This window comes from Bradyrhizobium sp., assembly GCF_004799405.1.
GTDB lineage: Bacteria > Pseudomonadota > Alphaproteobacteria > Rhizobiales > Xanthobacteraceae > Bradyrhizobium.
The window spans coordinates 1-44,550 of record NZ_SSMW01000030.1; the positions used below are offsets into that span (position 1 = coordinate 1).

43 protein-coding genes and 1 pseudogene are annotated in these 44,550 nt (G+C 62.6%); 18 read left to right on the forward strand and 26 right to left on the reverse strand.

Features of this window, described 5'->3' with window-relative positions; genetic code table 11:
• The 6 genes and pseudogenes from E7813_RS05105 to E7813_RS05130 all read right to left on the reverse strand — a co-directional run.
• On the reverse strand, positions 1-389 hold a 389-nt coding region (locus E7813_RS05105; RefSeq protein WP_291571499.1), incomplete at its 3' end, for a tetratricopeptide repeat protein.
• A gap of 79 nt (positions 390-468) precedes the next feature.
• Positions 469-2,319: a class I SAM-dependent methyltransferase gene (locus E7813_RS05110; RefSeq protein ID WP_291571500.1), complete on the reverse strand. Its 1,851-nt coding sequence runs from the start codon at positions 2,317-2,319 to the stop codon at positions 469-471.
• A gap of 254 nt (positions 2,320-2,573) precedes the next feature.
• Positions 2,574-4,073 carry a DHA2 family efflux MFS transporter permease subunit gene (locus E7813_RS05115; RefSeq protein WP_291571588.1) on the reverse strand — a complete coding sequence of 500 codons (1,500 nt, stop codon included), beginning with the start codon at positions 4,071-4,073 and terminating at the stop codon, positions 2,574-2,576.
• A gap of 77 nt (positions 4,074-4,150) precedes the next feature.
• Entirely contained in the window at positions 4,151-4,666 is a 516-nt protein-coding gene (locus E7813_RS05120; RefSeq protein ID WP_291571503.1) for an isoprenylcysteine carboxylmethyltransferase family protein, read from the reverse strand.
• Positions 4,663-5,712 carry a type III polyketide synthase gene (locus E7813_RS05125; protein WP_291571504.1) on the reverse strand — a complete coding sequence of 350 codons (1,050 nt, stop codon included), beginning with the start codon at positions 5,710-5,712 and terminating at the stop codon, positions 4,663-4,665. The genes E7813_RS05120 and E7813_RS05125 overlap by 4 nt, the downstream gene beginning before the upstream one ends.
• Before the next feature lie 270 nt (positions 5,713-5,982).
• Positions 5,983-6,245 (reverse strand): annotated as a pseudogene (locus E7813_RS05130) (hypothetical protein).
• A gap of 160 nt (positions 6,246-6,405) precedes the next feature.
• On the opposite strand from E7813_RS05130, the gene E7813_RS05135 reads away from it, so the two are divergent.
• Positions 6,406-6,597, forward strand: coding sequence for a hypothetical protein (locus E7813_RS05135; RefSeq protein ID WP_291571506.1), 192 nt, complete (start codon positions 6,406-6,408; stop codon positions 6,595-6,597).
• A 439-nt stretch (positions 6,598-7,036) separates the two neighbouring features.
• Here E7813_RS05135 and E7813_RS05140 read toward each other — a convergent pair whose 3' ends face one another.
• Positions 7,037-7,564: a hypothetical protein gene (locus E7813_RS05140; RefSeq protein ID WP_291571509.1), complete on the reverse strand. Its 528-nt coding sequence runs from the start codon at positions 7,562-7,564 to the stop codon at positions 7,037-7,039.
• 11 nt (positions 7,565-7,575) lie between these two features.
• Positions 7,576-9,060, reverse strand: coding sequence for an Asp-tRNA(Asn)/Glu-tRNA(Gln) amidotransferase subunit GatB (gatB, locus tag E7813_RS05145; protein WP_291571512.1), 1,485 nt, complete (start codon positions 9,058-9,060; stop codon positions 7,576-7,578).
• Positions 9,061-9,174: 114 nt separating this feature from the next.
• Between gatB and E7813_RS05150 the strand changes: the two genes are divergently transcribed.
• On the forward strand, positions 9,175-9,861 hold the full coding sequence (locus E7813_RS05150; RefSeq protein ID WP_291571515.1) for a DUF5672 family protein: 687 nt from the start codon (positions 9,175-9,177) through the stop codon (positions 9,859-9,861).
• 34 nt (positions 9,862-9,895) lie between these two features.
• The gene (locus E7813_RS05155; RefSeq protein ID WP_291571519.1) at positions 9,896-10,702 is read left to right on the forward strand and encodes a class I SAM-dependent methyltransferase; all 807 of its coding nucleotides are present in this window, start codon (positions 9,896-9,898) and stop codon (positions 10,700-10,702) included.
• Between the two features lie 274 nt (positions 10,703-10,976).
• On the opposite strand, the gene E7813_RS05160 is transcribed toward E7813_RS05155, so the two are convergent.
• The 6 genes from E7813_RS05160 to E7813_RS05185 form a co-directional block, all read right to left on the reverse strand.
• Positions 10,977-11,288, reverse strand: a complete 312-nt coding sequence (locus E7813_RS05160) for a hypothetical protein (protein ID WP_291571520.1) — start codon at positions 11,286-11,288, stop codon at positions 10,977-10,979.
• Positions 11,279-12,751: an Asp-tRNA(Asn)/Glu-tRNA(Gln) amidotransferase subunit GatA gene (gene gatA, locus E7813_RS05165; RefSeq protein WP_291571522.1), complete on the reverse strand. Its 1,473-nt coding sequence runs from the start codon at positions 12,749-12,751 to the stop codon at positions 11,279-11,281. The genes E7813_RS05160 and gatA overlap by 10 nt, the downstream gene beginning before the upstream one ends.
• Positions 12,748-12,957: a hypothetical protein gene (locus tag E7813_RS05170; protein WP_291571526.1), complete on the reverse strand. Its 210-nt coding sequence runs from the start codon at positions 12,955-12,957 to the stop codon at positions 12,748-12,750. Before E7813_RS05170 ends, gatA begins: the two co-directional genes overlap by 4 nt.
• A 43-nt stretch (positions 12,958-13,000) precedes the next feature.
• The gene (gatC, locus tag E7813_RS05175) at positions 13,001-13,288 is read right to left on the reverse strand and encodes an Asp-tRNA(Asn)/Glu-tRNA(Gln) amidotransferase subunit GatC (RefSeq protein WP_291571528.1); all 288 of its coding nucleotides are present in this window, start codon (positions 13,286-13,288) and stop codon (positions 13,001-13,003) included.
• Positions 13,289-13,368: 80 nt separating this feature from the next.
• Complete coding sequence (locus E7813_RS05180) at positions 13,369-14,445, reverse strand: nitronate monooxygenase (protein ID WP_291571530.1); 1,077 nt, start codon at positions 14,443-14,445, stop codon at positions 13,369-13,371.
• A gap of 83 nt (positions 14,446-14,528) precedes the next feature.
• Entirely contained in the window at positions 14,529-14,753 is a 225-nt protein-coding gene (locus E7813_RS05185) for a hypothetical protein (protein WP_291571532.1), read from the reverse strand.
• 54 nt (positions 14,754-14,807) lie between these two features.
• On the opposite strand from E7813_RS05185, the gene ruvX reads away from it, so the two are divergent.
• The gene (gene ruvX / locus E7813_RS05190; protein ID WP_291571535.1) at positions 14,808-15,299 is read left to right on the forward strand and encodes a Holliday junction resolvase RuvX; all 492 of its coding nucleotides are present in this window, start codon (positions 14,808-14,810) and stop codon (positions 15,297-15,299) included.
• Positions 15,300-15,338: 39 nt separating this feature from the next.
• On the opposite strand, the gene E7813_RS05195 is transcribed toward ruvX, so the two are convergent.
• Together E7813_RS05195 and E7813_RS05200 are read right to left on the reverse strand one after the other, a co-directional pair.
• Positions 15,339-16,121 carry a type II CAAX endopeptidase family protein gene (locus tag E7813_RS05195; RefSeq protein ID WP_291571538.1) on the reverse strand — a complete coding sequence of 261 codons (783 nt, stop codon included), beginning with the start codon at positions 16,119-16,121 and terminating at the stop codon, positions 15,339-15,341.
• Between the two features lie 99 nt (positions 16,122-16,220).
• Positions 16,221-17,864 (reverse strand): acyl-CoA dehydrogenase family protein, encoded by a 1,644-nt coding sequence (locus E7813_RS05200; RefSeq protein ID WP_291571540.1) that lies wholly within the window; start codon positions 17,862-17,864, stop codon positions 16,221-16,223.
• Between the two features lie 230 nt (positions 17,865-18,094).
• Here E7813_RS05200 and E7813_RS05205 point away from each other — a divergent pair, with 230 nt between their 5' ends.
• From E7813_RS05205 to plsY, 3 genes are read left to right on the forward strand one after another with little or no spacing between them, the layout of a single operon-like run.
• Positions 18,095-19,048 (forward strand): aspartate carbamoyltransferase catalytic subunit, encoded by a 954-nt coding sequence (locus E7813_RS05205; protein ID WP_291571543.1) that lies wholly within the window; start codon positions 18,095-18,097, stop codon positions 19,046-19,048.
• The gene (locus E7813_RS05210) at positions 19,048-20,349 is read left to right on the forward strand and encodes a dihydroorotase (protein WP_291571545.1); all 1,302 of its coding nucleotides are present in this window, start codon (positions 19,048-19,050) and stop codon (positions 20,347-20,349) included. Before E7813_RS05205 ends, E7813_RS05210 begins: the two co-directional genes overlap by 1 nt.
• Before the next feature lie 35 nt (positions 20,350-20,384).
• Entirely contained in the window at positions 20,385-20,978 is a 594-nt protein-coding gene (gene plsY / locus E7813_RS05215; RefSeq protein ID WP_291571548.1) for a glycerol-3-phosphate 1-O-acyltransferase PlsY, read from the forward strand.
• 4 nt (positions 20,979-20,982) lie between these two features.
• Here plsY and E7813_RS05220 read toward each other — a convergent pair whose 3' ends face one another.
• Positions 20,983-22,227 (reverse strand): amidase, encoded by a 1,245-nt coding sequence (locus E7813_RS05220; RefSeq protein WP_291571551.1) that lies wholly within the window; start codon positions 22,225-22,227, stop codon positions 20,983-20,985.
• A 113-nt stretch (positions 22,228-22,340) separates the two neighbouring features.
• On the opposite strand from E7813_RS05220, the gene dprA reads away from it, so the two are divergent.
• Positions 22,341-23,465 carry a DNA-processing protein DprA gene (gene dprA / locus E7813_RS05225; RefSeq protein ID WP_291571553.1) on the forward strand — a complete coding sequence of 375 codons (1,125 nt, stop codon included), beginning with the start codon at positions 22,341-22,343 and terminating at the stop codon, positions 23,463-23,465.
• 18 nt (positions 23,466-23,483) lie between these two features.
• Here dprA and E7813_RS05230 read toward each other — a convergent pair whose 3' ends face one another.
• The gene (locus E7813_RS05230) at positions 23,484-23,645 is read right to left on the reverse strand and encodes a hypothetical protein (protein WP_291571555.1); all 162 of its coding nucleotides are present in this window, start codon (positions 23,643-23,645) and stop codon (positions 23,484-23,486) included.
• A gap of 477 nt (positions 23,646-24,122) precedes the next feature.
• Between E7813_RS05230 and topA the strand changes: the two genes are divergently transcribed.
• The 5 genes from topA (at position 24,123) to E7813_RS05255 (ending at position 31,970) form a co-directional block, all read left to right on the forward strand.
• The gene (topA, locus tag E7813_RS05235) at positions 24,123-26,891 is read left to right on the forward strand and encodes a type I DNA topoisomerase (RefSeq protein WP_291571558.1); all 2,769 of its coding nucleotides are present in this window, start codon (positions 24,123-24,125) and stop codon (positions 26,889-26,891) included.
• A 1-nt stretch (position 26,892) separates the two neighbouring features.
• Positions 26,893-29,232, forward strand: a complete 2,340-nt coding sequence (gene rnr / locus E7813_RS05240) for a ribonuclease R (RefSeq protein WP_291571559.1) — start codon at positions 26,893-26,895, stop codon at positions 29,230-29,232.
• Positions 29,220-29,648, forward strand: coding sequence for a DUF983 domain-containing protein (locus E7813_RS05245; RefSeq protein WP_291571561.1), 429 nt, complete (start codon positions 29,220-29,222; stop codon positions 29,646-29,648). The genes rnr and E7813_RS05245 overlap by 13 nt, the downstream gene beginning before the upstream one ends.
• A 44-nt stretch (positions 29,649-29,692) precedes the next feature.
• Positions 29,693-30,421, forward strand: a complete 729-nt coding sequence (locus E7813_RS05250) for an NUDIX domain-containing protein (RefSeq protein ID WP_291571563.1) — start codon at positions 29,693-29,695, stop codon at positions 30,419-30,421.
• Positions 30,422-30,644: 223 nt separating this feature from the next.
• On the forward strand, positions 30,645-31,970 hold the full coding sequence (locus E7813_RS05255; protein ID WP_291571565.1) for an LLM class flavin-dependent oxidoreductase: 1,326 nt from the start codon (positions 30,645-30,647) through the stop codon (positions 31,968-31,970).
• 11 nt (positions 31,971-31,981) lie between these two features.
• Here E7813_RS05255 and E7813_RS05260 read toward each other — a convergent pair whose 3' ends face one another.
• Both E7813_RS05260 and E7813_RS05265 read right to left on the reverse strand, forming a co-directional pair.
• Positions 31,982-32,734 (reverse strand): alpha/beta hydrolase, encoded by a 753-nt coding sequence (locus E7813_RS05260; RefSeq protein ID WP_291571567.1) that lies wholly within the window; start codon positions 32,732-32,734, stop codon positions 31,982-31,984.
• A gap of 232 nt (positions 32,735-32,966) precedes the next feature.
• On the reverse strand, positions 32,967-33,311 hold the full coding sequence (locus E7813_RS05265; RefSeq protein ID WP_291571569.1) for a helix-turn-helix domain-containing protein: 345 nt from the start codon (positions 33,309-33,311) through the stop codon (positions 32,967-32,969).
• A gap of 149 nt (positions 33,312-33,460) precedes the next feature.
• On the opposite strand from E7813_RS05265, the gene E7813_RS05270 reads away from it, so the two are divergent.
• Positions 33,461-34,315, forward strand: coding sequence for a hypothetical protein (locus E7813_RS05270; RefSeq protein ID WP_291571571.1), 855 nt, complete (start codon positions 33,461-33,463; stop codon positions 34,313-34,315).
• A gap of 51 nt (positions 34,316-34,366) precedes the next feature.
• Here E7813_RS05270 and E7813_RS05275 read toward each other — a convergent pair whose 3' ends face one another.
• Positions 34,367-35,854, reverse strand: a complete 1,488-nt coding sequence (locus E7813_RS05275; protein ID WP_291571573.1) for a M81 family metallopeptidase — start codon at positions 35,852-35,854, stop codon at positions 34,367-34,369.
• Positions 35,855-36,065: 211 nt separating this feature from the next.
• Here E7813_RS05275 and rpmG point away from each other — a divergent pair, with 211 nt between their 5' ends.
• Positions 36,066-36,233, forward strand: a complete 168-nt coding sequence (gene rpmG / locus E7813_RS05280; RefSeq protein ID WP_045008041.1) for a 50S ribosomal protein L33 — start codon at positions 36,066-36,068, stop codon at positions 36,231-36,233.
• Positions 36,234-36,382: 149 nt separating this feature from the next.
• On the opposite strand, the gene E7813_RS05285 is transcribed toward rpmG, so the two are convergent.
• The 3 genes from E7813_RS05285 to E7813_RS05295 all read right to left on the reverse strand — a co-directional run bounded on the left by E7813_RS05285 (position 36,383) and on the right by E7813_RS05295 (position 39,566).
• Positions 36,383-37,615, reverse strand: a complete 1,233-nt coding sequence (locus E7813_RS05285; RefSeq protein WP_291571576.1) for an MFS transporter — start codon at positions 37,613-37,615, stop codon at positions 36,383-36,385.
• A gap of 200 nt (positions 37,616-37,815) precedes the next feature.
• Positions 37,816-39,189, reverse strand: a complete 1,374-nt coding sequence (locus E7813_RS05290; protein ID WP_291571578.1) for a PleD family two-component system response regulator — start codon at positions 39,187-39,189, stop codon at positions 37,816-37,818.
• Between the two features lie 11 nt (positions 39,190-39,200).
• Entirely contained in the window at positions 39,201-39,566 is a 366-nt protein-coding gene (locus E7813_RS05295; protein WP_291571580.1) for a response regulator, read from the reverse strand.
• Positions 39,567-39,793: 227 nt separating this feature from the next.
• Here E7813_RS05295 and E7813_RS05300 point away from each other — a divergent pair, with 227 nt between their 5' ends.
• Together E7813_RS05300 and E7813_RS05305 are read left to right on the forward strand one after the other, a co-directional pair.
• On the forward strand, positions 39,794-40,093 hold the full coding sequence (locus tag E7813_RS05300) for a DUF3572 domain-containing protein (RefSeq protein ID WP_291571581.1): 300 nt from the start codon (positions 39,794-39,796) through the stop codon (positions 40,091-40,093).
• A 17-nt stretch (positions 40,094-40,110) separates the two neighbouring features.
• Positions 40,111-41,391, forward strand: a complete 1,281-nt coding sequence (locus E7813_RS05305) for a DNA polymerase IV (RefSeq protein WP_291571590.1) — start codon at positions 40,111-40,113, stop codon at positions 41,389-41,391.
• A gap of 80 nt (positions 41,392-41,471) precedes the next feature.
• Here E7813_RS05305 and E7813_RS05310 read toward each other — a convergent pair whose 3' ends face one another.
• Positions 41,472-42,593, reverse strand: a complete 1,122-nt coding sequence (locus tag E7813_RS05310) for a hypothetical protein (RefSeq protein ID WP_291571583.1) — start codon at positions 42,591-42,593, stop codon at positions 41,472-41,474.
• Between the two features lie 734 nt (positions 42,594-43,327).
• Between E7813_RS05310 and E7813_RS05315 the strand changes: the two genes are divergently transcribed.
• On the forward strand, positions 43,328-43,531 hold the full coding sequence (locus tag E7813_RS05315; protein WP_291571585.1) for a hypothetical protein: 204 nt from the start codon (positions 43,328-43,330) through the stop codon (positions 43,529-43,531).
• 69 nt (positions 43,532-43,600) lie between these two features.
• Here E7813_RS05315 and E7813_RS05320 read toward each other — a convergent pair whose 3' ends face one another.
• Positions 43,601-43,837, reverse strand: coding sequence for a hypothetical protein (locus E7813_RS05320; protein WP_291571587.1), 237 nt, complete (start codon positions 43,835-43,837; stop codon positions 43,601-43,603).
• Positions 43,838-44,550: the final 713 nt, after the last annotated feature.

Here is a 44,550-nt window from a genome sequence, read left to right on the forward strand (position 1 = left end):
ATCGCCCTATCGAAATCGCTTATGGCATTTTCGTATTGCTTGAGATCGTTAAGAACGGCCCCCCGGTCATTCCATGTTTCAGGAGCTTTTGCATTGAGGCGGATGGCGTTGTTGAACTGCTCCAGCGCCTGCTGAAACTTGCCAAGCCTTTTCGAGATCAAGCCGTAGTTGTAGTAGGAAACATCCGAACTCTGGTTGAGTTTGATCGCTTTCGAGATAAGCGGCTCCGCCTCCGCATGGCGGTCCATGCTCACAAGAACCACCGTCAGAAGATTGAGCACTGAAATATTGTCGGGCAGCCGCTTCAGAAGCTTTTTGAAGAGCCGCTCGGCGTCGACAGGCCTCCCGCTGTTCATCGCTTTGACAGCTTCCTGGAATGTCTGTTCCACGGTACTCATATGCAAACTGACCTGACGGATATTCTGGACGGCGGAATACAGAGACTACCAATTCGCGGCGGCCAGGGCTTCAGTGCGCGTTCTTGCCCACCATGAAGACATACATGCCCCAAAAGGTCTCCGGATGATCGGCTTCGAAGCGGTGCCACTGATCCAAGTTAGCCTCATCGGCCGCGCCCGGAAACTGCTTATGAAATTTTTCAATCACCGTCGGGTCGTCAAAGGGTTCAAAGGCCAGGAAGGACAGATCATTATCGTTCAGAAATGCCGCGATCTCGGGAATGGTAAAGCGATGTTCCATGACGTTAAAGAGCAGGTCGCGGCAGCCGCTCATGCTGTAGAAATCATTCGCGTCGATCAGCATTTTCCAGTGTTCCGCCTCACGGATGATGTCCTGGCGACACCTTCTTATGTCGCCGGCCGTGGCGCGATAACCGCGCGCTGCGATGTGGGCGCGGGCCTCCGCGATAACGTGGCGCGCCAAATCGCTGTATAACCCGATGCGCATCCCGCCACCTGGTCGCAGCAGTGAGACCAGCACACGCCAGCCGGCGGTCGGCTCGGCAAGATGATGGAGCACACCGATCGACTCGATGCTATCGAACGTGCGACCGATCGTGCCTAATTCCAGAATATCCGCTTGCGCGTACTCGATATTGCGCAAGCCCAGTTCGCGTGTCTTTCGGCGCGCGTAGGCGAGACTGGCCAGACTGACGTCGACCGCGAGCAAACGGGCATTCGGGTAGACTTGCGCGATCTGAACCGCGTGCAGGCCGGTGCCGCAGCCTGCGATCAGAATGTCCAGTACGGCCTGACGATCCGCTGTCGGAAGGGTCCTTCCCCGCGCCTGATCGGCCGCGAATGCGTTCAGTGGGTTGATTGTCCAGCGCGGATAAGGATTTTCCTCGTATTGGCGCATCACCTGCAATGATACGCTGTTCTTGATGGGGGCGAGCGTCGCAATGGCGGTGCGCTCGCCCGCTTCCTCAAGTGGCTCGCGGAGCTGCACCTGTAACAGGCCGGCCACGGCCGCAGGCCAATCCCGGTCCAGAAGCGCTTCCGCCATCGGCATGGTATGGAGTGGGAAATAGGCCGCAACTACCGCCAGCGCGAGCGGCGTTATGGCAGTCCCTGATGCGAGGTCCTGCAGCAATCGATCGCGCAGCGTGTTCGCGAGCCCGCTTTCCGCTTCGGCCTGCACGTAGACATACTCGTTGATGAAGCACTGCCGAGCGAGCGCGCAAGCAAAGGCGACTACATTGTTGTCGATTTCACCGTTATCTTCGTCCTGCTCACCTGCAAGCCGCAGCAACTCCGCACGCGCATATCCGAGTAACGCTTCAAGTCGCACGCTTGGCAGCGTCATCGCTTCCATCGCACAGCGCAGGAAGAGGTCGTTTGCAAGCGGGATGACGCTTTCCGTGCCGAACAATTCGGCGTTGGTTACGGGCAGCGGCGACTTGCCGGCAATCCGCGCGACATACCTGGAGATGATGGGACTCTGCAGGATGAATGTGACGGCCTTCTCGTCCATGCCGAGCGCAAGCGCTTTGCTGAAATGCGCGCTCGCTTTAGCGCGATTGCCTAAAGCCTGGTAGGAATTGCCGGCATTGTAATAGCAGGCGGCGTTCACCTCGTCCGAAGCAATCGCTTTCGCGAACATCTTCACTGCGCCCCGGTGATCGCCGGATGCCTGCGCCATCAGACCGAGAAGATTAAGGCTTTGCACGTGCGCAGGCTCGCGCGCGAGAATTTGACGGCAAACCTCTTGCGCTTCGTTAATGCGGCCCGCCCCGCGCAAACGGCTTGCCTCAGCGGCGAGGTCGACGATGCTGACGCCAGCCGACAAGGCAAGCGCGTTTGGCCTCCTTGCAGACTCCTCGCGTCGCTTATTGGCCGCACGTCGTTCTTTTCGGTTCATGTCCCGTCAACCGGTCCAATCGGTAAACCGCCGACGAACAGCACACCGCAAAGGCAGCGGTTCGGGGCTGCGCATCAACCAACCACGCGCGGCAGACATAGGGCGGATCGCGCTTGCAGCCAAGAATAATCTACCACATGGGTTGTTGGACGGCGGATGTCTCGTATCGCACGGCTAAGCTTTCGGCAGATGCGGCATTTCGGACAGACTGCCGGTTGCCGAAACTGCCCTGTCACGGCGCGGACAAGATTGTTTCAACCGGACTCGTCGTCGGCAAGCGGGCCTTGCGGTTGCGGACCCGCGAATAGAACCAGCAACAGTCCGAACAGCGCCACGCCGGCAAGCAGCGCCCAGGCTTCATCGGTGCTGAGCGCGAATGCCGCCTTCTCGACCATCGGACGGAGGTATGCTTCGACGGTGGCGTCCGACACGCCGGCGGGCCGGTGGGTAAACAGCTCAACATCGAGCCCGATCGCCTGCGCCGCGGTCATATCGCCCGCGATCAGGCGGTCGCGAAGCGCTTCGGCATGTCCGCCGGTTCGTCCGTAGAGGATGGTATCGATCAGCGCGATACCGATCGCGCCGCCGAGATTCCGCATCAGGTTGAACAGGCCGCTTGCGTCCGGCACCTGGGGCGCGGTCAGCGCCCCCAGCGCCAGGCGGGTCGGAGGCAGCAGGCAAAACATGATCGCGACGCCGCGCAGAACCTGCGGCCAGAACATCTCGTCGAAATCGGCGACGCGGCTCTGGAACGCGCTGCAACCCAGTCCGAGCGCGAACAGGCCGAACCCGGCCGCCGACAACAACCGCGGATCGAGCCTGCTTTCCAGCGCGCCGGCCACCGGCGCGGCCGCCAGTTGTGAAGCGCCGGTGACCAGCATGACGATGCCGATTTCAAACGCATCGTGATGCCGAACGAAGGCGAGGAAGACCGGCATCAAATAGACCGAGCCGAACAATCCGACGCCGAGGCAGAAGCTGAGAGCGCAACCGATCGCAAACGAACGCGTCTTCAACGTCGATAGCTCGACCACCGGATGCGCCGCCTTGAGCGTCCTCGTGACGAAGACAGCGGCCGCGGCCGCGCTCACGAGGAACAGGCCGCAGCACCAGGGAGAAAGCCAGCCATCGCGCGGGGCTTGCTTGAGGCCGATTTCTAGGCTTGCCAGCGCTGCGGCCATGAGCGCCAGAGCAGGCCCGTCGAGCGTGACCAGATCGGAAAAAAGCGGTTTTTCGCGCGGCAGCAGGAAAGGCGTGGCGGCGGCGGCGACGACGCCGGGGACGACATTGACGAGAAACAGCCAGTGCCAGGAATAGGTGTCGGTGATCCAGCCCCCGACCACCGGGCCGACAGTAGGCGCAAGCACCGCTATAATGCCGGCCATCGTGGTTGCTACCGGCTGCAAACGGGCCGGAAACAGCAGGAAGACCGCGGAAAAAACCGCGGGGATCAGCGTGCCGCCGGCAAAGCCCTGGATCACACGAAAGCTGACGAGCGTCACAAGGCTGCCGCTGAACGCGCAGCCGATGGAAGCAAGAGTAAAGAGACTGATGGCGATAACGAACAGCCACCGCAACGTCAGCACTCGCGTAAGCCATCCGGTCAGCGGGATGGCCGTGATCTCGGCGATCAGATACGCCGTCTGAATCCAGCTCATCGTATCCGGCGAAATCGCAAGCGCGCGCTGGATCGCCGGCAGCGACGCCGCGACCACCTGGATGTCGAGGATCGCCATGAACATGCCGAGGCACATCAGGGCAAAGCCGCACCATGTGGCGGCGCCGGTCCGCCTCGCCTCGGCAGCCGCTTCGCCCGCTGCGCGCTCCGCGCTCACGGCGTGCCGCGCACAATCGCTTCGCGGGACATGGCCAAAGCGCGGTTCTCGGCGCGGATGCGGACCACCAGGACCGCCGCGTTAAGGATCGTAAAGACGGCAGCCAGCAGCGGAAGGTTCAAGGCCAACGGAAGCACGGCGATTTCGCCGGCAACGACGGCGTAGTTGGGGTGCGACAGAAATCGATAGGGTCCCGCCGATACCAGGGGGTGTTCCGGCAGAATAATGATCCGGGTCGTCCACCGCGGGCCGAGCGTGCGGACCACCCAGAACCGAAAGCCCTGCAAAACGAGATAGCCGCACAAGGCCACGACGTTGACCGGTTGATCGCGCCCCAGTACCCACATTGATATCAGCCAGGCCGCGTGCACCGCGACGATCAGCAGATAATGGCGTGGCGCCACCTCGACGGCGCCGCGAGCCAGCAGCCTGCCGGTGTTATAGCGTGAAACGGCGAGTTCGCCGGCGCGCTGCAGCGTGACGAGGCCGAGAATGAGTTCGGCCGGTGTCACGCGGCGTGCCTTAGCGTGACGCAGCTGGCGGTGAAACCGGGTCCGAGCGCCGTCAGCAGCGAGCGTGCCGGCAACCCCCGCGCGCGGGCCTGTTCGAGCACGAACAGCACCGTGGGCGAAGACATGTTGCCGTAGTCGGCAAGGACCTGCCGCTCGTCCGCGAGTGTCCCCTGATTGAGCGCGAACGCCGTCTCCAGCGCGCTCACCACCCTGGCGCCACCGGGATGGCAGATGAAGCGGTCAACTTCCGCCATCGAGAGCTGCATGCCCGCCAGGATCTTCGTCACCGCGGCGTTGAGATGCGCGGTGACGAAATTGGGGATGGTTCGGCGGAAGATCACGCCGAACCCTTCCGGGTCGACCCGCCATCCCATGATGCCGAGCGTATCCGGCCAAAGCTGTTCGCCGGTGCACTCGATCCGCGTTGCGCCGCCATCGCCGGCACGCAATATGATCGCCGCCGCCCCGTCGCCGAACAGGCTGATGGCAACGATATTGGCCTTGGTGAGTTCGTCATGGCGAAGCGCCAGCGAACAGAGCTCAAGCGTCACCAGCAGCACATTGGTGCCCGGTCGCGCCTGCGCCAGCCGCGATGCGATCGACAGGCCTGAAACCCCGCCGGCGCAGCCGAGACCGAACACCGGCACACGCGTGACGTCGGACCGGAAACCCATCCGCGCAAAGGCGCGCGCTTCGAGCGAAGGCGTTGCAATCCCGGTGGAACAGACGGTCACGACGGTGTCGATATCGCCGGCGACGAGGTGTGCGGCAGCCAGCGCGTTGCCGGCAACATCGACAAACAGCGCGTCGGCGCCTTCGAGAAACGCCTCGGTGCGTTCCGGCCATCCGCGCCGTTCCAGATACCAGTCGAACGGCTTCACGCCATGACGCTTGATCACTCCGGTATTCGAAAAAATGCCGGCAAGCGTTTCGAATTCGGGAAAGCGGGCGCCGAACCCAACTCTGGCCGCGGCCAGAACATCCTTCTGCAAAAACACGTAAGGCGGGACGGCTGTCGCGAGCGAGACCAGGGCAGCCGTCGTCATCGCAGCGTTTCTCCGGTTGCTTCCACTACACAACAGGGAAACATCGCCGCGGATCGAATATTTCAATGGCTTTGAAAAATCGTCCGCCGAACGTCACTTAAAACTGAAATATGGCGCAATTCGTCGTTTCGCGGCGTCGTCACCGGCTAATGTGATGCAGAGGGCGCTTCAGCCGCCAGGAATACACCTGAAACCCGCAAACCCCGCCGTGCCACTGTCTTTTCCGGATCTGCCGCACGCGAACCGGTATCCACTTCGCTCGAAAACGCTCTAATGGGTGGTGATCCAGGCGCGGGCCTCACGCTGGGCCACGGCGATCTCGACCTCGGACATCATCGCGGCGACTTCGCGGCGCAGCTCGATGGCGTCGATGCGGCCCTTGAGGGCTGCGAGGTTGAACCACTTGTGCGCGGCGACGAGATTGACCACGCCGGAACGCTCGCCCAATACAGGCCGCGCTCGAACAGCACGTCGGGGATCGCGCTTGCTTCCACCGGCGTCGCCATGTCCAGATCGATATGCCCCTGAAACATCCGAAGTCTCCTTTTTATTTTTGCCGCCCTCGCGCCCCGCGCGCGGCTCCCGTCCAACCGTTAAACGTCCCGTTATTCCCCCACGCCGTTTGCCGGCTTGTCGGGATGATCATGACCGATCAAATTTGAAGGGCAGTTTAAGCATCGCGATGAATCGAATGTGAATGCGAGCAAGGCTTCTGCCGCAGCGCAAGGCAGAAACGCCCATTTCACAGGGGTTTCGCCGATTCATGAAATTTGGTTTACCCTGCCGTTTGGCGAAGCGATAACCATTGGCGCAATCGCGCACCGCAGTTCACGCGGTCGGCACGACCGGTTGCGGAAGGATTTTGCATTCACCGAAGGATTTTGAGAAATCCGAGCATCAGGCTCTATCGGCTCCGATGGGAACGAGGGCGTCGGCGAACACGTCAGGACCAGATTTCACGTGAGGCTTCGCAGCCGGTGAAATTGCGGACCTAAATATCCGCACCGAACGAAGAAAACCTGTTTCTTCTGCCAGACCGGTCCTCGCAAGAGCGAGCCCTTCGAAAATCCGATCCAGCCGTTTGACCTGATGTCTCGCCGACACCCTCTTTCGTCGACCAGAGCCGCCGATCGGAATCTGCCTTAGAAAAGCAAATCGTCCTGAAGGCTCGTGTGACGTGCCGGCATCAAGCCGCCGGCAATTTTCGTAAGCGAGATTTACTTCTTCTTCTTGGCGACCTTGCGGGTCTTCTTCGCAGTCTTCTTCACTGCGCTCTTCGCTTTCTTTGCCTTCTTAGCTTTCTTGGCCATGTTGCCCTCCTAAGTTAGTGAGATGGCTTAATCGCTGCGTGCACTCGGGAATCGAATGCACTGCATCCCGAATACACCAACACATTGAAAAAAACAGCGTCCTGCTTAAGGAAGTATTTACGCGACAAGGCGGGAGCGCACGACGCGCATCGATCGACAACGCAACAACGCATTCGCATGACGCTGCCGACAACACGCCAAAATCCTGCGCCGGCAATTATCAAAAATGCCGAAAACGCTTGCGCCACCGATGTTTTCGTTATTTGCACGATTGATCGATGACGCGCGCGCGACATCATCGCGCCGTAGCGATGCGGGTCAAAAACGCGTTGCGCGGACTCTGAGTCGTGGATTTTGGCAATGAAAAAATTTTCACGTTCCCCGGCTTCGCGCGTCATCGCCGCTCGCCAAAGCGGCATTTTTGCGCGAATCGCCGCGACTGATTCGCGAGGCGATTTTTCATCCGCGCGATATTCATCGATCGTTATCCATGATCGATGCGCGCGCCGAGGCGACGCCGCGCCATCGCGCCGGCGTCTCATCTTGCAGAGGTTCAGATGCCGAGTTTGGACTTGAGCAGATCGTTCACGGCTTGCGGGTTGGCCTTGCCGCCCGATGACTTCATCACCTGGCCGACGAACCAGCCGATCAACTGCGGCTTGGCGCGGGCTTGCGCGACTTTGTCCGGGTTGGCGGCGACGATGTCGTCGACCACTTTCTCGATCACGCCGAGGTCCGTGACCTGCTTCATGCCGCGCGCCTCGACCAGTGTGCGCGGATCGCCGCCTTCCTGCCAGACGATCTCGAACAGGTCCTTGGCGATCTTGCCGGAGATGGTGGTGTCACCGATCAGATCGACAATGGTTCCAAGCTGGATGGCTGAAACCGGCGACGCAGCGATATCGAGCCCTTCCTTGTTGAGCCGGCCGAACAGCTCGTTGATGACCCAGTTGGCGGCGAGCTTGCCGTCGCGGGCCTTGTCTGCGAGCCTCGACAGCACGGCTTCATAGAAGTCGGCACTTTCGCGCTCGCTCACCAGCACGCTGGCGTCGTAAGGCGACAGGCCGAAGTCGGCGATGAAGCGCGCCTTCTTCTGGTCCGGCAATTCCGGCAGTTTGGCCCTGAGGTCGTCGACAATGGCCTGGCTGAACTCGAGCGGCAGCAGGTCGGGATCCGGGAAATAGCGATAGTCGTGCGCCTCCTCCTTGGTGCGCATCGAGCGGGTTTCGCCCTTGTCCGGGTCGTAGAGCCGGGTTTCCTGATCAATGGCGCCGCCATCTTCCAGGATTTCGATCTGCCGTCGCGCCTCATATTCGATGGCGTCGCCGATAAAGCTGATCGAGTTCATGTTCTTGATCTCGCAGCGGGTGCCGAGCGGCCCGCCGGGCTTGCGCACGGAGACGTTGACGTCGGCGCGCAGGTTGCCTTTTTCCATGTCGCCGTCGCAGCTGCCGAGATAGCGCAGGATCGAACGCAGCTTCGTCACATAGGCCTTGGCCTGCTCGGACGAGTGGATGTCGGGCTTGGAGACGATCTCCATCAAGGCGACGCCGGACCGGTTGAGGTCCACCAACGACTGGGTCGGGTTCTGGTCGTGCAGTAACTTGCCGGCGTCCTGCTCGAGATGCAGTCGCTCGATGCCGACAGCGACGCTCTCGCCGCTCGCCAGTTCGACGACCACTTCGCCCTCGCCCACGATCGGCGATTTGTACTGGCTGATCTGGTAACCCTGCGGCAGGTCCGGATAGAAATAGTTCTTGCGGTCGAACACCGAGCGCAGGTTGATCTTTGCGTTTAGCCCGAGGCCGGTGCGAACCGCTTGCCTGATACATTCCTCGTTGATCACGGGCAGCATGCCCGGCATCGCCGCATCGACCAGCGAGACATGGCTGTTGGGCGGGCCGCCGAATTCGGTCGAGGCTCCGGAAAACAGCTTCGAATTCGAGGTCACCTGGGCATGGATTTCCAGCCCGATCACCATTTCCCAGTCGCCGGTGGCGCCTTTGATCAGCTTCGACGGTTTGACCGACACGTTCATGCGAGGCACGCCATATATAAACGCTCCACTCTGCCTGTTGGGTTAGATGCGGACGTTGTATTTTACACTCACGGGTTTAAAACTGGTTTCCGGTTTGAACGACATGATAGAATAATGCAGCCCAAACTTAAACTACCCAGCGTCACCTTGATTACTGTGACGTCGGTCGACATTGAAAAAACCAACGCCGCGCTGCTGCATTGTTGCACATGCGCCGAATTCGGCGCCGTCAAGATGCTGTGTTCGCAGCCACCGCGACTTCGTCACCCCCAAATCCAGTATATCGCCATCCCGTCGATCGATTTCCTCGGCTATAGCCGGTTCATAATCGAGGATCTGAACAAATTTGTGGAGACGGAGCATTGTCTCATTGTACAGGCAGACGGATTTATCGTCGATCCCGCGCGCTGGCAGCCGAGATTCCTCAAATTCGATTACATCGGAGCGCCCTGGCCGGAATATGTCGGCTTGAATGGCCCGGGGCACCAGCGCTTCAGGTTCGGCAAAAACCGCGTCGGCAACGGTGGCTTTTCACTCAGAAGCAAGAAACTCCTCGAGGCGACGGCACAGATACGGTTCGATCAACTCAATCTACCCATCAAGTCCGAAGATATAGTGATTTGCCACTATTACTTCGCGGATTTGCGTTCGGCCGGAATACGATTTGCTCCATCAACTCTCGCTGCGCGTTTCTCCATTGAAATTGCTACCGGGAACGCGACGCTCAATTCCGTGTTTGGCTTCCATGGGAAACATTGGCTGCCAGCCGTATACCGCGCCTATCCGTGGTTGCAAGTTTAACCCGATACCAAAACCGGCGCTGAAAGGACAAGCGATGCAAAATAACAGCGCTGATACTCAATTCGTGTCGTCGGCGTCATTTGAGACGCCAAAATTCGTTCCTCCCATATCGGGTTGGGGTGGCCACGCGCCATTCGCGTTTTGGCTGATAGAAGCCTTAAAGCCCAGAACCCTGGTCGAACTGGGCACGCATTACGGATATTCATATTTCTGCTTTTGCCAGCAAGTGATGTTGCAGAAACTGCCGACTCGTTGTGCCGCGGTTGACTCCTGGAAAGGTGATAAACATGCGGGACTTTACGACGAGTCGGTTTTTAACCTCGTTCAAAAGATCAATTCCGAGCGCTACGAAAGCTTTTCGCGCCTCGTCAGAGCAACTTTTGCTGAGGCGCTGGACCAATTCGCGGACAATTCAATCGACCTTTTGCACATTGATGGACGTCACCGTTATGAAGATGTGAAGCAGGACTTTGAGTCGTGGCTTCCAAAACTTTCGGACACCGGCATTGTTCTAATTCACGATACTCAGGTCCAAGGTCTGGATTTTGGTGTATTCCGTTACTGGAAGGAATTAGCGTCAAAATTTCCGCATTTCGAATTCACCCACGAGTATGGTCTGGGTGTATTAGGCGTTGGGAAGGCTGTACCCGACAAATTGCGTTCGCTGTTTGACGCAGCCTCATATCCAGACAAGGTTGCCGCCATTCGAACCAGCTATCAAAGGCTTGCTCTCGCCTTGTATGGGCGGCGAATTAGGAGAATGGAGCCCTGTCCGTGTGGTTCCGGCGAACGTTTCAAACATTGCCACGGAACGCTTTCGACACAGACCTTTGGCGAATAGAGCGGTTCTGTTATCTCACCAAAAAACAAGCGGCCTCGAAAAATAATCCGCCAATTAGAAGAACCCCGCCGACAAAATGCTTCCCGCGTTTGGAGATGAGCGGAATATCTAAGGTCTCCCGCTTTTTAACGAAAAAAGCACAAACGAAAGTCCGAGAACCATCATTAAAATCGCCAGCGACAACCGAATATTTTTGCCTTCAAGAGCAAATGACACGGTCAAGTCTCCAACTCGTAAGCCGATCTGGTTTGTCGATGCGCAGACCGATTCACCTTCAGGAACGAATGCGCTCGATCCCGAGTAGCGCCGAAACGATTCCTCCCCATTCGCTCTCAAGCGAACCTGTCGCAACAGGTTTTCCCGCCCGCCGGTACCAATAACCGGCATTGCCGAGATCGCCCTCGACGCGGTGCAGATAGGCATGGATCCACGCCGCATCGGCGCTGTCTTCGTCCTGAACCAGCTTGTGCGCCTTGTTCCAATCGCCCTTGGCGGCCCACCACAAGGCCGCCAGCGGCGCGTCCAGTTCCGGCGCGGGTGCCGAGTCAGAGAGGCTGGCTTTGAAATCCGCGGTGCTCACCACCACCTCAGCGGCGTAAATCGTCCCGCCGCCTGCTCGATCACTTCGCCGAGCGAGAACAGCGTCCCTTCGTCGAACGGACGCCCGATCAATTGCAGGCCGAGCGGCAATCCCTGGCCGTCCTTGCCGGCGGGAATGGCGATGCCGGGCAGCCCCGCCATGTTCACCGTCACCGTGAAGATGTCGTTGAGATACATCTCGACGGGGTCGGCGCCCTTCTCGCCGATGCCGAACGCCGCCGAGGGCGTCGCCGGCGTCAGGATGGCGTGCACGCCCTTCGCGAAGACGTCCTCGAAATCCTTCTTGATCAGGGTGCGGACTTTCTGCGCGCGCAGGTAATAGGCGTCGTAGTAGCCGGCCGACAGCACATAGGTGCCGATCATGACGCGGCGGCGCACCTCGGCGCCAAAACCTTCGGCCCGGGTGTTCTCATACATCTCGTCGACGCTGCGGCCGGGCACGCGCAGGCCGTAGCGCACGCCATCGTAACGCGCCAGATTCGACGAGGCCTCGGCGGGCGCCACGATGTAGTAGGCCGCCAGCGCGTATTTGGTGTGCGGCAGCGACACCTCGACCAGTTCGGCGCCGGCGGACTTCAGCCACGCCGCACCCTCGGTCCAGAGCTTTTCGATCTCCGCCGGCATGCCGTCGAGGCGATACTCCTTGGGGATGCCGATCTTCATGCCCTTGATGGATGTTCCGATCGCAGCCTCGTAATCCGGCACGTCGCGATCGACCGAAGTGGTGTCCTTGGGATCGTGACCGGCCATCGAGCGCATCAGGATCGCGGCATCGCGCACGGTGCGCGCGATCGGTCCGGCCTGATCGAGCGAAGATGCGAATGCGACGATGCCCCAGCGCGAACAGCGTCCATAGGTCGGCTTCATCCCCACGGTGGCGGTGAACGCCGCCGGCTGGCGAATCGAGCCGCCGGTGTCGGTCGCGGTCGCCCCCATGCAGAGCAGCGCCGCCACCGCCGATGCCGAGCCGCCGGACGAGCCGCCGGGCACCAGCGTGGTGTTGGAACCCTCGCGCCGCCACGGATTGACCACCGGACCGAAGCACGAGGTCTCGTTCGACGAGCCCATCGCGAACTCGTCATTGTTGAGCTTGCCAAGCATCACCGCGCCGTCGCGCCAGAGTTGCGAAGTCACGGTGGATTCGTAAGGCGGGGTGAAATTGCTTAGGATTTTCGAGCATGCGGTGGTGCGCACGCCCCTGGTCGCGAACAAATCCTTGATCCCGAGCGGAATGCCGGCAAGCGGCCCGCCCTCGCCTTTCGCGATCCCGGCATCGGCCGCGCGCGCCATGCGCCGCGCCTGGTCCGGCGTCTCCAGCACAAAGGCATTGAGCGCGCGCGCCGCCTCAATCGCCGCCAGATGCGCATCGGTCAGTTCAAGCGAGGTAAAGGATTTGGCCGCGAGGCCATCTCGAGCCTCCGCGATCGTCAGCGATGTCAAATCGGTCATTTATTAACCGGGCTGCAGAAGAACGGAGACAGCGTCTTGTCGTTGGCCGGATCGTCGCGCAACGCCTTGTTGCCGGCGGCTTCGAGCGCATCGAGCACGGCGTCGACCGCCTTGTCGGGATCGGCGACCTTGCCCTGGCGCTCCATCGCGTCGAGATAATTCATGTAGGCCTGATAGGCCTTTTCATCGTCGCACAGCATGCACATCGGATGTCCCGCCTGGGTAACCACTTCGCTTGAAAACGCTATGTTATTCGACGACTTTCGGCACCAGAAAGAAATGATCCTGGGTTTCAGGCGCGTTGGCGACGATGTCATCGGCGATCTCGCCGTCATTGACGACGTCGGCGCGCTTTTTCATTTCCATCGGGGTCACCGAAGTCATCGGCTCGACGCCCTCGATATTGACTTCACTCAGCTGCTCAACAAAGGCCAGCATCGCATTGAGTTCGCCCTGCAAATGGGGCACCTCGGCGTCGGTGACCGCAATCCGCGCCAGATGCGCGATACGGCGAACGGTGGCGGCATCGACGGACATTATATAAGGCCTCTGTGGCGGCAAATTCAGCCCGCCGTATAGCAGAGTGGGGTTTTGCGCCGCAACCGCGGGGAGGTCCCCTATCCGGCCATCTGGCTCAGCCGCGCCAGCGCGGCCCCTGCCAGCGCCCTTGTCAGTTCCGCAGCCGGCATTTCGCGACCGAGCCGCACCGCCTGCCCGGCCCAGAGATTGGTGAAATCGACCTTTCCGAGCTTTTCGGCCGCCGCTTTCAGAGGCCCAAGTGCGGTCGCGGCATGGGGAAACGCCGGTGCGTCCGGCGAGGTCGGGCCGACCTCGCGCATCACGCGGTTGGGCACGCCGCGGGCCGGTCGTCCGGTCATCACATTGGTGATCACGGTGGAATCGTCGTGCGCCTGCGCCAGTGCCACCCGCGCCGGCGCGATCACCCTGGATTCCGGACAGCGCAGATAGGCGGTGCCGATCTGCACCCCGGAGGCACCCAGCGCGAACGCCGCCGCGATGCCGCGCCCGTCGGCGATGCCGCCGGCGGCGATCACGGGGACTTTCACCGCGTCCACCACTTGCGGCACCAGCGCAAAAGTGCCGATCTGCTCGGCGATATCTTCGGTGAGAAACATGCCGCGATGGCCGCCGGCTTCGGCGCCCTGCGCGATGATGGCGTCGGCGCCGTTCTCTTCAAGCCAGATCGCCTCGCGCACGATGGTTGCCGACGAGATCACGATGCAGCCCGCCGCCTTGATGCGCCTCAGCAAGGCCTGATCCGGCAGGCCGAAATGAAAACTCACCACTTCGGGCTTTAATTCCTCCACGAGTTCGCACATCGCGGCATCGAACGGCGCACGGTTGGCGACGTTGATCGGCGCCGAGGGGTCGATCCCCAATTCCCTGTAGTAGGACGCCAGCCGCTTTTTCCATCCGGCCTCGCGTGCGGAATCGGCCTCGACGGCGTTGTGAACGAAAAAATTCATGTTGACCGGCGCCGACACCCGCTGGCGGATGATATTGACCTGTTCGCGCGCCTTCTCCACCGACAGCATCGCGCAGGGCAGCGAGCCCAGCGCCCCGCCCTGGGATGCAGCGATTACGAGGTCGGCATCCATCACCCCGGCCATCGGCGCCAGAACGATCGGAAATTCGGTCTTGAAGAGATCGAGGAGTCGGCGGTCCGGCCACATGGTCTGCTCATTAGGTGTCTGGGGGGATTGGCGGGCGTCGTTGCCCGACCGCAACAAGCTTAGCACTGCACAAGCCGCCGAAGCTATGCAAGGGATCGCGGCCTGACAATCCAGCGCCGCAGCGCAACGCAAGCCCAGACCGCCTCGACCAGCCCGAACGGCCATGCACCCTGCAGAAATCCGTAAACCGAGCCGAGCGCGCAGGCGGCCGCGAAAGCGAGGATGAACCAGTGGCTGCGATGTTCCAGCGCGTAGGTCACCAGCATCGCGGTCACCGCGAACAGACCGAATAATGTCAGCCGATCCATGATTGTCAGCCCTTCTGCTTTGGACGGACCGCAGCCTGCGTGGTATGCCGCGCCATGCCTGCCCCCATCCTACCGCTGATCGACGCTGTTGCGCACTGGCCCGAACGCGGCGCGCTGATCGGGCTCGATCTCGGCACCAAGACCATCGGCGTTTCCGTGTCCGATCCCGACCGCCGGCTCGCGACCGGCGTCGAAACCGTCCGGCGCAAGGCCTTCAAGGCTGACGCCGCGCGCCTGCTCGCCATTGCCGGCGAGCGCCATGCGGTGGGCTTCGTGCTCGGCCTGCCCATCAATATGGACTCGAGCGAGGGGCCGCGCGCGCAATCGACCCGCGCTTTCGCCCGCAATTTCTCCAAACTCACCGATCTAGCCATCGCGCTGTGGGACGAGCGGCTCTCCACCGCCGCCGTGGAACGCGAACTGATCGGGATGGACATGAGCCGCGCCCGGCGCGCTCTCGTCATCGACGAGCACGCCGCGATCTTCATCCTGCAGGGCGCGCTCGACCGGCTGGCCAGACTTCGCGAACCGCGCGGAGAGCGCTGAGCACCCCCTCTCAAATCAGGACAGGTGAAGCAGAGTTTGTCAGTTCGATCCCGCCAGCCAAAGCGTCTGCAGCGTCGCGGCGAGATTGTTGAGGCCGTGCAGGACGATCGTCAGCCCGGTCGAGTTGCTGCGATAGCGGAGATAACCGAACAACAGCCCGATCGAAAACACTTCGCCGAAAAAATACCAGTCGTATTGCAGGTGCAGCGCCGTCCACACCATCGACGACAGCAGGATGGCGCCGACGGGCCCGAGAACCGACTCGGACCAGCCGTAGTAGAGAAAGCCGCGCGCGAACAATTCTTCCGCGGCGGGAGCGGCGACGCAGAAGGCGATCACCAGAAGCCATAGCGCGCCGTCGGCCTGCGCCGATTTCAGCACCTCCATCATGAATCCCGGCGCCACATCACGACCCGTCGCGCGCGACAGCAGGTCCCATCCCATCACCAGCACAGCTAGAGCGACCACTCCGATCAGAAAATTGCTCCACGAGGTCCAGCGCAGCGCCAGATACTCAGTGAAAGGCGTTCGCGACAGACGGATGGCGAGCCACAGTGCGGCCAGCACCGCCGGCAAACCGAAGATCACCGAGAGCGAAATCGTGACGCCGCCGCCAAGCACCTGTTTCAGCGCTTCAAGGTCGATCGGTCCCTGATGGATCAGGATGGAGTAAGCCACCGCGGCGCCCTGGCCGACGAACATCGCGGCAAAGACCAGAAGGCCCCACAACGTGGTGCCCCAGAACTTCCAGATCCGTGGCGGACGCGGCGCGCGAACGACGGGAACCGACGCAGCCGAACCGGAACTTTCAAGGGAATCCATCAAGTCGCTTTCAGGTTTTGCCTCGTCATGCCCGGCCTTGTGCCGGGCATCCACGTCTTTTTGTCGTACGGAATCTGAGACGCGGATGGCCGCAAACCATCACGGCAACGCCCGTTCCAGCAGCGCGTTGACATCGCGGTTGTCCAGATCGACAGCGCCGTACATGCTGGCGTGAGTCCCGGCAAGCCGCGTCGTTCCGAACAACTCGGCGTGATGCGGCGATACCCGATTAAGCGCCGCCATTGCCGCCAGCAGCGCCAGCCTTTCGACCGCCAGCCGCGCCACGCGCTCGCTGTCCGGCCTGCGGAACGTCTTGCCGACGAACGCCACGGCCTCGCTGGCGCCCGGCAGGCCCTTGGTCTCCTCGGCCAAACCCTGCAATACCGCGGCGGCGGCTTCCACTTCGCGCGACAATGCCCGCAGCACGTCGAGACACATCACGTTGCCCGAGCCTTCCCAGATGGCATTGACGGGGGATTCGCGGTAATGCCGCGCCAGGATGCCCTCCTCCACGTAACCATTACCGCCGAGGCACTCCATCGCCTCGTACAAAAATCCCGGCGCGCTCTTGCAGGTCCAGTATTTGACGGCCGGAGTCATCAACCGCATGAACTCGGCCTCCGCGGGGTCGTCAGGTGTCCGGTCGAACGAACGGCACAGCCGCATCACCAGCGCGATCGAAGCCTCGACATGCAGCGCCATGTCCGACAGCACCGCCTGCATCAGCGGCTGATCGGCGAGATGTTTCTGGAACACGCTGCGATAGCGGGCGTGATGCAGCGCATGCGCCAGCCCCGAACGCATCAGGCCAACCGAGGCAGTCGCGCAATCCTGCCGCGTCAACTGCACCATCTGGATGATGGTTCTGATGCCCTTGCCCTCGTCACCGACGCGCGTCGCATAGGCCTCGGCGAATTCCACCTCGGACGACGCATTGGAGCGGTTGCCGAGCTTGTCCTTCAGGCGCTGATAGTGAATCGCGTTGACCGATCCATCCGGCCTGAAGCGCGGCATGAAAAAACAGGTGAGGCCTTCGTCGGCCTGCGCCAGCACCAGGAACGCGTCGCACATCGGCGCCGACATGAACCATTTATGCCCGGTGATGCGATAGGCGTCGCCGTCGCGGGTGGCGCGCGTGCTGTTGCTGCGCACATCGGTGCCGCCCTGCTTCTCGGTCATGCCCATCCCTAAGGTCATGCCGCGCTTGGTCCACCACGGCGCAAAGGAGGGATCGTAGGCACGGGTCGCGATCACGGGCATTGCTTTCGCCAGCAGATCCGGCTGCACCGCCAATGCCCCTACCGAAGCGCGCGTCATGGTGATGGGGCAGAGATGACCGGTCTCGACCTGGGTCGCCATGTAGAACTTTGCCGCGCGCACGACTTCGGTAGCACCCCCGGCGGACTTCCCTTCGGCAGTCCAGGTCGAATTGTGGATGCCGGCATGCGCGCTGCGCGCCATCAACTCGTGATAGGCCGGATGAAATTCGACTTCGTCGCGCCGGTTGCCGCGGGCGTCGAACGTGCGCAGTTTGGGTGTGTTCTCGTTGGCGAGCCGGCCGCGTGCCGCCATCTCGGCCGAACCCCAGTGCCTGCCGAATTCGGACAGTTCCTTTTGGGCCGAAGCGCCGCCATTGGCCGCGACCGCTTCCGCCAGCGGCCGGTCGACCGCAAACAGATCGACATTTTCGAACGGCGGCGACTGGTTGAGCACCTCGTGGTTCACGAATGAAGCCTGCGTCATGGGCTGTTCCCCGGATATTCGTCGAACCAGCATACGCCGGAACGCGCGCTATTTCACCCGCGCCGAGCCCGCGCGCTAGATGTTCCGGCCATCCACGTCTTTTTTACGGTTAATGATCGAGAAGGCGTGATGCCCCGGGCATCACGGAAAAAGACAGACCGGGGGATAACTCGCAAGACGCCTATTCGCCCTTGCCCCGGCTTGGCTTCCTGCCTATAGCTCTGGCTTTAATGACCCCTGCATCGAAATCGACCTATGTCTTCGGTCACCGGCATCTGCTGGGAATCGAGGGGCTTTCCGCTGCCGATATTACCGGCCTGCTCGACCTCTCCGAGGAGTATGTCGAGCTCAACCGCCAGATCGACAAGAAGCGCACCTCCTTGCGCGGCCGCACCCAGGTCAACCTGTTCTTCGAGGCCTCGACCCGCACCCAATCCTCGTTCGAAATCGCCGGCAAACGCCTCGGCGCCGACGTCATGAACATGTCGGTGTCCTCATCCTCGATGCGCAAGGGCGAAACCCTGATCGACACCGCGGTGACGCTGAACGCGATGCACCCGGACATTCTGGTAGTCCGGCATCATGCCTCCGGCGCGGTTGAATTGCTGGCGCGAAAGGTCGACGGCTCCGTGATCAACGCCGGCGACGGCGCCCATGAACATCCGACCCAGGCGTTGCTCGACGCGCTCACCATCCGCCGCAACAAGGGCCGGATCGAGGGCCTGGTGATCGCGATCTGCGGCGACGTGATGCATTCGCGGGTGGCGCGCTCCAACATCCTGCTGCTCAACACCATGGGCGCCCGCGTCCGCGTGGTGGCGCCTTCCACGCTATTGCCGCGCGGCATCGAGCGGATGGGCGTCGAAGTCGCCCGCGACATGCGCGAGGGCCTCAACGGCGCCGATATCGTCATGATGCTGCGGCTGCAGCGCGAGCGCATGAACGGTTCGTTCGTGCCGTCGAGCCAGGAATACTTCCACTACTTTGGCCTCGACCAGAAGAAACTGGCCTATGCCAAGCCCGACGCGCTGGTGATGCATCCGGGACCGATGAACCGGGGCGTCGAAATCGATTCGATCGTGGCCGATGGCGCGCAGTCGCTGATCCGCGAACAGGTCGAAATGGGAGTGGCGGTGCGGATGGCGGTGCTGGAAGCGCTCGCCCGCAACCTGCCGAACGCCTGATGCTGACCGATCGCCGCCCGATCCTGCTTGCGAACGCCCGCGTGATCGATCCCTCGCGCGATTTCGACGGCCCCGGCGACGTCCTGATCGCAGACGGCGTGATCCGCGATTCCAGGCGCGGCATCGGCGCCGCCGGCGTGCCCGAAGGCACCGACATCGTCAATTGCGCCGGCAAGATCGTCGCCCCCGGGCTGATCGACATGCGCGCCTTTGTCGGCGAGCCCGGCGCCAGCCACCGCGAGACCTTCGCCTCGGCAAGCCAGGCCGCGGCCACCGGCGGCATCACCACCATCATCTGCCAGCCCGACACCTCGCCGGTGATCGACAACTCGGCGACGGTGGATTTCGTGCTGCGCCGCGCGCGCGACACCGCGATCGTCAACATCCATCCGATGGCGGCGCTGACCAAGGGCATGCGCGGCGACGAGATGACCGAGATCGGCCTGTTGAAGGCCGCCGGCGCCGTCGCTTTCACCGACGGCGCCTCGAGCGTCACCAATGCGCAGTTGATGCGGCGGACGCTGACCTATGCCCGCGATTTCGACGCGCTCATCGTGCACCACACCGAAGATCCCGATCTGGTCGGCGAAGGCGTCATGAACGAAGGCGAGTTCGCGGCGCGGCTCGGCTTGATCGGCATCCCCGATGCCGCCGAGGCTGTCATGCTGGAGCGCGACATGCGCCTGGTCGCGCTGACCGGCGGACGCTATCACGCGGCCTCGTTGAGCTGCGTCGCGTCGCTGGAGATCCTCAGGCGCGCCCGCGATGCGGGATTGGCGGTCAGCGCGTCGGTATCGATCAACCATGTGACGCTGAACGAAAACGACATCGGCCCCTACCGGACCTTCCTGAAACTGTCGCCGCCGCTGCGCACCGAGGACGACCGCCTCGCGCTGGTCGACGCCGTCGCATCAGGACTGATCGACGTCATCATGTCCGACCACAATCCGCAGGACGTCGAGGTCAAGCGGCTGCCGTTTGCCGAAGCGACTGCCGGCGCGATTGGGCTCGAGACCATGCTGCCGGCGGCACTGCGGCTGATCCATAGTGGCGAGATGGATTTCAAGACCCTGATCCGCGCGATGTCGACGCGTCCCGCCGAGTTGCTGGGCTTGCCCGGCGGATCGCTGCGCGCGGGCTCCCCCGCCGACGTCATCGTGATCGACGCCGACACCCCCTGGGTGCTCGACCCTGCCGATCTCAAATCGCAATGCAAGAACACGCCGTTCGACGAGTCCAGGTTTTCCGGACGCGTCATGCGCACCATCGTCGGCGGACGCACGGTCTATGAACATGTCTGATCGGTACGCAACGTACCACCAAGGGAGGCACGATGATGTCGCCTGAAGTTTCGCTGCCGCTGGCGCTGGTGCTCGGCTATTTGCTTGGCTCGATTCCGTTCGGGCTGGTCCTGACCAAACTCGCCGGCACGCAGGATCTTCGTTCGATCGGCTCCGGCAATATCGGCGCGACCAACGTGCTGCGCACCGGCCACAGGGGCCTCGCCGCGGCCACGCTGATCTGCGACATGCTCAAGGGCACGGTGGCGGTGATCATCGCAGGCTATGGCGGCGGCCCCGACGCCGCCATGCTGGCAGCGCTTGGCGCCTTTCTCGGCCATCTGTTTCCGGTGTGGCTCAATTTCAGGGGCGGCAAAGGCGTCGCGGTCTATATCGGGGTGCTGCTCGGACTGTTCTGGCCGGCCGCCGTGGTATTTTGCGTACTTTGGCTCGCAACGGCAGCGACCACGCGCTACTCCTCGCTGTCAGGACTGGTCGCAAGCTTCGTCACGCCGCTGTTTCTGTGGTGGTTCGGCCATCCCGCCCTCGCCTCGCTGTGCGCGGTGCTGACGCTGCTGTCGTTCTACATGCATCGCGAAAACATCAAGCGGTTGCAGGCGGGGACTGAGGGGCGGATCGGGGAGAAGTAAGCCTTTAGCGCCGCGCCAGCGCCGCCTCGACAAACCGCGCGGCCTCGAGCGCTCGTGCGTCGCCGCCGAACGGTGCGATGATTTGCACCCCCACCGGCAGCCCATCCGCGGTGACGTAGGCGGGAACGTTGACGCAGGGGACACCCATCAGGGTCCAGAGCCGGTTGAAACGGGGATCACCGGTCGATGCCAGTCCTTCCGGCGGCGCCCCCAGTGCCGACAACGTCAGCAACACGTCGATGTCCTCGAACACGCGAGCCAGCGCACGCCGCGCCTGGTTCGCGACCCCGCGCGCCGCATCATAAGCGGCGGGCGTGATGTCCCTGCTTTCGTCGAGCCGGCCACGCAGCAGCGGCGGCATGGCGTCGTAGTTGACGCGGTATTCCCAGGCGAACGACTGGTGCGCCTCAAAATCCTGCACGACAGGATGGATGCGCCATGCCTCGGCGACGATTTCCGGCAACGCCAGCGCGCGAACCGATGCGCCGGCGCGTTCCGCCGCCGCTGCTGCGATCCGCAGCGCCTCGTCACCCGAAGCCTCCGCCGCGCCGGCAAACTCCTGCGTCACGATGCCGATGCGCGGGGCCTGCATCGCGGCGCGCGGCAGCAGTTCGGCCCGGCCGGTGATGGCGGAAAGTCCGTGCGCGAGATCTGCGACCCCGGCCGCGAACAGCCCGACCGTATCTAGCGTCCACGAGAAACATTTCACGCCGATGGTCGGCAGCAGCCGGTAGCTCGGCTTGATCGCGGCCGTGCCGCAAAACGAGGCGGGCCGGATCACCGAACCGCCGGTCTGCGTCCCCAGCGCCAGCGGAATCATTCCGGCGCCGACGGCGGCCGCCGAACCCGCCGACGATCCGCCCGGCGTATGACCGTGATGGTGCGGATTGAGCGTCGCCGTCGGATCGTTGGCCGCGAACGCCGTCGTCGTGGTCTTGCCGATGATCGTCGCACCCGCCTGCTTCAGCATCATCACCACAGCCGCATCCGCGCGCGGCCGCCATCCTCCGTAGATCGCCGGACAGCCCATTTCGGTCGGAAGGTTCGAGGTATCGATGATGTCCTTGATGCCGACGGCGATGCCGCGCAATGGCCCGGCGCTTGCCGCGCCGACGGTCCCGGGGCGGCAGACGAACGCACCGATGGTCTTGTCCTGCGCGTCGATCGCTTCGCAAGCCTGCGCAATCGAAGCTTCCGGTGAAAGATCGCCGGCATCGATACGGCGCTGGAGTTCGGCGAGCGAGATCATGGGCATGGTTCCCTGCGGCGACCGGATGCTTGTACGGACCTGATACCGATGGGGCAAGCCGATTGGAGTTGCCCGCCTTCGCCGGTTGATCCATGCTTGGCCGGCGGGGCGGCATGGACAAGCGATCACCTGGCACAACCCATCTCACCGATGCGCAGCGGATCGACTGGCTGCGGCTGATCCGCAGTGACAATGTCGGACCGCGCACGTTCCGCTCTCTCCTCAATCATTTCGGCAGCGCGCGAACCGCGCTGGAACGGCTGCCCGATCTGGCGCGGCGCGGCGGCGCCTCACGCCCCGCTCGAATCTCCAGCGAGGACGATGCGCGGGCGGAATTGTCGGCCGGACAAAAAATCGGTGTCAGCCTGATCGCACCGGGTGAAGCCGGTTACCCGCCGCGGCTGGCGGTGCTCGACGACGCGCCACCGTTGCTCGGCATGCGCGGCGGCAAGGAGGTGCTGATGCGGCCGACGATTGCGATCGTCGGCTCGCGCAACGCGTCGGGCGCCGGCCTGAAATTCGCCGGCATGCTCGCGCGCGATCTTGGCGAGGCCGGCTTCGTCATCGCCTCGGGGCTGGCGCGCGGCATCGATCAGGCGGCGCACCGCGCCAGCATCGCGAGCGGCACCGTGGCGGTGCTGGCCGGCGGTCACGACAGGGTCTATCCGCCCGAGCATGTGGGTCTGCTGGCGGAGATCGTCGAGTCCGGCGGGGCGGCGATTTCCGAAATGCCGATCGGCCATGTGCCGCGCGCCCGCGATTTTCCGAGGCGCAACCGGCTGATCTCGGGTGTGGCGCTTGGCGTGGTCGTGGTGGAGGCCGCGCATCGCTCGAGCTCGCTGATCACGGCAAGGATCGCGGCCGAACAGGGCCGCGAGGTGTTCGCCGTGCCCGGCTCGCCGCTCGACCCGCGCGCCGCCGGCACCAACGACCTGATCAAGCAGGGCGCGATGCTGACCACCTGCGCGGCCGACGTCATCAACGCCGTCGCGCCGATCATGGAACGGCCGATCGAATTATTCGCGCGCGAAACCGACGACGGGGAGCCGGCGATCAGTGAACCCGATGCGCGCGACCGCGATCGCGTCACCGGCCTGCTCGGACCAACTCCGGTTCTGCTCGACGACCTGATCCGGATGGCCGGAACCTCGCCGGCCATCGTGCGCACCGTGTTGCTCGAGCTCGAACTCGCAGGAAGGCTCGAGCGCCACGGCGGCGGATTGGTCTCGTTGATGTGAGGTGGGTCTGAAAGCGGATCAGTACCAGACGCCGGGTACGCCCGCCAGAATCGCAATCAGGGATGCCAGCAAGCCGATTCCGGAAAACAGCGCGATTGCGACCAGCGGATGACCATCGGATTTCTCCGATGAAGCAGTCGGCGCGAGAATTTGTGCAGAGATGCGTGCGGCTTTCGGCATGTCAGGCTCTCCATTCCAAGTCAAAAATCCCTGCCCATCGAGTTGTCTCCGCGCCTGCGACCAAGGTTCAACGCGCTGGTGCAAAATCAAAAAGCCTGACGCCAATGATGGAACCGCCGGCGCAATTGCGATTCGACCTCTCGTCAAATCACAGGATTTGTTTTCGTAAGCGAGCCGGGTTCCATCCTCCGCTTCCATTGCGTCGAACGGTGGCGAGGCGCCGGCCGCGCGAGATCGACAAAGTTCTGCGTCCGCAAAACGTCCAATAACGTGTATTTCCGGTACATACTCTTTTCGAGAGCGCAACCCAGGGAGTGTATTTTACAACTTTATGGACCCCAAACCGTGCCGGCTCGGGGTGTCTTCAACATCTGTCGATTTGACAGCGGGGGCCTGTGCACCCATGTTCGGAACGAAACGGCCGACGCGAATCCCGCGGAACCGGCCTTTATTTTTCCCGTAAGCCATTGGAATGACATGAATATCGTCATTGTCGAGTCGCCGGCGAAAGCCAAGACGATCAACAAATATTTGGGCGCGTCCTATGAAGTCCTGGCCTCTTTCGGCCATGTCCGCGACCTTCCGGCCAAGAATGGATCGGTCGATCCGGACGCCAACTTCCAGATGATCTGGGAGATCGACCCCAAGGCGGCGGGCCGGCTCAACGACATCGCCAAGGCGCTCAAGGGCGCCGACCGGCTGATCCTCGCCACCGACCCCGATCGCGAGGGCGAAGCCATTTCCTGGCACGTGCTCGAAGTCCTGAAGGAAAAACGCGCGCTCAAGGACCAGAAAATCGAGCGCGTGGTGTTCAACGCCATCACCAAGCAGGCGGTGACCGACGCGATGAAGCATCCGCGCCAGATCGACGGCGCGCTGGTCGACGCCTATATGGCGCGCCGCGCGCTGGATTATCTGGTCGGCTTCACGCTGTCGCCGGTGCTGTGGCGCAAACTGCCCGGCGCGCGCTCCGCCGGCCGCGTGCAGTCGGTGGCGCTGCGGCTGGTCTGCGACCGCGAACTCGAAATCGAGAAATTCGTCCCTCGGGAATACTGGTCGCTGGTCGCGACCCTGACCACGCCGCGCGGCGAGACGTTCGAAGCGCGGCTGGTCGGCGCCGACGGCAAGAAGCTGCAGCGGCTCGACATCGGCAGCGGCGCCGAGGTGGAAGATTTCAAGCAGGCGATCGAGTCAGCCGGCTTCACGGTCTCCACGGTCGAAGCCAAGCCGGCGCGCCGCAATCCGCAGGCGCCGTTCACCACTTCGACGCTGCAGCAGGAAGCCAGCCGCAAGATGGGCTTTGCCCCGGCGCATACCATGCGGATCGCACAACGGCTCTATGAAGGCATCGACATCGGCGGCGAGACCACGGGTCTGATCACCTATATGCGGACCGACGGCGTCCAGATCGACGGCTCGGCGATCACGCAGGCGCGAAAGGTGATCAGCGAAGACTACGGCAACGCCTACGTGCCTGAGGCGCCGCGCCAGTACCAGACCAAGGCCAAGAACGCGCAGGAAGCGCATGAAGCGATCCGCCCGACCGACCTGTCGCGACGCCCGGCCGAGATGCGCCGGCGTCTCGATCCCGATCAGGCGCGGCTCTACGAGTTGATCTGGATCCGCACCATCGCAAGCCAGATGGAATCCGCTGAACTGGAACGCACCACCGTCGATATCGCGGCCAAGGCCGGTTCGCGGCTGCTGGAACTGCGCGCCACCGGCCAGGTCGTCAAGTTCGACGGTTTTCTCGCGCTCTATCAGGAGGGCCGCGACGACGACGGTGACGACGAGGATAGTCGCCGCCTCCCCGCCATGAGCGAAGGCGAGTCCCTGAAGCGCAAGGACCTTGCGGTCACCCAGCACTTCACCGAACCGCCGCCGCGTTTTTCGGAAGCCTCCCTGGTCAAGCGCATGGAAGAGCTCGGCATCGGCCGTCCCTCGACCTACGCCTCGATCCTGCAGGTGCTGAAAGACCGCGGCTACGTCAGGCTCGAGAAGAAGCGCCTGCATGGCGAGGACAAGGGCCGCGTCGTGGTCGCGTTCCTGGAAAACTTCTTCGCCAAATATGTCGAATATGATTTCACCGCCGCCCTCGAAGAGCAGCTCGACCGCATTTCCAACAACGAGATTTCCTGGCAGCAGGTGCTCAGGGAGTTCTGGGTCGGCTTCATCGGCGCGGTCAACGAGATCAAGGACCTGCGGGTGACGCAGGTGCTGGATGCGCTCGACGACATGCTGGGACCGCACATCTATGCGCCGCGCGAGGATGGCGGCGATCCCCGGCAGTGCCCGACCTGCGGCACCGGCAAGCTCAACCTGAAGGCCGGCAAATTCGGCGCCTTCGTCGGCTGCACCAATTATCCGGAATGCCGCTACACCCGTCCGCTCGCCGCCGACAGCGAAGCCAGCGCCGACCGGGTCCTCGGCAAGGATCCGGTGTCCGGTCTCGACGTCGTGGTGAAGGCCGGCCGCTTCGGCCCCTACATCCAGCTCGGCGAGCCCAAGGACTATGCCGAAGGCGAAAAGCCGAAACGCGCCGGGATTCCGAAGAACATATCGCCAAGCGATATCGAACTCGGGCTGGCGCTGAAGCTGTTGTCGCTGCCGCGCGAAATCGGCAAGCATCCGGAGACCGGCGAGCCGATCACCGCAGGGTTGGGCCGGTTCGGTCCGTTCGTGCGCCACCAGAAGACCTATGCCAGCCTCGAGGCCGGCGACGAGGTGTTCGACATCGGGCTTAACCGCGCGGTGATGCTGATCGCCGAGAAGATCGCCAAGGGACCGAGCGGACGTCGTTTCGGCGCCGATCCCGGCAAGCCGTTGGGTGATCACCCGACCCTTGGGCTCGTCGCGGTCAAGGGTGGACGCTACGGCGCCTATGTCACGGCCGGTGGCGTCAACGCCACTATCCCCAGCGACAAGACGCAGGAAACCATTACGTTGCCGGAAGCCATCGCGCTGATCGACGAGCGCGTGGCGAAAGGCGGCGGCAAGCCGGCGCGAGGCAAGAAGAAGGCCCCGGCCAAGCCGGCAACCAAGCCTGCCGGGGTTGAAGCGGATGCGAAAGCGCCCAAGCCGGCCAGGAACGCCGCCGCGGCCAAGCCTGCGACAAAGCCTGCGGCAAAGGCCAAATCCGGCGCCGCCAGCAAGGCGCGCGCGCCGGTGACGCCGGCGGCGAAAACATCGCCCGCAAAAGCTGCCAAACCCGTCACCAAGAAAAGCGCCGGAAAGGCCCGCGGATAAAGTGACCAAACAACGCAACAGCGGCTTTCCGGACCGGGATGCCATCGTTGCCTTCATCCGCGCGCATCCCGGAAAAGTCGGAACCCGCGAGATCGCGCGGGAGTTCGGCCTGAAGAATGCCGACCGCGCCGAACTCAAGCGAATCCTGCGTGAATTGGCCGATGAAGGCACGATCGCCAGGCAGGGTAAAACGATACACGAGCCCGCGGCTCTGCCGCCGACCGTGATGGCCGACATCACCGGACGCGACAGCGACGGCGAACTGGTCGCGACCCCCGCCGAATGGGATGAGCAAAGCGGCGACCCGCCGAAAATCCGCATCCATGTTCCGCGCCGCCCGCAGCCGGGCACCGCCGCAGGCGTCGGCGACCGCGCGCTGCTGCATGTCGAGAAGCCGGAACCGAGCGACAGCGTCTATCGCGGCCGCGTCATCAAGGTGGTCGATCACGCCAAGACCCGCGTGCTCGGAATTTTCCGTGCCCTTGCCGGCGGCGGCGGACGGCTGATTCCGGTCGACAAGAAGCAGGCCGGCCGCGAGTTGAACATCGCCAAGGCCGACAGTGGCGGCGCCGAGGACGGCGATCTCGTCAGTGTCGATCTCGTGCGCTCGCGCGGCTACGGGCTGGCGTCCGGCAAGGTGAAGGAGCGGCTTGGTTCGCTGGCGAGCGAAAAAGCCGTCAGCCTGATCGCGATTCATGCCCACGAGATTCCGCAAGCGTTCTCGCCGGCCGCCCTGCGCGAGGCCGAGGCGGCAAGGCCTGCGACGCTGGCGGGGCGAGAGGACTGGCGCGACCTGCCGCTGGTGACGATCGATCCGCCCGACGCCAAGGACCATGACGACGCCGTGTATGCCGAACCCGATCCCGATCCCGGCAACAAGGGCGGCGTCGTCGTCACGGTCGCGATTGCGGATGTCGCGTTCTATGTGCGGCCGGGCTCGGCGCTCGACCGTGACGCGCTGACGCGCGGCAATTCGGTGTATTTCCCGGACCGCGTGGTTCCGATGCTGCCCGAACGCATCTCCAACGATCTGTGCTCGCTGGTGCCAGGTGAGCCGCGTGGCGCGCTTGCGGTGCGGATGGTGATCGGCAGTGATGGCCGCAAGCGCTCGCATACGTTCCATCGCATCCTGATGCGCTCGGCCGCCAAGCTGAATTACGCGCAGGCGCAAGCGGCGATCGACGGAAGGCCGGACGACACCACCGGTCCCCTGCTCGATCCGATCCTCAAACCGCTCTACGACGCCTATGCCATCGTCAAGCGCGCGCGCGACGAACGCGATCCGCTCGATCTCGACATTCCCGAACGCAAGATCTTGCTCAAGCCCGACGGCACGGTCGATCGCGTGGTCGTCCCCGAGCGGCTCGATGCGCACAAACTGATCGAAGAATTCATGATTCTGGCCAATGTCGCTGCGGCCGAAATGCTTGAAAAAAAGGTGCTGCCGCTTATCTACCGGGTGCACGATGAACCGACGCTGGAGAAGGTTCACAACCTTCAGGAATTCCTGAAGACCCTCGATCTGCCGTTCGCCAAAAGCGGCGCCTTGCGGCCCGCTCTGTTCAACCGCGTGCTGGCGCAGGTCAAGGGACATGATTCCGAACCGCTGGTGAATGAAGTGGTGTTGCGCTCGCAGGCCCAGGCGGAATATTCGGCCGAGAATTATGGCCACTTCGGCTTGAACCTCCGTCGTTACGCGCATTTCACTTCGCCGATCAGGCGATACGCGGACCTGATCGTGCATCGCGCGCTGATCCGGGGGTTGGGGCTTGGCGAAGGCGCGCTTCCGGAAACCGAAACGCCGGAAAGCCTGAGTGAGGTTGCCGCGCAAATTTCCGTCACCGAGCGCCGCGCCATGAAGGCCGAACGCGAGACCGCCGATCGCCTGATCGCACATTTTCTCGCCGACCGTATCGGAGCTACCTTTCAGGGCCGCATCTCCGGCGTCACCCGTGCCGGACTGTTCGTCAAGCTCAGCGATACCGGCGCCGACGGCCTGATCCCGATCCGCACGCTCGGCACCGAATACTTCAACTACGACGAGACGCGACACGCGCTGGTCGGCACACGCAGCGGTGCCATGCACCGGCTGGGTGACGTTGTCGATGTCCGTCTGGTAGAAGCAGCACCGGTGGCCGGCGCGTTGCGGTTTGAGTTGTTGTCGGAAGGCAAGGTCATGCCGCGCGGCCGCCGGCGCGACGGCGCGCGTAGCGGTGGTGCGCAAGCTCAGGCCAATACAGCGGTCAAGGCGCATCCTGGCCGCAATCCGCGCAAGAAGGATCGCGGGCCGAACAAGGCCAGGCCCGGCAAATCCAAGAAAGGCAAGTCATGGAAACCGTGAACGCTGCGACCAAGGTCTGGACGCGGGATGCCGCGATCGCCGAAAAGCGCGACCTGTGGACTGCGATGAAGCGCGGCTTCCGCGGCCGCTGTCCGCGCTGCGGCGAAGGCAAACTGTTTCGCGCCTTCCTCAAGGTGGACGGCAACTGCTCGGTCTGCGGTCTCGATTACACGCCGCACCGTGCCGACGACCTGCCCGCCTATCTCGTGATTGTCATCGTCGGCCACATGCTGGTGCCGGCGATATTGTGGATCGAGACCGTTTACGCGCCGCCGGTCGCGTTGCAGCTTTCGATCTATCTGCCGTTCACGCTGATCGCATCGCTGTTGTTGCTGCAGCCGGTGAAGGGAGCCGTGGTCGGGACGCAATGGGCGTTGCGGATGCATGGATTTGACGAGCAGAATCCTGAACCGTAGATCACGGTCATACAACAAGAAACGCGAGGGATGGCGGGACCAAGATGAGCGAAACCGAAAAGGTCGAAAAAGAAGCCGACCATCATCCCTACCGCCGCCCCAGGGATGCCGCCACGCTGATCCTGATCGATCGCAGCGGAGCGGTGCCGAAGGTTCTGGTCGGCAAGCGCCACGACAAGGTGGTGTTCATGCCCGGCAAGTTCGTCTTCCCCGGCGGACGCGTCGACAAATCCGACAACCGCGTTCCGGTGGCGGCGCCGATCTCGAAAGCGCTCGAAGCCAATCTGCTGAGGGGCAGTCCGAAGATCACCCCGTCGCGGGCGCGCGCGCTGGCGGTCGCCGCGATCCGCGAAGCCTGCGAGGAAACCGGCCTCTGTCTCGGCCTCAAGAGCAACGGGGCGATGCTCGAAGGCCCGTGGAAACCGTTTTCCGAAGCCGGCCTGCTGCCGGACCCGTCCAGCCTGTTCCTGATCGCCCGCGCGATCACCCCGCCCGGCCGTGTCAGGCGTTTCGATACCAGGTTTTTCACCGCGGATGCTTCCGCGATCACCCATCACGTGCAGGGCGTGATCCACGCCGATGCGGAACTGGTGGAGCTGGTCTGGGTCGAGATCGGATCGAAGCCGCTGGCCGATTTGCATCCCATGACCAAAAATGTGCTGAACGAGCTGGAAAAGCGCCTCGCCACCGGCCCGCTGAGCCACGACGCGGCGGTGCCGTTTTTCCATTTCTACGGCGGCAAGATGCACCGGGATATCCTGAGTGAGGCGTAGCGCCGTTCTCTCCTTCCGTCATTCCGGGATGCGCCGAAGGCGCAGGCCCGGAATCCAAAACCATCATCGGGAGTATGGATTCCGGGCCCGCGCGAAAACGCGCGTCCCGGAATGACGGTGTTGAGGGGACGCCCAAAAACAAAATAATCTCCTGTGCTTCCCATGATGGCGCGGCGCGGCTTCGTGCCCATCTCTTCAGGCGACTTCAACACGGGATGATCCAATGGCCAAACGTCAGTTGCGGCTCGGCGCGTTCATGCGGCCGGTCTCTATTCATACCGGCGCGTGGCGATACCCAGGGGCGTGGCCGGACGCCAATTTCAATTTCGCGCATATCAGGCAATTGATCCGGAAACTCGAGGCTGGCAAGTTCGACGCGTTCTTCATGGCCGACCATCTGGCCGTGCTCAACATGCCGATCAATGCCTTGAAGCGCAGCCACACCGTCACGTCGTTCGAACCGTTCACGCTGCTGTCGGCGCTGGCCGGTGCCACCGAGCATATCGGGTTGATCGCGACCGGCTCGACCACCTTCGACGAGCCCTACCACGTCGCCCGCCGGTTTGCCTCGCTCGATCACATCAGCGGCGGCCGCGCCGGATGGAACATCGTCACCACCTCGAATCCGGATGCCGCGCTGAATTTCGGGCTTGAGGAGCACATGGAGCACGCCGAACGCTACAAGCGTGCGCGCGAGTTCTACGATGTGGTCACCGGCCTGTGGGATTCCTTTGCCGACGACGCCTTTGTGCGCGACGTTGAAGCGGGCCTCTATTTCGACCCCGAAAAGATGCACGTGCTCAATCACAAGGGCAAATACCTCTCGGTCCGCGGACCGCTCAACATCGCCCGCCCGATACAGGGCTGGCCGGTGATCGTGCAGGCCGGCGCCTCCGATGACGGCAGACAGCTTGCGGCGGAGACCGCGGAGGCCGTGTTCACCGGCGGCGGCAGCCTTGCCGACGGACAAAAGCTTTATGCCGACATCAAGGGCCGCATGGACAGGCTCGGCCGCGACCGCAACAACCTGAAGATCCTGCCGGGCGCGTTCGTCGTGGTCGGAGACAGCGTCGAGGAAGCCCGCGAAAAACGCGCGCTGCTCGACAGCCGGGTGCATTACGACAGCGCGATTGCGTCGCTGTCGGTGATCCTGGGCACCGACGCGTCCGGCTTCGATCCCGACGGGCAGTTGCCGCCGATTCCCGAAACCAACGCGAGCAAGAGTGGCCGTCAGCGGCTGGTCGATGCCGCCGCGCGCGACAAGCTCACGGTACGCCAGTTGGCGCAGCGCGTCGGCGGCTATGGCGGACTGTCATTCGTCGGCACGCCGCAGACCATCGCCGACCAGATGGAGGAATGGCTGACTGCTTACGGCTGCGACGGTTTCAATATCATGTTCCCGTATCTGCCCGCCGGGCTCGACGACTTCGTCGACAAGGTGGTGCCGGAATTGCAGAAGCGCGAGATTTTCCGCACGCAATATGAAGGCAAGACCTTGCGGGAAAACCTGGGCCTGCCGCGGCCGAAGAACCGGTTCTTCGAAGCCTAAGCCACCGCCCTCTACCTCGGACGATGCGCCCGCAGGAAGGAACGGATCTGGCGTACCGCCAGCGGCACCCGTTCCTTGGGCTCCTTCCACGGGAACATGCTCACTTCCGCCTTTGGCGCCAGCATCGCCGTTTCCATGGCGACGGCGTAGGGATGCGACGGAATATCGTCGGGCAGGATCAGGACCGGCGTCTGGCAATTGCGCACGAAATCGCGCGTCACGGTGAAGACGAAGTCGGGATTGGTGCGATACATTTTTGTGAGGAATTTATCGACGATTTCCATCGTGAGTTCGGCCCTCCGGGCAACCAGGGCCGGACCCCAGTTCTTCATGTTGTTGTCGTAGAAAAGATCGCGCGCCTCGGGGCGCGATCCGCTCGGCTGCGCCAGCACCGCGGCGACAACGCGATCGGGCGCCCGCCGCAGCAGGTTCCAGATCATCGGGCCGCCGATGCAGAAGCCCAGCACCATGAACCTGTCGATGCCCAGATGATCGAGCAGGCCGAGTTGGTCGTCGGTGTGCGAATCCCAGGGACGGTCGATCTCAAGCGGGCCTGAGGATTGGCCGGGATTGGCGTTGCGCAGGTCGAAAGCGACGCAGCGGTACTCGCCCTTGAACTCCTCGATCGCGTTGAAAGGCGGATAACTGCCGGTGATGCCCGAGATCGTCGAGTTCAATCCGCCGCCGGCGATCAGCAACAACGGAAAACCGGAGCCGGCCTCCTCGAAATGGATGCGCACCGCGCCTTTCTCGTAAGTGCCCATGGTCCCTCCTCCCTGCCCGCTCGCGCAAACAGACGCGTGCCCGCGGTAGCCGTCGCCGTCGCGGCGACTCCGTTGCCAGTATGGTCCATCTGATTGGATCCATCGCCGGCGTTCCCCATTGCCCGGCACATCGTTGCTGCGTGCCGCTCGGAGCGAAGTGTAGCTTTCGCGAGGCCGGATTAGCACAAGCTCGGTCAACGCTGAAGGGGGGCGAATGCCCCTCTTCAAAGCGTCACCGCAACGCCCGCTGCGGCGATGGCGGCGTCGTATGCTTCTCCCCCCACATGCGCAAGGTGCGAAGCAGGGGCCGAAGCTCACGCCCCTTGCCGGTAACGACATATTCGGCTCGCGGAGGATGATCCGCGTAAGTCCTTCGCTCAACGATCCCGTGCTGTTCGAGTGTTTTAAGGCGGGCCGACAGGGTATTTGGACTAATTCGAGGAAACGCGCATTGCAAATCCTGAAACTTGCGCGGGCCCTGCAGAATAAGGTCGCGCAAGATCAGCATTGTCCAGCGGTCGCCGACAATCTCGAGCGTCCGGGCCACCGGACAAAATTGCGTGTAGTCGATCGTCATTGAGATACCGCGTCTGGAATCGAATCCCGGCCCCGTCCGGGCCAAGCCGCGGGCAAAGACGTTCACGACTTTATCATGATCGTCAGCGTTGACATAGTCGCATCCTATATTATAGTAACTGCAAAATCTATAGCAATAGGAGCCCAATCATGAGCACCCTTTCCGCAGGATTCAAACAACCCCAGGCATCCCAGGCGGCGACAATCGGCCTGTTGCTGTCGGGTGGCGCGCTCGCGGCCCTCTGGGTCGGGATCAACCTGATTTTCCCGGGTCTCGCTCCGACGGGGATTCCGTCGGCTGTTACGCGCCTAGCAATTCATTTCGCGATCCTGGCAGGCTTATGGCTTGGCCTGTCGCGGACCGAGTTTTCAGCGAGCAAGCGCTTCATCCTTTGGCTCAGCGTCGCCATCCCCTTCACGCTGTGGCTCGCGGTCGTTTGGAACCTGGCGGTTAGCGGCGCCTTCCAGCCGATTCCCGGAGTGGTCCGCGTGCCAAGGTTGCCGATCGCGATTTTTGCGCCTGTCATCATTGGGCTCTTTGTGGTGTTGCGGTCGAAATCGATCGCGACGTTTTTGGATGCCATGCCAGGCTCCTGGCTGATTGCGCTGCAGGTTTATCGAATCTTCGGCGGGATTTTCATCGTCAATTGGGTGAACGGAACGGCACCGGGGATTTTCGCCTGGCCCGCCGGCATCGGTGACATGCTCACGGGCATCACGGCGTTGCCAGTCGCGCTGTTGCTGGCATCCGTAACAGCGAGGGCACGAAGCGCCGCCATAACCTGGAATATTTTCGGACTTTGCGATTTTGCGGTTGCGATCACGATGGGCATCCTCAGCTCGCCGGGGCCATTGCAGATATTCGGCTTTGAAATCCCGGCATCGCTGGCGGGCACCTACCCGACCGTGATGATCCCGGCATTCGCTGTCCCGAGCTCGATTCTCCTGCACGCACTTTCGATCCGGCAACTCAGGCGGATCGAACGGCGGGAGAACCCCGCCTGACGCGCCGTGAGGCTCAATCGCCGGTCGTGGCGCGGTGTCCGACCGCGACGGTCAGCCCGGAAACGCCGGATTTCCGTAAGGGTAATACTGCCTGAGGTCGACATTTTCATAAGGCAGCTTGTTGAGGCGAACCGTTCCGAGAAACGGCTCGGTCGGCTCGACCAGCAGGATGGTCTTGGCAAAACCGTTGTCGTGGAAGCCGCGCCGGAAATGCACCCGCGATTTGATTGCGAACACCTGACAGGCGTCGAGATCCACGCCCAGATTCTTCAGCGAAAACGGCTCGATCACCTGCACCAGATAGGAACTGAGGATCAGGACATTGCCGCGGCCGAACTGGATGCTGGCCCAGAACTGGCCGTGGCCTTCGACAGCCCTGATGATCGTGCCCTGGATGCGCACGGGGTCGCCGGCGGATTCGTCGGCCAATCCGCCGATCGCCATGTCGAAGCTGTCGCCGGCCTTGGCGCCCCGCGCTTTGAGTTCGGCGGTGGCCGCGGCATCCGCGATGGTCGCAATCACGGTATTGGACAGGTCCTGCGCGACGATCTCCCTGAGCAGCCAGGTGGCATAGCCGGAGCGATCGCTGTGGTCGGCCAGCACGACCGGGGTCTCGCCGCGCTGCACGGCCTGTTTCGCCAGCGCGACGCCTTCGGGAATGCTGTGGACTTTGGTTGAATTCAGCAGCGCCTCGCGCAGGCGCCATGTAGTCGCGGCCATGTCGCGGCAGACCTTGGCGGCCAGTGCGGGATTTCCGTTGGTGAGCACTTGTATGGTCATGCCGACATCGGGCACGTCGGCAAACGGGAAACCGAAGAACACGTTGACATAGACATCGGGCTCGCTGGCTTCCCAGACCAGCGCCCGCTGCACTAGGTCCATCCAAGGCGAGGCACCGGTCCACTGCAGCACGGTCGGCGAGATGATCGGAACCTTCGACGTCACATGCGCCGGCTTGTAGTCGCCCCTGATGGCCCGCACCAGGGTTCGCGCCGCGCGCTCGCCTTGCAGATAGCTGTCGTAGTGCGGGAAATATTTCACGGTGAACGCCATGTCGGCGTATTTGAGGAATTCATCGTCCTCGTTGCCGTGCGGATCGAAGGTCGCGGTGATGAACACCTCGGGGCCGACGGCTTCCCGCACTCGTCGCGCCAGTTCAGCCTCGGGGCGAGCGATGCCGCGCACCGCCATCGCCCCGTGCACGCAGAGATAGACGCCGTCGAACGGCTTGCCGGCTTTGATCCCGGCGATCATCTTGCCGACAAAGATTTCGTAGGCTTGCCCTGTGACCCACCCCGAGCCGGTGCCGGTCTTGGGCCATAGCGGCGATTCGATGCCGACCAGTTCGACGCCATCGAACTCCCGCGCCATCTTCACAAAACCGCCCATATAGGCTTTGGGGTCGAATTTCAGCAGCGCTTCGCCGCTGGCGGGCGAGCCGGGATAGATGAAATCGTCTAGCGTGGTGTCGTTGTTGAGAAACGTCACCGTCTCGTGGGAAAAATGCAGCACGGCAATGCGGATCGAAGAATCGCCCATGACTGCCCGTCCCTCACCCTGCCCGCGACCGGCAACATTCTGGCATCGAAGAACGGCTCCGCCAACAGGGCGAAATCGGCGCGATCCGGCGGCAAAACCGGTCATAATAGGCCGCACGCGAGCTTGACTTTGGGCCGTCAGAAGCTAGGTTGCGCGGCAAATGCGCCCCGGACGGGCTGCGCCAGTTTCCCTTCTATTTGAGGTTCCCGACATGGCCAAAGCGGTCACCATCAAGGTCAAGCTCGTTTCCTCGGCGGATACCGGCTTCTATTACGTCGCCAAGAAGAATTCGCGCACCATGACCGACAAGCTGGTCAAGAAGAAGTACGACCCGGTCGCGCGCAAGCACGTCGAATTCCGCGAGTCCAAGATCAAGTAGGATTGCGGACGTTACTGACTTCCAGCGGGGCCTTCGGGTCCCGTTTTTATTTGGGACCTCGATGCTCGCCCCAAATACAACTGTCATCGCCCGGTCAAGCCGGGCGATGACAGTTAGGTCAGCGGCCGTCGGCGCATGACACCGCCGCCCTACGCCGTCCGCAACAGCGGCGGCCGCGAGGGCCGTATCAACGCGAAGGCGACCTGGACAATGCCGCCGGCGAGACCCAAGGCGACGCCGATGCGCCACGCCATGGTGTAGGAGCCGAGCGCGTCATAGATCAACCCGCCGCCGTAGGCGCCGAGGAAGCTGCCGAGCTGATGGCTCATGAAGGCGAGGCCCTGGATCATCGCCTGCCACTGCAATCCGAACATCTCGGCGACGGCGCCCGCGACCAGCGGCCCGACGCCCATCCACAGGAATCCCATCAGCGCGCCGAACAACAGGGTCGAGGCCGGTGACGGCGGCAGCGTGAAATACCAGGCGAGAATCAGCGAGCGGAAAACATAGATCGCGCCCAGCAGCGCCAGCTTGTTCCAGCGTTCGCCGGCCCAGCCGAAGAACAGGCTGCCGAGCACGTTGAAGCCGCCGATCATGCCGAGCGTCTGCGCGCTCAGCATCGGGTCCATGCCGCAGATCGCCAGATAGGACGGCAGATGCGTGGTGAGAAACACCAGTTGCATGCCGCAGACGAAATAGGCGCAGGTCATCACCACGAACGACGCGTTGCCAAGGGCGACCTTCACCGCGACGCCGGCCGAGGTATCGCCGATATCGTCCACCGACCGTGCCGGCAGCGGCACCTTGTCGACCTTGCCCGCAAACCACGCCGCCGGAAGCATCACTAACGACAGGATCACGAAGCCGACGAGGCCGGTGCGCCAGCCGTAACCTTCACTGAGGATTTGTCCGATCGGCGCCGACAGCAACGCGCCAAGCGATCCCGCCGCCGAAACCATGCCCAGCACGGTGCTCCGCACCGTCGCCGGCACCGCGCGCGCCGCCACCGACATCGCGATCGCCGCGGCGGTGCAGGCCAAGGAAGTTCCGATCAGCACGCCCGCGCCGATCATGACGCTGAGAAATCCCTGCGCGCTCGCCATCAAGGCGAGGCCCGCGATGTAAAACACCGCGCCGGCCATCATGATCGGGCGAAAGCCGTATCGCACCGTCATCGCGCCGGCGAGCGGCTGCAGGAATCCCCAGGCGAGGTTCTGCATGGCGATCGCAAGGGTGAAATCGGAAACCGAGATGTGGATGTCGCGCGTCAGCGGCTGCAGGAAGATGCCCAGGCTCTGGCGAAAGCCCATGCTCAGCGTAAGCATGACGGAAGCGCCGATCAGGATGGGAAGCGTGGGACGCAGGGTTCTCAGCAGGGACATTGTTCTTGTTCTTTCTTGGCCGTCGCGGGGCAAAAACCGCGACCTGCCGTCGCCTGAGAGTTCGGGGACTGCAGTCTGCACAAATTTAACGCAGGCGATCCCGAGACGCAACTCCGAGACGTCAGCGATTGAACCGAGAAGCTGCGGCGTACTGGATACTCCGCTTTCGCGGAGTATGACGGACCGGGAAGTGCCAAACGCTACGCCGCCGCGGCGACCACCCGGTTACGGCCGTCATGCTTGGCGCGGTAGAGCGCGGTGTCGGCGCGCTTGAGGACGTCGGCGACGGGCTCGCCCTTCAATTCCAGCGTCGACAGCCCGATCGAGATCGTGACCTCGATGCGTTTGCTGCCCTTGCTGACCGCGAAGGGTTCGCCCGCGATCGAGCGCCGCAGCCGCTCCGCCACCATGCCCGCGACATGCAGGTCGGTCTCCGGCATCACGATGACGAATTCCTCGCCGCCGTAGCGGCAGGCGAGATCGATGCCGCGGATCGACTTGCGGACCCTCACGGCAAATTCGCGCAGCACGTCGTCGCCGGCATCGTGGCCGTAATTGTCGTTGATCGACTTGAAAAAATCGATGTCGAGCATCATCAGCGCCAGCGGCTTGCCGCGGGTCGAGGCCTGCTCGGCCAGCGTGCTCAAATGGCTTTCCATGTAACGGCGGTTATGCAGGCCGGTCAGCGCATCGGTGATCGCCATCTCGATTGAATTCTGCACGTTGTCGCGCAGATGGTCGGTATAGCGGCGCTTGCGGATCTGGGTGCGCGCGCGCGCCAGCAACTCGTTCTTGTCGACCGGGCGCAGCAGGTAGTCATTGACGCCGATCTCGAGGCCGCGGAGCAGCCGCGTATTGTTGTCGGCATCGGCGATCGCCAGGATCGGCACCGCCCTCGTCCGCTCCAGCGAGCGGGCCTGGCTGCACAGCCGCAACCCGTCGAAATTCTGCAAGCCCAGCGAGACGATCAGCAGGTCGTAATTGCCGTCGGCAGCATGAAACACCGCTTCTGCCGGATTGGTTTCGACATCGACGGTGTGCTCCAGGCTCAGCACCGGCGCCAGCCGCTCATAGGATGACGGCCGGTCGTCGACCAAGAGGATGCGCCCCCCCTTGCCGGTATCGGCCACCGCACTGCGCTCCGGCGCCTGCACGCCGATCTCGAGCGAGGTGATGGCGCGCATCCGCAGCTCGTCGGTCATCATCTTCAAGCGGGTCAAGGAGCGCACCCGCGCGATCAGCACGATGTCGGATACCGGCTTGGTCAGGAAATCGTCGGCGCCGGCTTCAAGGCCGCGCACGCGATCGGCCGGGCTGTCCAGCGCCGTCACCATCACAACCGGGATGAAATGCGTGGCGGGGTTGGACTTCAGCCGGCGGCAAACCTCGAAACCATCCATGTCCGGCATCATCACGTCGAGCAGGATGATGTCGCATTCGGCGCGGGCGCAGATCGCGAGCGCCTCGGCGCCGTCGGTGGCGGTCACGACATCGAAATATTCGGCCGACAGCCGTGCTTCCAGCAGCTTGACGTTGGCGGGGACGTCGTCGACGACCAGGATACGCGCGGACAATCGAAACTCTCCTACCCGATGAACCGTCGAACGGTTTCAATAAACTTGCCGACCGAGATCGGCTTGGACAGATAGGCCTCGCAGCCACCCTCGCGGATGCGTTCCTCGTCGCCCTTCATCGCAAACGCCGTCACCGCAACCACGGGAATGGCGCGCAGTTCGGGATCGTCCTTGATCCAGCGCGTCACTTCGAGGCCGGATACCTGCGGCAGCTGGATATCCATCAGGATCAGATCGGGACGCATGGTGCGGACGAGATCGAGCGCCTCGAAGCCATTGCTGGTGCCCGAGGTCTGGTAGCCATGCGCTTCCAAGAGATCGCGAAAGAGCTTCATATTCAGCTCATTGTCCTCCACGATCAGGACGGTTTTCGCCATCCCGTCCCTCCCCTGATCCCAACTAGCAGGCCCCGGCATCCGATGCATCGCCATCGCCGAACGTGTCAAAAACTGAATTCAAACTAGCGCCAGATTCGCTCTAACCCGTTAAGCCGCAGTGCCATCTTTATGCGAAGTGGCTTCCACTTGCTTGAACACGTTCCGCAGACTCGGGCATGATGGTTCCAAAATAGAGACCATAAGTTACGGAAAGGCAAACACATCCGTTGAGAAAGCCTGTTCACAACCCCCGGGAAGTGGCTGAAATCGTTGCCGTTCAGGCGCTTTCTTTTATCGCCGGCGAGCCCGAACGGCTAGGCCTGTTCCTGGCCGAAAGCGGAATCGGCCCGGAGACCCTGCGAACTGCGGCTGCCGACCCGCATTTTCTCGGCAGCGTGCTCGATTTCGTGCTGCGCGATGACGCAACCGTGAAAGCGTTCGCCGCCGCCTCGCAGCTTCACCCCACCAACATTGCCGCAGCACGCCAGGCGCTAAGCGACCCCGATTGGGAGCGCGATGGGCCGTGACATCACCCGCGCCGCCGATGGACGGACCGACCTGCTTCTGCCGGGATTGCCTTGGCGACCAAGATCTTGGCAATAAAGCGGTCCGGCGATGCGGCGAATGCGGCTCGCCTCGCCTGGTTCGTCACCCCGCGCTGCCCTCGCTCACGCTCGCCCATATCGATTGCGACGCGTTCTACGCCACGGTCGAGAAACGCGACAATCCAGAGCTCGCCGACAAGCCGGTGATCATCGGCGGCGGCAAGCGCGGCGTGGTGTCGGCGGCCTGCTACATCTCCCGGACCTACGGCGTGCGCTCGGCGATGCCGATGTTCAAGGCGCTGGCGCTGTGCCCGTCCGCCATCGTGATCCGGCCCGACATAGCGAAATATGTCCGGGTCGGCCGCGAGGTGCGCCATGCCATGCAGGCGCTGACGCCGCTGGTCGAGCCGCTGTCGATCGACGAGGCGTTCCTCGATCTTGGCGGCACCCAGCGCGTGCACGGCATGATCCCGGCGAAAGTGCTGGCGCGCTTTGCCCGCGAGGTCGAGCGCGGCATCGGCATCACGGTCTCGGTGGGTCTTTCCTGCAACAAGTTTCTTGCCAAGATCGCCTCCGACCTGGACAAGCCGCGCGGCTTTGCAGCGCTCGATCAAGACGAGGCCCGGGTCATGCTGGCGGACAAGCTGGTCGGGTTCATCTTCGGCGTCGGGCCTGCCACCCAGGAGAAGCTGTTGCAGCGCGGCTTTCGCACCATCGCCGACCTGCAGCGCGCCGACGAGGTCGACCTGATGAAGCAGTTCTCGACCGAGGGCCGCCGGCTGTGGCGGCTGGCGCGCGGCATCGACGACCGCAAGGTGGTGCCTGACCGGGGCGCCAAGACCATCTCCAGCGAGACCACGTTCGAGACCGACATCCGCGATTTTGCCACCCTGGAAAAGACGCTGTGGCGGCTGTCGGAGAAAGTATCGGCGCGCCTCAAGAACAGCGAGCTTTCCGGGCTGACCATCACGCTGAAGCTGAAGACCGCCGATTTCCGCCAACGCACCCGCTCGCAATCGATCCACGCGCCGACCCAACTGGCGGCAAAGATCTTCGCGGTCTCGCGCGAGATGCTGGTCAGGGAAGTCGACGGCACGGCGTTTCGCCTGATGGGGACAGGCGTCAGCGCGCTGCGGGCGGGATCGCAGGCCGACGACACCGACATGCTCGACCGCCGCTCGGCCCACGCCGAACGCGCGATCGACGATCTGCGCAGGAAATTCGGCAATGCCGCCGTGATCAGGGGGATTGCCTATGACGGGCCGGAGAAGCCGGAGTGAGGCTCGACGCGCCGCTCCGAGACCATCCTCGATGCGTGATACGATCCGAATGCAGATGGAGCCGAGCGCCAGAACTTTGCCTAACGCGGCAAAAAGCTGACCGTGATATGAGTGATGGTCCAGTAAAGGAACGCCCCTGGCGCCAGGACATACCACAACGGGCCATGACCTTCGAAACCATACGTCCACACCGCCCCAACGGCAATGAAGGCAACGACAAGACCGACATGGAGGGTACGAAAGCCTGACAGGTTGGTTCGCGTCCACGTCAACCAATCGGCTGCCGGTGAGGCTTGGCCACGCTCTTTCAGTTTGTAGCACGTGAACACATACCAGCCGACCACGTGGAACAGAATCAGCAGATAGATGCCCAAGCGGAGCGCAAATCCGAGGCTGATCCAGAGGAATACGCCAACGAAAACCCGAATGAGCGGGCCATGCCGGTCCCCCATCTCTTTAACCGTTTGCCCCGTGGCGTGGGCGTACCAACGCGCTAATGCGCCCAGACCCAGCACGCAGAAGGCTACCGGCGCCAAAGCGATTACGGCGCGCAAATTACCTGTTAGTTCGGGGAGAACAAGCGCGGGCGATTGCTGCCCCAAGACCAAGGCCGACCAAATCACGGTAGCAAAAGTCCCGATTGACAAGCCGATCAACCAGTTAACAAAGCGATCGAACAGCGGCCGATCCGCGATGACGCCCGAGGAGTCGGTTGCCACATAGAACATCGCTTGATCGCGTAATTCGTGCGCCAGGAAGTAGAACAATATGGCGTAGAGCGCCAGGGGACTCGCCCCGGTTTCAGACCAGTGGAAGCGCATCGTCTTGCTACCGGTCATTTCATTGGAAAACGCCGTCCCTAGAAAGGCGTATCCCAAACACAGGAGACCGCCGAGCACCAACAGGCCGGCGATCGACGCCCGTCGACCCACCGTCCGGTTCCGCGCACTCGCCGCCATGAACAGAAACCCGATGCCGTAGTGGGGTAAGGTGACATAGCGCATCACCATTTCAGCAGACCCCTTCAGATCATCCATGAAATCAAAATCAATGGAAGGGTCCGGGTGAAGGAAGTTGCTGACTCCCCAGAAAAAAGGCTGAATCATTCCAACCAAGCCGATAACCCAAGCGGACGAAATGAGAAAATTCTGCTCATTGACGCCCAAGCCGCGCCCAGGAATGGCGACGCGGAAGCCAGCCATACGCATTCTGCCCGCGCCAAAAGAGTGATTGGGGTCTGGCAAGTTCGGAACTTCACGAGATCCGAGCTGAGGATTCCACGTGAACTGGCTGCCCGGTCGCGGCGTCGATCCATGCGGCATGGACTGTTGGACGAAATGCAATCCCGAGCGACAGAGCCGCGACAGCAATCCCATCCCACGCGAAATGCCATTCCCACGCATAAACGCCACCGACCGAAAACACGATTAAGTATGGGAACAGCCAACAGCCGGGCGCCTTTGGCGTCAATGAGCCGGTCGGTCTCCGTCGAGGGACAAGCGCGATTGTTTGCCGATGTGTCGGCGGCGCAACATGTCCGAAGCGGGTCTTGGCCGTGTAAAAACGCCATTCCGGGGAAGTCGGTGAGAAGGCAGCACGGTTCGGTCTCAGGCCGCGACCGCAGCCATCAGCGGCTTGGTACCGACGATGTTCCGGCTCGTGATTTACCCGACGAGTCAAATCGCGCCTCGCCTTTTAGGTCCGGATTTGGCCGGGGCCGCTGTTGCGCCAAAGCATCAGTTAGGTTTCTGTTTTTCACGACGCGCACAATCCTTTTGACTGTGCATCCGCGTGCGGTTAGGTCTACCCGCTGGGCTACAGGATCGTTGCCATGTTGGAAGCATTGACCGCGTTGTTCGGCGTCGTGAGCGCCGGAATTTTCATCGCCCACGCCTTCGACGGTTACCTGTCGCGCCCTTAAGGGGGAGAGCCGGAATTGCGCGGGAACAAATGGTCGCTCTCCAGCATCAGTCCGGTGACGGATAAGGCGCTCGCGTACCTAATATCTGTCGGCATAATGGGCTTTGGCTTTTGGATTGTATGGGTTTCGTCCGGCTCGGCGCTGATGTGGCTTGCTGGATCGGCGCCGGTGGCGGTCGGGCTGCTCAGCCTTTCCAACGAAATTCGCAATACGCCCTAGAGCTGACGGTTCTCTCACAGTCGACCAAGATAGCGGCGCAGGCTGTGTCTGGTCGTCCTCACGGGCCGGTCAGATCATCATGAGCTTGATCTGCCCGCCTTCAATGGTTCCCGTCGCGAGCGCGTCGCGAGCCCTCTTTTCGATGGCCGGCCAGTTCGCCAGAAGATACTTCTGCGCCTGTACTCTGGTTGGTAAATTGGTTTGCAAAACGCAGCCCTGCCGCGCGTTTCCATTCGCAATCTGAAAAGAGACCGTTTGGGGGCCCTCATTAATCTCTTGTTCGGTGGGCTTGGGAAGTTTGCGCATAGTGCTCTTTCACGAAATTTTCGCGCTGGCCGCGAAGGATGCCCGTCCCATCTTGGGCTGAACGAAACGACGGGGCGACCCGGCAGGTTTAATCGACGCAGGCTGCCCCAGCCTCGATCTTTTTGGCTTTTGCCAGTCGCTTCGGCGCGGGCTCCGGGCTGGGCTGCGTGTTGCGCACAGCCTCCGTCAGCATTTGACGGAGTTCAGCCTTCGTCTTGGGCGGTTCCCGAGTGCTCGATCTTTGCCAGTTCATTGATCTTATATGGGGATGCCCGAGGGTAAATGCCACTGTGCCGGTGAAACAGGACCCCGCATCGGTCGCCGCCGGCGCCTGATGTACCCAAGACGGGCAAATCAGTGAACTGTCAAGGCCCGGTCGCAAAAATATTCTGATTTTCAGAATAGCCAAATCAGGCGTATACCCATTGCCGTCCCGTCCCTTTCGGAGGGGCGTTGCGCAACGTCATCAACGCGGGGCGGGATGCGGTGGACGCGGATGGCGCTTTGACGAATGCGCCTGAGGCAGACGGCGAAGTCGTGTGGTCCTGACACCCCGACGCTGGTGTCAAGTTTGCGAAAGGCGACTTTCGCAGATGACGGTGGCAAGAAAGCCCGGTCACCGGGGAGAGCGCGAAATAAGCCGTAAAACCATTGTGCGGGGAATGCCGGGTGATTTCCGGTGTGACCGTGGTGACTTTGCTGGCATGGCTTGT

What these genes read in the sequence shown, in the direction of transcription:
- E7813_RS05245 (WP_291571561.1), top strand. Translation starts at nt 29,220, where the DNA reads ATGGAAACCGTGAACGCTGCGACCAAGGTCTGGACGCGGGATGCCGCG.
- E7813_RS05310 (WP_291571583.1), bottom strand. Translation starts at nt 42,593, where the DNA reads ATGGCTGGCTTCCGCGTCGCCATTCCTGGGCGCGGCTTGGGCGTCAAT.
- E7813_RS05285 (WP_291571576.1), bottom strand. Translation starts at nt 37,615, where the DNA reads ATGTCCCTGCTGAGAACCCTGCGTCCCACGCTTCCCATCCTGATCGGC.
- E7813_RS05320 (WP_291571587.1), bottom strand. Translation starts at nt 43,837, where the DNA reads ATGCGCAAACTTCCCAAGCCCACCGAACAAGAGATTAATGAGGGCCCC.
- E7813_RS05195 (WP_291571538.1), bottom strand. Translation starts at nt 16,121, where the DNA reads ATGGATTCCCTTGAAAGTTCCGGTTCGGCTGCGTCGGTTCCCGTCGTT.
- E7813_RS05210 (WP_291571545.1), top strand. Translation starts at nt 19,048, where the DNA reads ATGCTGACCGATCGCCGCCCGATCCTGCTTGCGAACGCCCGCGTGATC.
- E7813_RS05205 (WP_291571543.1), top strand. Translation starts at nt 18,095, where the DNA reads ATGACCCCTGCATCGAAATCGACCTATGTCTTCGGTCACCGGCATCTG.
- topA (WP_291571558.1), top strand. Translation starts at nt 24,123, where the DNA reads ATGAATATCGTCATTGTCGAGTCGCCGGCGAAAGCCAAGACGATCAAC.
- gatA (WP_291571522.1), bottom strand. Translation starts at nt 12,751, where the DNA reads ATGACCGATTTGACATCGCTGACGATCGCGGAGGCTCGAGATGGCCTC.
- E7813_RS05270 (WP_291571571.1), top strand. Translation starts at nt 33,461, where the DNA reads ATGAGCACCCTTTCCGCAGGATTCAAACAACCCCAGGCATCCCAGGCG.
- E7813_RS05180 (WP_291571530.1), bottom strand. Translation starts at nt 14,445, where the DNA reads ATGTGGCCGGACCGCCGACTCCTCGATCTCTTCAAGACCGAATTTCCG.
- E7813_RS05150 (WP_291571515.1), top strand. Translation starts at nt 9,175, where the DNA reads ATGCAGCCCAAACTTAAACTACCCAGCGTCACCTTGATTACTGTGACG.
- E7813_RS05255 (WP_291571565.1), top strand. Translation starts at nt 30,645, where the DNA reads ATGGCCAAACGTCAGTTGCGGCTCGGCGCGTTCATGCGGCCGGTCTCT.
- E7813_RS05250 (WP_291571563.1), top strand. Translation starts at nt 29,693, where the DNA reads ATGAGCGAAACCGAAAAGGTCGAAAAAGAAGCCGACCATCATCCCTAC.
- gatB (WP_291571512.1), bottom strand. Translation starts at nt 9,060, where the DNA reads ATGAACGTGTCGGTCAAACCGTCGAAGCTGATCAAAGGCGCCACCGGC.
- E7813_RS05275 (WP_291571573.1), bottom strand. Translation starts at nt 35,854, where the DNA reads ATGGGCGATTCTTCGATCCGCATTGCCGTGCTGCATTTTTCCCACGAG.
- E7813_RS05200 (WP_291571540.1), bottom strand. Translation starts at nt 17,864, where the DNA reads ATGACGCAGGCTTCATTCGTGAACCACGAGGTGCTCAACCAGTCGCCG.
- E7813_RS05115 (WP_291571588.1), bottom strand. Translation starts at nt 4,073, where the DNA reads ATGTGCCTCGGCATGTTCATGGCGATCCTCGACATCCAGGTGGTCGCG.
- E7813_RS05265 (WP_291571569.1), bottom strand. Translation starts at nt 33,311, where the DNA reads ATGACGATCGACTACACGCAATTTTGTCCGGTGGCCCGGACGCTCGAG.
- E7813_RS05220 (WP_291571551.1), bottom strand. Translation starts at nt 22,227, where the DNA reads ATGATCTCGCTCGCCGAACTCCAGCGCCGTATCGATGCCGGCGATCTT.
- plsY (WP_291571548.1), top strand. Translation starts at nt 20,385, where the DNA reads ATGTCGCCTGAAGTTTCGCTGCCGCTGGCGCTGGTGCTCGGCTATTTG.
- E7813_RS05125 (WP_291571504.1), bottom strand. Translation starts at nt 5,712, where the DNA reads ATGACGACGGCTGCCCTGGTCTCGCTCGCGACAGCCGTCCCGCCTTAC.
- rpmG (WP_045008041.1), top strand. Translation starts at nt 36,066, where the DNA reads ATGGCCAAAGCGGTCACCATCAAGGTCAAGCTCGTTTCCTCGGCGGAT.
- E7813_RS05260 (WP_291571567.1), bottom strand. Translation starts at nt 32,734, where the DNA reads ATGGGCACTTACGAGAAAGGCGCGGTGCGCATCCATTTCGAGGAGGCC.
- E7813_RS05185 (WP_291571532.1), bottom strand. Translation starts at nt 14,753, where the DNA reads ATGGATCGGCTGACATTATTCGGTCTGTTCGCGGTGACCGCGATGCTG.
- E7813_RS05110 (WP_291571500.1), bottom strand. Translation starts at nt 2,319, where the DNA reads ATGAACCGAAAAGAACGACGTGCGGCCAATAAGCGACGCGAGGAGTCT.
- E7813_RS05170 (WP_291571526.1), bottom strand. Translation starts at nt 12,957, where the DNA reads ATGTGCATGCTGTGCGACGATGAAAAGGCCTATCAGGCCTACATGAAT.
- E7813_RS05305 (WP_291571590.1), top strand. Translation starts at nt 40,111, where the DNA reads ATGGACGGACCGACCTGCTTCTGCCGGGATTGCCTTGGCGACCAAGAT.
- E7813_RS05140 (WP_291571509.1), bottom strand. Translation starts at nt 7,564, where the DNA reads ATGAGACGCCGGCGCGATGGCGCGGCGTCGCCTCGGCGCGCGCATCGA.
- dprA (WP_291571553.1), top strand. Translation starts at nt 22,341, where the DNA reads ATGGACAAGCGATCACCTGGCACAACCCATCTCACCGATGCGCAGCGG.
- E7813_RS05295 (WP_291571580.1), bottom strand. Translation starts at nt 39,566, where the DNA reads ATGGCGAAAACCGTCCTGATCGTGGAGGACAATGAGCTGAATATGAAG.
- ruvX (WP_291571535.1), top strand. Translation starts at nt 14,808, where the DNA reads ATGCCTGCCCCCATCCTACCGCTGATCGACGCTGTTGCGCACTGGCCC.
- E7813_RS05230 (WP_291571555.1), bottom strand. Translation starts at nt 23,645, where the DNA reads ATGCCGAAAGCCGCACGCATCTCTGCACAAATTCTCGCGCCGACTGCT.
- gatC (WP_291571528.1), bottom strand. Translation starts at nt 13,288, where the DNA reads ATGTCCGTCGATGCCGCCACCGTTCGCCGTATCGCGCATCTGGCGCGG.
- E7813_RS05155 (WP_291571519.1), top strand. Translation starts at nt 9,896, where the DNA reads ATGCAAAATAACAGCGCTGATACTCAATTCGTGTCGTCGGCGTCATTT.